Genomic DNA, 57671 nt, shown 5'->3' on the forward strand with positions numbered 1-57671 from the left:
AAAGGTAAACAAGGTCGTTTCCGTCAAAACTTATTAGGTAAACGTGTGGATTATTCAGGTCGTTCGGTAATTGTGGTTGGACCTCAATTAAAATTACACGAATGTGGTATTCCTAAAAACATGGCTGCTGAGTTGTTTAAACCATTTATCATTCGTAAATTACTAGAGCGTGGTATTGTAAAAACAGTAAAATCTGCTAAGAAATTAGTGGATAGAAAAGAGCCGGTAATCTGGGATATTTTAGAGAATATTTTAAAAGGACATCCTATTTTATTAAACCGTGCTCCTACACTACATAGATTAGGTATTCAAGCTTTCCAACCAAAATTAATTGAAGGAAAAGCTATCCAGTTACATCCATTAGTTTGTACTGGTTTTAATGCGGATTTTGACGGGGATCAAATGGCGGTACACGTACCACTAGGTAACGCTGCTATTTTAGAAGCTCAGTTATTGATGCTTGCTCCTCACAATATCTTAAACCCTGCTAATGGTGCTCCAATTGCTGTACCTTCTCAGGACATGGTGTTGGGATTATATTACATCACTAAAGGACGTAAAAATTCAGATGTTCACCCTATTAAAGGTGAAGGTCTTAGATTCTACTCTCCTGAAGAAGCTATTATAGCTTACAATGAACGTAAAGTTGATTTACATGCTTTTGTTAAATGTAATGTTATACTTAAAGAAGGTGATGATTTAGTTAAGCAAACTATTGAAACTACTGTTGGTAGAATATTATTCAACCAAGTAGTTCCAGCTGATTACGGTTATATCAATGAATTATTAACTAAGAAAAACTTAAGAGATATCATTGGTTCTGTTATTGCAGAATGTGGTATGGATAAGTGTGCTAAATTCTTGGATGATATTAAAGATATCGGATATCACTTTGCATTTAAAGGTGGTTTATCATTTAACTTAAGTTATGTGATGATACCTGATGAGAAAGAGAAATTCGTAAAACAGGCACAAGCAGAAGTAGAAGAAATATGGAGTAACTACGAACAAGGTTTTATTACCAATAACGAACGTTATAATCAGGTAATTGATATCTGGACGCGTATTAACTCACGTTTAGCTGATACTTTATTAACTCAGTTGAAAAACGATAACCAAGGATTTAACCCTATCTATATGATGTTGGATTCTGGAGCCCGTGGTTCTAAAGAGCAAATTCGTCAGTTAGGTGGTATGAGGGGATTGATGGCGAAACCACAAAAGAATTTAAGTGGTGGAACCGGAGAGATTATCGAGAATCCAATTCTTTCTAACTTTAAAGAAGGTTTATCAGTTATTGAGTACTTTATTTCAACCCACGGTGCACGTAAAGGTTTAGCGGATACAGCTTTAAAAACTGCGGATGCTGGTTACTTAACACGTAGGTTACATGATGTGGCTCAAGATATTGTTATCAATGAAGAAGATTGTGGTACCTTACGTGGTATTCCAATCAGTGCTTTAAAAGATAACGAAGAGGAAGTTGAAAGTTTATACGAACGTATATTAGGAAGAACTAGTTTGCATGATGTATTTGATCCATTAAATGGTGAATTATATGTAAGTGCAGGTGAGCAAATAATAGAGAAAATAGCTGTTAAAATAGCTGCCAGCCCAATTGAAATAGTTGAGATTCGCTCTGCATTAACTTGCGAAACTCAATTAGGTATTTGTGCTAAATGTTATGGCAGAAATCTATCTACCGGCCGTATGGCTCAAAGAGGTGACTCTGTGGGTGTAATTGCAGCTCAGTCAATTGGTGAGCCGGGTACACAGTTAACGTTACGTACTTTCCACGTGGGTGGTACGGCTTCAAACATTGCTAATGAAAGCCAGATGAACGCTAAGTTTGCCGGTATATTAGAGTTTGAAGAAATCCGTACCGTTGAAATGGAAGTAGAAAGCGGTAAAGTTGATACTGTTTTAGGACGCCAGGGTGAGATTAGAATTTTAGATGAAGTAACACGTAATCCAATTATTACAGTTAACATTCCTTATGGTGCACATTTGTTTGTTAAAAACGGACAAAAAATAAACAAAGGTGAGGTTATCTGTTCATGGGATCCATACAATGCGGTAATCCTTTCAGAGTTTGCAGGTAAACTTCAATTCGAAAGTATTATTGAAAACATTACTTTTAAAGAAGAAAGTGATGAGCAAACAGGTCACAAGGAAAAAGTAATTATCGATTCGAAAGATAAAACCAAAACACCTTCAATTATTGTAACTGATAAAAAAGGAAATCCTTTAAAAGAGTACAATTTACCTGTGGGTGCACACATTATTGTTGACGATAAGAAAACAATTAATGCAGGTGATATTTTAGTGAAAATTCCTCGTGTAGCTAGTAAAACACGCGATATCACGGGAGGTTTACCTCGTGTTACTGAGTTGTTCGAAGCACGTAACCCAAGTAATCCTGCTGTAGTAACTGAGATTGATGGTGTTGTAAGCTTTGGTGGTATTAAACGTGGTAACAGAGAAATAATGGTAACTACACGTGACGGTGAGAGCCGCAAGTACATGGTGCCATTGTCTAAACATATCTTAGTTCAGGAAAACGATTTCGTAAAAGCAGGCTCTCAATTATCTGATGGGTCAATAAGCCCTCAGGATATTTTAAGAATTGAAGGTCCTTTAGCTGTACAACGTTATATCTTAAATGGTATCCAAGAGGTATATCGTTTACAAGGGGTAAAAATTTCAGATAAGCATATTGAAATTATTGTACGCCAAATGATGCAAAAACTAGAAGTAGTTGATGCAGGTGATACATTATTCCTAGAAGGCGAAGTAGTTGACAGATTTAAATTTAAGAAAACTAACGACTGGATTTATGATAAGAAAGTAGTAACCGAACCAGGTGATTCTGCTAACTATAAAGCTGGTCAGATTATCAGTGTTCGTAAATTACGTGATGAAAACTCTCAATTGAAACGTAAAGATTTACGCACGGTTGAAGTTCGTGATGCGGAATCAGCAACAGCTGTTCAGGTTATCATGGGTATCACTAAATCATCATTAGGAACACAAAGCTTTATGAGTGCTGCATCATTCCAGGAAACAACAAAAGTATTGAATGAAGCTGCTATCAATGGTAAAGTAGATAGAATGTTAGGATTGAAAGAAAACGTTATCGTTGGACACTTAATTCCTGCAGGTACCGGTATTCGTGATTACGAAAAACTAGTAGTAGGAAGCAGAGAAGAATACGAAGCATTACTTTCATCAAAAGATGACGAATAGATATATTCTATAACTAATAAATAAAAGCTACTTAGAAGTAATTCTAGGTAGCTTTTTTGTTACATTGCCGTTTGAGAATGGATAATTGTTTTGAACAATTTGATTTAAACAATACAATATGCGAAAAAGAGTAATACTTTTTATTGTAATAGTGCTTGGCATTTTTCATTTGCCAAAAGCATTAGGTCAAAAAAATGCCAAGGTTGACAGTTTACTAAACGAACTTAAAAAAACGCAGCCAGATACCTTAAAAATTAAAGTATTAAATGGTTTAGCCAAAGCCTTAAGAAATACAGAAACAGCAAAGGCTTTGGAGTATGGAACGCAAGCCAATAAATTAGCTATGGAGCAAAACTATGCTTCAGGAGTTGCTTATTCATCGGATATTTTAGGGGTTATTAGTTTGCATTTTGGCGATAGCAAAAAAGCTTTATACTATCATTTTATAGCGCTACAAATTTTTAAAAAACTGCAAGACTTAAAAGGAGAATCGTTTGCCTTGAATAATATAGGTGCAGTGTATTCGCAGTTGAAAAATTATAAAAAGGCTGGTCAATACTACCAAATGTCGTTGAATATAAAAAAGCAATTAGGTCTTTTTAAAGAGGTAAGCAGTTCGCTGATTAACTTGGGTAATATTGAAATGAACAATAAAAATATTTCCAAGTGTATATCCTATTACTTGTTGGCTTTAAACAACTCCACTCAGTATAAAGATTCCAATAATATATCCATTGCCTTAATTAATTTAGGGGAGGCTTATATTGATATTAAAAATTATAGCAAAGCACTGTATTATTACAATCAGGCTTTACAATTAATTGAAAAAACAGGGGTTTTATTTCATAAAGCTCATTCGCGTTATGCCATTGGTAAAATATATAGCAATATGGGTAACTATGTATTGGCCGAAAGTGAATTAAGCAAAGCGTTAGTACTGGCTACACAAATTGGTTCCAAAACGCTTCGTTTAAATATTTACAGGTACTCTTATCAATTGTTTAAGAAACAAAACAATTTTGAAAAGGCATTACATTTTAATGAATTGTATCTGGCTTTAAATGATAGTTTGTACAATCAGGAAAATGCGGAAAATATAAACGAAATGCAAGCCCGTTTTGATTTGCAGCAAAAGGAAGAACAAATAAAGAATTTAAACAACGAGCGGGAAATTATTGAGGCCAATAAATCGAAAGAAATTTTAATCAAAAACTTTTTAATTATAGTAGTAGTTTTTATCTCTATCATTACTTTTATAACCATTCGAATTATTATTATAAAGCAAAGAACAAACAAGATTTTAACGGTAAAGAATGGACAGATTCAAACACAACAAACGGAGATAGAAAAAATTAATACTGAGTTGGAAACTTACAATAAGGAGCTAATGAAAGAGAATGTGTCAGCCCGGTATGAAATATTAAAATCTAAGATAAACCCACACTTTTTATTTAATAATTTAAGCACGCTTTCCTCGCTTATTATTTACGATCAAAAGCAGGCTTTATCTTTTGTAGCCAAGTTTGCCAAGCTATACCGTTCTATACTGGAGCTAAGCAATACACAAGTGATAAGCTTAAAAGAAGAGCTGGAAGTGGTAGATAGTTATTTGTATTTGTGTAAAATGAAATATACAGATAGCTTAACATTAAACATAGATAAGAAACTGCTGGTGATGGATTGTTTTATTCCGCCTTTCAGTATTCAGTTGTTGGTGGAGAATGCAGTAAAACATAATAATATTGATGTGAATAGTGTGATGATGATAGATGTTTATGCGGAAGAAGATTACATAGTAGTTAAAAATGTTTTTAACCCTAAAACTGACGAAGAAGCAAGCACCGGTTTGGGGCAAACAAATATTACCGAACGGTATAAGATAATTACTGATAAGTTGCCTTTATTTGAAAGCAAAGAAGGTTGGTATATAGCTAAAATTCCTTTTATTACTGATAGAGCTTAATATATGAAATGTGTAATAATAGAAGATGAGCCACATGTAGCCAAACATTTAAACTACCTGTTGTTGGAGTGCGATAAACAAATACAGGTTTTAACGATACTGTCAACCGTTATTGATTCGGTAACATGGTTAAGGGAGAATGAGGTTGATTTAATTTTTATGGATATTCAACTGCTGGATGGAAACAGCTTTGAAATATTTGATTATATACAAATTAATACACCTATTGTATTTACTACCTCGTATAACTCCTTTGCAGTTGAAGCTTTTAAGCAAAACAGCATTGCTTATTTATTAAAACCAATAGATATAGATGAGCTAAGGGTAGCACTTACTAAATATAAAAACTGGTTTGGTAAAAGCGAATCGTATAACAATTTAACCTTAATAGAATCAACTTACCAAAAGCGTTTACTTTTAAAAACTACTAATAATTTACATGCCTTAGATGTAACCGATATTGCATTTTTTTATGTTAAATACAAGCAGGTGTTTATAAAAGATAAAACAGGAAAAGCCTATCCGTTTGAAAACACTTTGGAGTTTATAGAAAAGAAACTGAACCCTGATTTTTTCTTTAGAATTAACAGGCAGTTTATTGTAAACCGGGACGCCATTAAAGAGATGTACAATGAAACAAGAGGACGTGTTAAAATTGTTACATCGCCTACTTTTCAAGAAGAAATGATTGTAAGCATTGATAGGGCTATTGAATTTAAAAAATGGCTAAATAATTAAAAACAGCACTTTCGGTAGTCATTTAAACACCTTCGGTAGTTTATTACTTTATAAAATAAAATTTGCTGATTGAAGTAGCTAAATTTCGTATAAAACAAAGTTTATATGAAAAAAACAATAAAACAATTAATACTTATTTTTTGTGTTTTAGGTCTTTTAAAAGAAACAAATGCGCAAAATTGGGGATTTGAAGCAACACCATCCACACCTCCTAATACTTGGACAATTGTTACTGGCACATGGGTTACGAACACGAATCCTACTTTTGTAAGAACTGGAACTCAATCAATGGGAATAACGGGACCAGTTACAACAGGTACTACAATCTATAATACATCTGCATCAGTAGTTGTGCCTACTAGTAGTACACACTTTTTAATTACTATGGCTTGGGCTAAAGCCAGTGATCCCAGCAATGGTGTTGGATATATAGGTTATAGAGGAACAACAACAGTATTGAATCCATCTACAGCTGCTGCCGGTCAACCGGCCAATATGAATAATACTTCATTTTCACGAATTATTTCTGTTTCAACAGCCACTGTGGCTGCAGGAAGTTATGGGCCGGCAATCAGGGCTTTTCAAACGGCTTCTGCTACTCCTGCCACAACTGTTTATACCGATGATTATATTGTTTATGCAAGTACCTCTAATATTCCTGATACAGTATCTCCTAATGTGGTTACTTCCCCCGTTGCATACATTGGGTCTCCTTTTGCAATAACATGGACAAATGGATTAGATACAGCTGCAAATTCCTCTGGAAGAAAAGGAGTAATTGTACTTAGAACTACAGGAAGTGTTACTACTGCTCCACTGCTCAATAACCAAGCTACTTATCATCCTAGTGGTGGTGTATTTGGTACTTCATCATTTACTCAAGCGGGTAATATTTGGCAAGTAGTGGGGGCAACAACAGATTCGAGTGTAACTTATTTAAATGATACAAGTGCAGTCTCTTCAACTACGTATACTTATGCTGTATTGAACTATGACTATGCACACAATTATAGTGATGCTGTTTTAGTAACGCCTACTCCCGGGCCTTTGATGACATATGTAAGTAGCAGTGTGAATAAGCTAACAGGAACTGTTCGTAATGGTGCAACATTTGTAATGAATAGATTTACCATTCAGACTACAGGCAATAATAGTCCCTTACGAGTTACTAAATTTAATTTATCTACATTAGGTAGCGCTAGCCCAACTACAGATATTTTACGAGCACGTATATTCAGTACAAAAGCATCAGGTGTTTTTGATTCAACAAGACTAGTAGGAACATTCAATTCACCTAATGGATCTTTTAGTATATCAGGAATTGATACCTTACTTCCCGGCTCCAATTTTTATTGGTTAGTTTATGATATACCTACTGGAGCAATCAACTGTAATGTTGTAGATGCGGTGAGTGATAGCATAATTATTTCTGGTACACTCTACATACCTTCTGTTATTCCTTCAACAGGAAATGTGGTTGTTAGTTCTCAATTAAATGGTATTTATACAATCAATCCTACCTTACCTGCAGGATGCGGAACTAATAATTTTATAAGTATTTTAAGTGCTGTAAATTATTTAAATGTTTATGGTGCATCCGGACCTGTAACTTTTAATGTTGCAGCGGGAAGTTCATACACGCATGCTCCCACCATATTAAGTACAACAGGTACCTTAACCGCACCAATAGTATTTCAAAAAAGCGGAACTGGTGCCAATCCAATTGTATATGGAGTTAATGGTGTAGGGACTGCCGATGGACTTATTGTATTAAATGGAGTTAATTATATAACTTTTGATGGAATTGATTTAGTTGACAGTATTTCAAATACGTCTGCATTAAGAATGGACTTTGGCTATTTAATAAGAAATGCAAGTGCCACAACAGGTTCATCAAATAACATTATTCGTAATTGTAAAATTATACTTAACAGAGCCACTACAACCAGCTTTGGTATTCTTCAATCAGCGAGTACTACCGGTGGTGGTGTAGCTGCTACTAGTTTAACAGGAGCTAACCACAATAACCGTTACGAAAATGTAAAAATTGAAAATACATATAAAGGAATTAGCTTAATAGGTACTGCAGGATTCCCTGACAGCAATTGCGTAGTAACGTCTGCAAATGGAGATACTACTATTGTTGGAGCTAATACCGCTAACGATATTGGAAACGGAACGGCATTGGTGTATGGAATTAATGCAGCCGATCAGAAAAATGTAGAGATATCAAAATGCTGGGTACGTAATTTAACCCATACCAGTACATCAACCATACAAGGTATATTTATTGATAACGGTTCTACTACGGTTGATTATGGAACAGCCAGGGTATGGGGAAATGTGGTTTATAATATTAACCGTATTACCAGCACTTCAGCAACAGGAACAGTTCATGGTATTCGTATAGATGCTTCTACTACTGCAAATGCTATAGTTTATAACAATGTAGTATATGCTGTTAGCAATACATCAACTGTTGCTACTGCTACAGCTAATCAAATGGTAAGAGGTATTTCGTTCGGAACAACTACAGGAACAGGAACAGCTTCATTTTTCTATAATTCAGTTTCTATTAATAGTTCAGGATTAAGCAATTCAACTGCTGCTTTCTGGAAAGGTGGTGCCGGTAATACTGTAGTAAGAAATAACATATTTTCAAATACATCACCTGCACAAACAGGTGTTTCAAAACATTATGCTTCGTATATAAGCGCAGGAACTATTGCAGCATCTAATAACGTTTATTGGGCTCCGGATGTTAATGGTTTTGTTGGATTTGCTACGACTGATAAAAGTTCGTTGGCTGCATTTGCAGCAGCACTTACTGCAACAAGCCCTGCTGATGGAAATGAGTTGGGTAGTGCCAATGCCAATCCTAGTTTTGCCAGTGCTTCCAATTTAACATTAGCAGGAACAACTCCTGCCGTTCAAAGTGGAGTATCAATTGTTTCACCAGTGGCTATTACAACTGATATTTTAGGTAATGCCAGAAGTACAAGCAGCGCAACAACTATTGGTGCTTATGAGTCGACACAAATTTTATTAGATAGTGCTGCACCGGTTATTACTAATGTAGTTATTGTCAATTCAGCTTCACCAACTGTAACAGCCAATATAAGCGATAATGGTAATTCAGTAAGTGCGGGCGATGTAAGGCTTTGGTACCGATTAGGAACAACAGGTGTATTTACTGCTATTGTACCTGATAGTATTCCAACAATAAACATGAATGGAACTTATAAATGGTCAACTTCATTGTCATCATTACCATCAGGTGTTTATCAGTTTTATATTGCAGCAAGAGATGTGGCCGGTTTGGGACTTAACATTGCTGTGAACCCAATTCAAGCGACTACTTTTTCAGGCTTTAGTACAAGCGATCCGGTAAACTATTTAAACAACCCAGATGCAGGTGTTACTACACGCTCGTTTACGAAGACGGCTACTATTTCAAGTGGAACTTATGCAGTAGGGGCTTCAAGTTTCCCTTATTTAAAACTAACCGATGTGGCTAATGCCGTAAACGCTGGTCAGATAACAGGTGATTTAATTTTTGAATTGCAAGCAAATTATGATGGTACAACAGGCGAAGTTTTCCCTATTACGTTTAATCCATTAAACACCATCGGTGGCAACTGGACGGTTACTATTCGCCCGGCAACAGGTGTAACAGGCAGAGAAACTTCGGGCTATCCGGCTTCGGCAGTGCCTATTATTAACTTTGACGGTGCTGATAGAATAGTATTGGACGGAAGACCAGGTGGAGTAGGAACAAGTAGCGAATGGACTATTAAAAGTAAACGTAGTACCGTATCAACCAATTCGCCATGCGTACAGTTTATAAACGGAGCACAAAGCGATAGTTTATTATACTTAAAATTAGAAAGTGGAAACACTACTACCACAAGTGGTACCGTTTTGTTTTCAACTACCAATGCATCGGCAGGTAATAGTTATAATGTAATTAGTAATTGTGAAATACGTGATAGAAGTGATTCTGTGGGAGCTCCGGCAGTAGCTATTTACAGTGCAGGTACAGCAGGATTTCCCAATGATAGTATACGTATTTTAAATAACAATATTTTTAACTGGATAACTTCAGGTATTCAATCAACAGCAACAGGTAATGGAGCAGGATGGAAAATAAGCAATAACCATTTTTATATGACCACTGCACAAACCACGGCTCAAACAGCTATCCGCTTTTTAAATGCATCGGTAAAAAATATAATCGAAAACAATTTTATAGGAGGCTCTGCTGTTAATGCAGGTGGTACAGCTTGGACTAATTCAGGTAGTATTGCATGGCGTGGCATTGTAGCCAATACCAGCCAAACAGATTCATCGTTTATACGTAACAATACCATTCAGAATATAGCTTTAACGGGAACAAGTACTGGAACCTATGGAGGTATAGAATTGACAGGTGGTTTAAATAGTGTAAACAATAACATTATAGGAAGCACTTCTGTTGCCAATAGTATTCAAAGCTCAATGTTAGGTACACACATATCGTTATGGAGTAATGGAACCACCAATGTTCCTAACTTTTATAATAACACGGTTGCCAATATTACATCAACAGGTAATACAACTGCGGTTGGTCATAACGGTATCAGGATTACTTCATCAGTTACAGCAGGTACTTTAACCATTAAAGGCAATACCATTTTTGGTTTATCAGCAGCCAATCCTACAGCATCTATCAGTACAGCATCGTTAGTAGGTATTTTAACATTAAGTCCTTCCACTTTACAAACCATTGCCAATAATGTAGTGTATGATTTAACTACATCAGGCGGGCCAACTAACAATGCCACAACGGCTATTGGTATTAATATAGACGATGCTGCTTCGGTAGGAAACATTTCTGCCAACAGGGTATATAATATTAAGAATATAAGTACCCATTTAGGTGCCAAAGTATTTGGTATTAATTTAACCAATGGTGGTACCTGGACGGTAGCCAATAATATGGTGTCATTAGGAAGCGATGTGGTAAACGATATTATTATAGTAGGTATTAACGATAGTATTACCGGTGCACTTAACTTATACAATAACTCTGTTTTAATTAGTGGTGTAAACGGGACGGCTGTTGATACCAGTTCAGCATACAGAAGATTCAGAACCTCTAACGTAAACAGCAGAAACAATATATTCGGTAATATAAGAACAAGTGCCAGTATAAATTACGCATCGGCTATTTATACTGCCACACCAGCTACTACTTACAAAGCCAATTACAATGCCTTGTATACCAACAGCAGCCAAATTGGTTTATGGTTGGGCGTAAGCAGAGATTTTTTAGATTGGAAAACAGTTACCCTGCACGATAGTAATTCCGTTAACTTACCAACAGCTTTTGTAGCCAATACTAATTTGCATTTAACAAGCCCGACCATTGGAGATGTAACTTTTGCAGGCAGACCAATAGCAGGTGTTACAACAGATTTTGACGGAGAGCCAAGAGACTTAGCTAAGCCATATATGGGTGCAGATGAAAACGTAAGCTCACCGCTTCCTGTAAAACTGGTTTTGTTTACTGCTAAAAAAGTAAATAACGATGTAGTAGTAGAATGGTCAACTTCGTCAGAAATAAATACCAACTTATTTGTGGTGGAAGCTTCGCATAATGGTAAAGACTTTTTTAAAGTAGCTACTGTAAAAGCTATGGGTAACTCAAGCAGCTTAGTAAACTATAGAAGCATGCATACCAACGCAAAACAAGCCATGGGTAATATAGCTTATTACAGATTGCTGGCTATTGATAACGATCAGTTCACAGAAACATCAAACACTGTAAAAGTTGTTTTTGATGAAGCACAAGCAAGCATAGAATTGTACCCTAATCCGTTTACCGATGTAATACATATAAACTTTACCAATAGTACCAGTGAAGTTGTTAATGTAACTATAACAGATATAAATGGAAAGCAAATAATGGCTGAAAATTATAACCTGAAATCAGCAAAAGAAAATGTAGAGATAAAAAATTTAACCAACCTGAAAGCAGGAATTTATTTTGTACAGGTTACTACAGGCACTGAAACTAAAACAGTGAAAATGGTTAAATAAAATTTAGTGTTTGGTGCATATAAAAGCTATCCGGTTTTAGTCCCGGATAGCTTTTTGTGCTTTATTAATAGGTTAAATAGTACATTGATTTAAAATTTTACACATACCCACAAATCAAAAATCAAATATTTATACTGTAAATCATATATTTGATTTTCAATATAATTTATAGCGCATGAAAAAAATTACTTTACTATTCGTATTATTTTTATTACAAGCAACGTATTTAATTGCACAAACAAATTACACCCTTACATTTACTTCCAATGGGGGTAATCCGGGTTCGCTTAATATCGATAACGATAATATTGTTACCGGTTGGACAAGTGTTTTAACAGCACCATTAAATGCCAATCAATGGTCGGCACCGGTGGCTTTACCATTTGCTTTTGATTATTATGGCCATGCCGTAACCTCGTTTAAAGCAAGTGCCAACGGCTTACTTACCTTTAATACAGCAAGTACTTTATTACCCAATAACAATGAAAACCTGCCAAGCGCAGCCATACCCGATTCAACCATAGCTTGCTTTTGGGATGCTTTTACCAACTTACCTCCAACGGGTGGCGATGACTCTATCGTATCACGCGTGTGGGGCACCGCACCCAACAGACAATTCTGGATTAAATGGGTATCGTTTGAAATGGGTTCACCTGCATTAACCAGCGGTGCTACTTTTAGTTGTGTATTAGAAGAAGGTACCAATAAAATTTATTTAGTAGAGGGTTTTGCAGGAGCAACACCAACGCTTTCAAGCACGGTAGGTTTACAACTGAATGCAGGTAAAAGTTTACAGGATGGAAACAGGTTCAGACCACAATCGGTTAATTCATCGCAAACAGCGGCCGATAATGATTACTATACATTTACTCCTTTTTTAGAAGCTAATATGGCTTATGTGGGTTCAACTGCAGAGCAACCCATTGTTAATTTTGTTTCAAGAAACAATAGCAACGAAGCCATAGTACGTGTTGCCATACAAGCCAGTGGCGAATTATCGCCCATTAATGCAACCGACTTTAGTTTTAGTACCAATGGTACAACCAATGTAACGGATATTACCAATACCCGTTTGTTTTACACAGGAGCCGATAGTACGTTTAATACAAAAACGCAATTTGGTTCTACGGTAAATACGCCTACAGGTATATTTAATATTACAGGCTCACAAGCATTAACAAAAGGAACCAATTATTTTTGGTTAACCTATAGCATAAGCAATGTGGCATCAAGCGGAAATGTTATAGATGCAGAGCTGGTACAAATGACAGTGGGCGGTAATGTACACACACCTACCGTTTCTGCACCTAGCGGAAACAGAAGTATTAATATTGGTTTATCAGGATTGGTTACTGTAGGTAGCGGTTCAACGTATACTTATTTAAGCGATGTGTTTAAAGATATAAACGCAAATGGTTTGGTGGGTAATTTAGTGTTAAGCATTACTTCTGACATGGATGATACTGCACAAGTAGTTTTAAATTATAATTCAGGAGCCGATTATAAAATTAGTATTGTGCCGTCAGCTGATGTGTTAAGAAATATTACATCGCGCTTTACCTCATCATACATTACGCTTGACGGAACTGAGAATTTTGTAATAGATGGCAAAGGTCCGGTTAGCGGAACAGGTAAGTATTTACGCTTTGTAAACAGAACAGATTCTGGTGCCACATTTACTTTTATAAACGGAAGCAGGTTTGATACCATACGCAATTGTATTATAGAAGGAGCATGTACTTCACCGCTAAGAGGTGTTATTACATTAGCAAACAGTACCAACGTTTCTACAGGTATTAGAGATTTATTGTTTGACAATAACGATATAAGAGATATAAGCGATTCAATGAAAATTCCTGCTAATTTAATTTATTCAGCAAGCACATCAACCACCTTATTAAATAGCGATATTACTATTTCAAACAACAACCTGTTTAATTTTAGAAGAGCAGGTATTTTAGTAAGCAATACAGGTAACGCAGGCAATTGGAATATACTAAACAATAGTTTTTATTACAATGCACCTATTGCACCAAGTGGAGGCGATATAGTGCCTATTATTTTAGTGCCGGGCCAAGCAGGAGAAAACAACTTAATAAGCGGTAATTATATTGGCGGCCAGGCCCCTTTGTGTGGCGGAGCGCCATGGCTAAGTGCCAATGCAGTAAACTGGGTGGCTATGAATATAAATGCAGGTTTAGGTATAGGTACTTCTATACAAGGTAATACTATTCAGAACTTAAACATAACCACTACCGCTGGTATTGATTTTGTTGGTATTCGCTTAGAGTCAGGCAGAATGTTTGTAGGTACCTTAACGGGTAATACCATTGGGCATATAAGCAATGCCAATAGTATACAGAATGCGGCTAAGTTAACTTTGTGCATATATTCATACATAAGTAGTGCTGGAGATATGGTAATAGCCAATAATACTATTGCCAATATTACTGGAACCGGAACAGGAACCACTTCAGGTGTTAGAGGTATTAGTATACAGGGTGGTGCATCAACGGCTATTATTAACCAAAATACCATTTATAATTTAAACTCATCTACTCCCAACACCAATGCACAAACTGCGGCTGTACTGGGTATAGCTATTAATGGAAACGATGCAGATAATAATGTAATACGTAACAATACCATTTATAATATCAATGCAAACAATACCACAATAGCTACCGTATCGTCAGGTATGATTTACGATGGAGGGGGAGTAAACTCCATTATAGAAAACAACAAAATTTCAAGGGTAAATAATATATCAACAAGTACTACAGCAGCCATACATGGTTTATTGGTTTTAGGTAATATGAAAAACGGAACCATCCGTAACAATATGATTTCAATAAGCAATGGAACCAATACCAACGGAGTAATTATAAGAGGTATAACAGACAATGCTTCGGGTAATGTTTGCCAATATTTAAACAATAACGTTTTTGTTGGAGGTTCAGCAGCTTCAGGTGCCTTAAACTCTTATGCTTTTGAGCGCAGAAATACCGCTAACATAGGTATACGCAATAATATTTTTTACAACAAACGCACAGGCGGAACAGGCTTCCATGCAGCCATTGCAGCCGTTAATGCCTCGGCAGGTAATAACTGGAATCAAAACTCATCAGACTACAATTTATTGGTAGCAGCCAATGCTGCACAGATTGGTGTTTGGACAGCTTCGTTGCCACAAACATTTGCAAGCTGGCAAACAGTGGCATTGGGTGCCGACAGAAGAAGCTGGAGCGATAATACATTGAATATTCCTGCTACATTATTTGTAGATACTTTATCGGCCGATTTGCGTATAGATTCAACACTGGCAAGCTGCTGGTATGCCAAAGGAAAAGGTATAGCCTTGGCCAATGTATCAACCGATATTCACGGACAGGCTCGCCCTACTGCTATTATAGTAAATGTAAGCGATATTGGAGCCGATGCTTTTACTACCACTACTACACCACCGGCATTAACCCAAACAGGTAATATAGCCACCAACGATTCAACCGTACTAAGCTTTGCAGGCAGAGTATTAGGAAAAATATACTGGTTAGGAGGTACACAATATCCAAGTGCTATTAATGCAGCATATTATTCAACTATACCAAGCATTACTGCTTTGGGCGATCGCTTTAATACTTACTACAGCATTAGCCAAACAGGTACAGGTAATTTATTTGATGCCATGGTTCAGTTGGCTTTTGATTCAGCTATAACAGGTTCGGTAACTAATAATGCAAACATTCAAATGGCTTATGGTTCATCGCCTACCAACTGGACATTATTACCTACATCAACCGTAAATACAAGTAACAGTACCTATACTTCATCGTGGTTAACACAAACTACTTTTACCAATTTATATACAGGTACTTCATCAACCAATCCGTTACCGGTTAAGTTAAGCAGCTTTGCAGCACAGTATAATAAAAATGCTAAAACAGTACAGTTATATTGGAACACAGCGAGCGAAGTAAACAGCAACTATTTTGAAATACAACGCTCTGTAACAGGAACCGATTTTGAAAAAGCAGGACAGGTAAAAGCAGCCGGTAACAGCAATACCAATTTATCATATCTGTTTAACGATACTAAACTTCCGGTATCAAACAAAGTGTATTACAGGCTTAAAATGGTAGACCGCGATGGTTCATTTGCTTACTCAAAAACAGTGGAAGTAAGCTTGTTGGATAACAGCAGCGAAACACCTGTATTGGTAGCTTATCCTAACCCGGTTGTTACAGATTTAACTATTGAGTTAGCACCTTCTGTTACACCAATTGATGTAAAAGTATACAATATAGTAGGTGAGCTGGTAAGCCAAAAAAGTATAGCCGCTACTGCCAATACCCAATTGCAATCAATAGCTATTGAAGGCAATAAAGGAATGTACTTTGTGGTAGTAAATACTGGTACTCAATCACAAACCATAAAAGTGGTTAAACAATAATTGATTTAGCTATATTGGCGGCTTATTTTAATAAGCAATGAAGTATCTTTTTTTAGTAGTGTATGCTACCTTTTGTTTTACAGGAATATTTGCACAGTCAAACCGTAACAATAACGTTTTAAGCAATCAGCCTCGTTTTGTTCAGGACTCTTTAGATAGTTATATAGAAAGAGAAATGAAACGCTGGCAGGTGCCGGGTTTAGCCATAGCCATTGTTAAAAATGGAAAAGTAGTGGTGGCTAAAGGTTATGGTGTAAAGGAGTATGGCCGATCGGCCAAAGTAAATGAGTATACCTTATTTCAGATAGCCTCCAACAGCAAAGCCTTTACAGGTACTGCAGTGGCTTTACTCAACCAACAAAAACGTTTGTTGTTAGATGAAAAGGTAATACGTTATATGCCCGGTTTTAAGCTGTACGATGAAACAGCCACCCAATGGTGTACCGTGCGCGATTTACTTTGCCATAGAATAGGTTTGCAAACGTTTCAAGGCGATTTTTTAAACTGGGGGAGTAACTTAACCCGAAAAGAAATTATAGAGCACATGCAGCTTACCAAGCCCGTTTATCCGTTCAGGTATAAATATGGTTACTGCAATGCAGCCTTTATTACAGCAGGCGAGTTAGTGAAAGCCGTTACCGATACTAGTTGGGACGATTATATCCGTTATCATTTTTTTGAGCCATTGCAAATGAAACATACCAATAGCTTTTACAATGATTTAATGACCGATGACAACGCTTGTATTCCACATACACTCGTACAAGGTAAAATAGTAAAAATGCCTTTTACCAATATTGATAATATGGGAGCTTCGGCTTGTATAAATTCATGCGCAAGCGATATGGCCAATTGGTTGTTGTTTCAGTTGGATAGTGGCCGTTTCAATGGCAAACAAATAGTTCCTTTCTCCGTATTGGCCGAAACACGCAAATCAAACATGGTGGTGAACGATGTAAACTCAAAAGTATTTACAAGTAAACATTTCAGTACCTATGGTCTTGGCTGGAGTAGCTACGATTACGAGGGCAGGAGAGTATGGGAGCACAGTGGGGGAGCCAATGGTTTTGTGACCAAAACAGAGTTTATACCCGAAGAAAATTTGGGTGTGTTGGTATATACCAATACCGATGCTAACTCCTTATACGATGCATTGGTTAAGCAAGTATTGGAAGCATATTTAAATGTGCCTTACCGTAACTTAAGCGAAAAATATTTTATACCCACCAATGCCAATAACCAAAAAGAATGGTTAGCAACCGATAGCTTAAAAGCCGTAGTGGCTTTAAAAAATAAACCCAATATAGAGCTGGCTAAATTTACCGGTACTTATACCAATGCCTTTTATGGTACGGTGGAGGTGAAGTTGGAAAAAGGAAAAATGACTTTGCATTTCAGTCACCATCCAAACAATATAGGCAAGTTGGAATACTTAAACGATAATCAGTTTTTATGTACCTATAGCGATGTTACCTGTGGTATACAAACATTGTCATTTAAAATAGAGAATAACGAAGTAACAGGCATCACCGTAAAAGTAAACGATTTTATTGATTACCATTCTTACGAGTTTACCAAGGTGAAGTAAATAACATCAACAGGCTATTCAAGCAAAAAGGCTGTCTTCAAAAGGCAGTCTTTTTGTTTTGTGTTTATGCTATGCACCTGCTAGCATCTTTCGAGTGCGTGTTCACAAGGTGTTTCACCCTATTCAGTGCTGGTGTTTATATAGTTTTGAATTAAGTCCGCTCTGCATAAACAATATCATTTTTATGCCCATTTAAACGTTTTTCTTTTCAAAATGTAATTCAGGTAAAACAATCTTTACTTCAATTTTCTTGTCATCATCCGTCCAATATACAATGAAATTAACTTTGGCTTCTTTCAACTCAAAACCGTTTTTCTTTATTGTCGCCAATCTATCAAGAAAGCTTTTTGAGAACTTTAAAATTAGTTCTCCTCTATCGTTTTTGCATCCTTCATCGGAAACCATAATTAAATCTCCACTTGCCAATGAGTTTATTCGCCTCTGAACATATTCAAAGTACCCTAAATTTAAATCCTTGTGAGAAAGGTGCAGTGACAATCCACTTGGAGGTTGAAATATGTTATTATTTTCAATCTTAACTAATTCTGCGGTTTTTAATTTGTCAAGATAATCTCCATTCATATGAATAGTCAATCTTTGCTTTGCTCTTGTCATTGCAACATAAAGTTGTCGCTTTTTTCCATCTTCTCTTGCATCAAAGTTTTCAAGAAGCAAAAACACATTGTCAAACTCTTTACCTTTTGCTTTATGAATGGTTGAAACAAAAATTGTTTCCCCATTTGTACTGATAAAGTCTTCCAGTTTTGATTCCCGGATGAAAACTTCAAAGTCAGATTTGTATTTCTTCTTTATATTTGTTCCTTCAAAATCTTTAATTAAATTGTTACAGACTTCAAGTTTTGAACTTGACTTGTACTTGTCAATCAAATTTCTTTTTGCATCTCCCCAAATATCATCGCTGATAGTAAATACATTCTCATCTAATCTCAACTCATTCAAAAAGAAACGAACCTCTGCAAGGTTATACAAGCTAAAACCGTCATTGCTTTGAATCAATTTGGCTTGATGCCCGTTTTTGGTAAGAAGCCCTGCTACTTGAAAAGCTTCTTCGTTCTTATGTGTCAAAATACAAGTTGTTCCTGAAAGTCCAGTCGAAATTATGTCGTCAATTAATGGTGTAATAAGATTTCCGTTTTTGTAATGGATAATTCTAATTTCGCCATTGTCGTGCTGATTAGCTTCAATAGGAATTTCTTTAAGGCGATTGTCAATCGTCTTTAAAAACTGGTTAGTGAATGATACTAAATTGCTTTTGCTTCTGTAGTTTTTTATGAGTTCGTATTTAGTTGCATTTTTCTCTGTAATAAAACTCAATAGGTGTTTTGAATCTGCTCCGCGCCATTCGTAAATATTTTGGTCATCATCTCCAACTGCAATTACCCTCATTTCCTCATTCTTGTCCATCAGCACTTTTATTAATTCAAACTCTTCCTCGTCCATATCCTGTGCTTCGTCAATTACCAAAACTGTTTTTGTTATTCTACTGGTTTCAACCTCGTTGTTCTTTATTTTTTCTACTGTTGTTTTTATTATTGCATCTGCTCTATCAATTGTTCCTACTTTACCCAATAAGTCAAAGCAATAAGAGTGAAATGTTTTTATGTCAATGAAATTAGCGGCATTTCCAATTAATTCAATCAATCGCTTTTTAAATTCAGTTGCTGCTGCTCTTGAAAAAGTTACCATGAGTAACTGCTCATGTTTAACATCTTCCATCAAAAGCAATGAAGCTAATTTGTGAACCAAAACTTTTGTCTTTCCGCTTCCTGGTCCTGCTGCTACAACAATGTATCTTGATTTTTTATCATCAATAATTTTTCGCTGAACATCAGATAAAGAATCAAAAAGTTGTTTGTATTTCTGTGGCGTTATATTTCTTTTTATTTCAAACTCTCTATTGTCTTTGAAATATTTGCTTAAAAAGGAAGGGAAGTTTAATTGAAAATAGTCGTCAACAAATTTTAATGCACCTGAGTAATCGTCAATCATTTTCTTTGCATATTCACCAACAATGTGAATTTGCTGAACTTTGTGGTCATAATACTGGCTTAGTTTCTGATAGTCCTGTTCCTTATACTGAACTCTGTTGTTCTGTTCTAGCCTATCAATAGTGAGTTTGTTGTAAACTACAAGAAATCCGCCTTCAATTTTTATCGCTTCAATTCGTGATAGATAAAATAGACTATCTTCAATGTCCTCAATAGATGCCCTTACTTCAAACAATTGAACTTTCTTCCCAAATGCTTCTTGTAATTCAAGAACTGAAAATTCAACCAATACTTCTTCTTTTTCCGTTTCTCCTTCTTCAAGTATTGTATTGCTCTTATCATATAGATAGCCAACAATGAACTCGGCTAAAATGTGTCGTTTTTCTAATCTTGTCTTTAATTCTTCTTTGGGTTGGCAGCTAATTGCCACAATGTGATTCTTTGAATAATCTTTATTATGGCGTTTAATCCAATTTTTAATTGCCCAGAAGTTGATAAGGGTTTTTATTTTGCTTGGAGAAACATCCCTACATCCACTTTCTTCTGCTAGTTCGTTGAGCTCTTTAATGTGAAATGATTTTTCTTCCTCTTCAAACAATGGACAAAGAAAATTTTCTATTAGTCCGTAGTTTTGTGTAATTGCCAGAGAACGGTTTTTGTTTTCTCCCTTTTTTATGAATGCGGTTAAATCCTTTGCATCTGCCAATATTTTTTCATCTCTTAATAGATTGACAACTGAAATCACATTTTTGATATCAAGCCCTAAACTATCAGAGATATAATCAACCCTTGATTCTGCTTCGTCAGATTTTGACTGCTTTCTGCTCTTACTTGAAAATAGATTTTTGATAATTCTTGTTGCAGTCTCTTTTTGTTCCTCACTAAATTTTTGAGAATTCCTGATTTTATCAATTGCTTCTTGTGCTGTCTTTGATAAAATACTGTTTGCAAACACTCTTGGCATGTTTTGCTTTCGTTTTACATAACCAGCTTCTTCTAATGCAGCAATTGCAGTAGTAACCCTAGTTTCAATTTCATTCAAATTGTCATCCCAACCAGCTACCCGGGCAATTTCTAATGCAGATTTTTGAACACTTGACTTGAATTTAGTAATGAATTTTATTGCATTCCAAATCTGTTTTATCTCATGTAAGTTCAATTTGGTTTGATTCAACAGAATGAAATGTTTACTGAGGTCTTCCTCGTTAAATAGAACATAACAGTCGGCAGTAATATTTTCATCGCGCCCAGCTCTTCCTGCCTCCTGAACATAGTTTTCAAGGGAATCGGAAATTTCATAATGAATTACCATGCCAACATCTTTCTTGTCAACACCCATACCAAAGGCAGAAGTGGCAACCATGATTTGAACTTCACCGGCAATGAAAGCATTTTGGTTTTCTGTTTTTTCCTGACTTTCCATTTTACCATGAAAGGCCCTTGTATTAAATCCGTCATCCTTTAATCTCTCTGCAAGTTCCTTGGCTCGTTTGGTTCTTGAAACATAAATAATAGTGGGGCAATCTTTCTCCTCTATTAAATCGCGAACTGTATTATACTTCTCTTCATCGCCTCCTTTTTCAAAAACCCTGTATTGCAGATTGGTTCTTGAAGCTTTAGATGGAAATATTTCTAATTTAATACTTAACTTCTCTTTGAAGTACGCACAAATATCTTCAATAACTTTTTGTTTTGCCGTTGCAGTAAAACAAGAAACGGGAATTTGTTCGTCAAGATTTTTTTTATTCTGAAGGGATTTAATGAAATCACCAATATATAAATAATCAACTCTGAAATCTTGCCCCCATGAAGAGAAGCAGTGTGCTTCATCAATTACAAAACGTACAATTTTTCTACCTAAGAGTAATTTTTCAGTTGTCTTTGAGCGAAGTGATTCCGGAGAAATGTAAAGAATAGATGCCCTGCCATCTTGAATTCTTTCAATAGATTTTGCTCTTTCAATAGGGTCAAGTAACCCGTTTATTGTAACCGCTTCCGTGATTTGAATTTTTTCAAGGTTGTCTACTTGGTCCTTCATGAGAGATTGCAATGGTGAAATAACAACAGTCAGACCTTTTGCATTTTCACCCGCCATCAGTGCAGGGACTTGAAAAGTAATTGACTTGCCACCACCAGTCGGAAATACGGCCAATAAAGATTTGTTGTCAACTGCTGCCTGCACCGCACTTTCTTGCAATGGTTCTCCGGCATAAGTTCTGTAAACATCAAAGCCGAAGTAATTTTTTAGTCCTTTGTGGATGTTTAATGCTTGGCTACAATAAACGCAACCTGTTATACATGGTTTACTTCTAAGAAGGAACATTATCCTTTCAATCTTGGGGAAGTTTTTTAAAACCCAAGGTGGAGTTATTGAATATCTGTTATTGCAATTTATTAAAGCTAAGCAGTAAGCTAATTCTATCGGATTCTCTATGGTTATTCTAGGAAGGTCTGCTTGCTCACAGATTACAGTATTGAATTTTTTACGAATGAGTCTTTCTATTGGTGTGTCACTGTATGTGTATGCAATGAACCGAAAAAAGGAATTGAATTCTTTTTTGTCTTTCAATAGCAAATAAAAAATTTGCTTTAGTGTTTCGTCTGCTTGGTTGAAAACCGAAACCTCGTCAAAGAAAAGGTCTTTGGCTTTTATGGAATCATTAACAGGATTGTTAATTTCTTCAGTTTGTAGCTTATCATCCTTGAGCAAAGCATGATATGGCTTTGTAGGGAACAGAAGAGGAGAGAGATACAAAGTGTCAATGATGTTAGCCGAATTGATTTTCGCATCAATAATAGCTTCCTGAATATATTGTAAGTCGTGATTTAATATGTTATGTCCGCAAATGAATAGTGTACCGTTAATAAACTCTATGAAATCAGTAATAGAGTTTGAATGAAAAGAATTACCGTCACTTTTAACACATCCAATATCAAGGACTTTTCGACTATTGGGCTCAATCTCTGTATCTATAAAAACAATTGAATTCATATTTTTCTGAAATAGTGATTTATACATTTTTTACTCCATTTAGAAGATCAGTAATTCCTGAATTCAAGTTGTTCTTATTTATTTGTTTGCTTGTCAAAATGATTGTGTTATACAGTTAGTGATATTACAATACTTGTAAATCCTAACCATTGTTTTATATATAACCATTTGTGGTAAGATATGCACTACTCGGTTAAGTTTATCATTACGAGTTTAAACTTTTTTATAAAATTATCAAAAGGAAATAATACTCAGCTAGAGGCTTATGCATATGCTCACTCGCAAGATGCGAGCGTGGTAATTAGCGTTTACGCTTATTAATAGCCATCTTCTTTGTTGTATTAATTGTTATGCTATTATAAAAGGTTTCAAAGTCTTTGCTTGCCTCCTCATTATTTACAACTTCAAACAAGGTAGCATGCTTTTGAAAGTATATCATTTGTCTGTATGGATCTGTTTTGTCGCTGCTTGTTAAAGTTACCCGAATGGCAGCAATGCCATTGAGCATTATATTTTCTCGTTGCTCCGTTACTTGTCCTTTGAAAGCATTTTTCTGTTCAGCAATTAAAGAGTCCATTGGTTCCGATATATTATGCATCCGGATGCACCACATCATGGAGTTTGTTGGACTACCGTCCATTATAGGTGTTAATGATTGGCCTATGCATCTGCTGTTTTTAGTGCTCTTCTCCGCTGCCCAGTTGTTTGGATATTTAAAAGTTAAAATAAAACCAACATTTACCATTTCGCTAAATGTTGAATAACTGAAGTCAGTTAGAAAATCCAGCTCTCCTTGTTTTACATTCTTTGAATATTGCTGTTTTTTACCATCATGGTCAGTAAATTTAATTATAACAATATTTTTATTATACAAAAGTTGAAGGTTCTCTTGCCTTAACTCAACTTGGGCTATATAAGATGCTGAAGTGCTTTTCCAGTTGTGTGTGTTTTTATTACACCATATTAATAGTTTCGTGAATTTTTCAGAATCAGGAGAGACTACTGTTGTTTTACTTTCAGTCAGTACGCTTTGGTCGTTGGGTTTATTTATGACTAAAGTGAATGGTAGCTGAAATTGAAAGTATTGCATGAAATTTACTTCCTTTGCATAACCTGTAATTGTTAATACAGTTATCATAGTAAAAATAATACTTAGTCGTTTCATGGTGTCTTTCTTTACGGTTTACACTACTTATTTCGTTAAAAAACCTTTGTCTACACTTTCGTTAATTAAGCTTTCTGCATATTCCCAAATAGCTGTTGAACCATGTTGAATGTTTTTTTTCTTATCGTACACTTTTTCATAAGGAACATTAAACTCTTTCCAGGTACCGCCATTGTTGGTGGTATTTTGCAGTAACGGTTCAAAGCGGTCCATTGATTTGGCAAACTTGGCTTCATCAGTCAAGCCTTCTTCAAACTCTTGCCATATAGCAATAAATTCTGCTGCTTGCTCTGTTGGCAAAAGCCCGAATATACGTTTGGCTGCAATCAGTTCTTCATCTGTATTGATATGGTTTTTTTGTGTGTCGTAAAGGAAAGTATCGCCTGCATCAATCTCTACGATGTCGTGAATTAAAACCATTTTCAACACTTTCAATACATCAATCGGTTTGTTGGCGTGTTCGGCCAGTACAATGGTCATCATGGCTAAATGCCAGCTATGTTCCGCATCGTTTTCATTTCTGTCGCTGTTGAATAATTTGGTTTTGCGTTGAATGTATTTCAACTTATCTATCTCTTTAATGAAACTAACCTGCTTTAATAAATTTTCTGTCTGCATTTTTATTGAAGGTTATTATATAGGTTAACAACAAAATCTGTTTGCGGATTTTTGTCCACTTTCGATACAATGGTAATCCTCACGCCATTTCCATATTTGGTTCCGTAAAGCGCAGTACGCTCCGCGGCATCATCTGCATATTCAGCCACTAAATATTTACCGGGATTTTCGGTTATAACTTTCGCTTCGAGTCCGGGTGAATTTTCCAGATACCATTTTGAATCCCACTCATAGAAAAGCCTGATAAATTCATTGCCGTCCAAGTTGCTTTTGTTAAATGACGATACGCCACGTGAGCCTTTAAATATAAACAGCTTTTGATCCAATGAATCGGAAAAAACATTGTCCCTGCTGTTCTGGTCAAATCCAATATGTCTCCATTGACCGGGTCAATCGTATAGCCGAAATCGCCTAAATAAGTGAAAGAGGTTGTTTTTGTATCAGGCTCATATTGGCAACGACTTAAAGAAGTGTATTGGGCTGGTTGCCTTGTTTTGCAAGACGTTATTACCAGTGACAGCAGTATGACTGTTAAATATTGTATTCTCATGTTAAAATTAATGACTGCTAATATATTGATATGGGTAACAAAACTATACAAAAATTTGTGTTTTTTGTGCCATTGAGCGTAGTCAAACTGACGGTTACTTTTCTCTAAACGTTTGCCCTAAGCTTACCTTTCTTAAAGTTTCGGCTATGCGTTCTACTTTGGTGGTATCCGTTTTGGCTGCGGCTATCCAGTCAATAAACTCTTTGCGTTGTCCATCGGTAAAGCTTAAAAATATTTGATGCGTTTGTGGTTCATCTTGCAGGCAAAGCAATAAAGCTTCGGGAATTTCCATTTCACTATCGTCTTTGTATAAAACTATGTGTACCCAATCACCTGCTTGCTTGCCAATCTTTTTTCTTATATCAGCTTTCACCGGTAAAAAAAGATATCCATTGCTCATAGGCATCAGCTTATAGTTTTTAATGGCATAATCATCAATAGTGCCTTTTACCTGTACCCAACCAAAACGAGCCCGATGGTCTTTGGATATTTCGGGTATAACAACATACGTCCACCCGCCTTTACCGGGATAACGTTCCAGTAAATACTTTTTGTTTACCAATGGTTTTTCAGTTGCCATAACAGGTTATTTTTAAGCAAATATAAAAGTATGTTTTGACAAGGGAGTGTCAAGGGTGGGGGAAATGGTTTTCAGTAAAAGTATAGTGTGCACTCGCTCGCATCTTACGGACGAGTGCATGTTTTCAGTCGCTTATGCTGGTTGCTTCGATTTGTCGTAGCTTTCAACTGTATTTATTAATGTGTCTGCATACTTAAAGATGTCGTCAAGAGTTGAGATTTCATTTTTGATTTCTTTCTTTTGGTCATCAAAAATTCCGATACATTTTTTTGCTCCTAAATATAGTCGGCAAATTGTTTTACGGTTATTATCGTCCAGTAAGATTGCAAAATATGATTGTGCGTCCCTATGCGTTACTCTGTTTGCTTTAATTTTTTGTCGTAGGATTGTTTTTACAATCATAAATGCTTCCAGTTCTTCCTCCGTAGTTATAATCTTACTTTCTTCTGCTTTCATTTGGTCTGCTGCTACTTGAATAGCTTCTTGCTCTTTGATTGCTGTATCTTCTTTTGTCAAGGCAGTTTTTAATCGTTCCGTAATAAGGTCACTTATATTTTGTTGAATAGACTTTTTTGTCAAAGCAGTAAACTGTTCCAACACTTTGGCTGTAATTACACTTGGATAAACTTGTCTGGCAAAGTGCTTAACAAACTCAGGGCTGGGATTAGCAAACTCTGAATTAAGTAAAATCTTTAGTTCATTAGTATATTTTAAATCGCTTGCTGTATTTAAAATATTGTCAAAGTCATAATAAGCTTTATGAAATTTTTTAAGCTCTTCAATTTGATTGTCCTTAATTTCCGTGATATTAAAAACGAAAAATGGTTTTTCATCCATCTTGTTTGGTTCAACCAAGTCGGTATAAAAACGATATTCTATTCCATTTGTAAGAATGGAAAATCTTGCTTTTGTTGTATGAAAATATCTGAATAGCTGAGAAGCATTATTGACATTTAACGGTGCTCCGTGCCATTTACATTCAATTAAAATGATTGGTTCTCCATTACGCATAATTGCATAATCAATTTTTTCACCTTGTTTCATTCCAATGTCTGCAACTAATTCAGGAGTCACTTCATTAGGATTAAAAACATCATATCCTAGTTCTCTAATGAAAGGCATAATAAAAGCGTTCTTTGTTGCTTCTTCGGTATTTACTTGATCTTTGAGTTTAATTACTCTGTCTCCAAGAAGTTTGATTTGGTCTTTAAAGTCCATATTTGTCATATTTATTTGGGGTTAGAATTTGCTATAACTTATATGCGTTACTCAGTAACGTTTTTTCATTACGAGGTTAAACTTTTTTCATAAGTTATCAAAAGAAAATTATGATGTGGAGTAGAAGTCAAAAAAATATGTCATTCCCCGTTTTAGGAATGTATAAACTGAACTAATTTTATACATGTTCAGTTTCCAACAAGTAATAAATGAAATGTTTTTATATATGTTCAGTTTTGAACATGACATAATTGAAATGCTTTTATACTGTTCCGATTTTAAACATGACAAAAGTAAAGTGTTTTTATACATGTTCAGAATTGAATATGTAATAAATTAAATGCTTTTATATATGTTCAGTTTTGAACATACAGTAATTCAAATGCTTTTATACTGTTTCCCTTTCCAGCAAGTAATAAATAAAGTAATTTCCTACTGTATCAGTTTTGAACAAGTAATAAATGAGTTCATTTATTACTTGTTCTGTTTTCAACATAACATTAATGAATTTTTAGAATAGTCCTTCGTTGCTTCCCGTTATTATTTTTGAATTTTAGCTAAGTATGCATCTAATTGATTAAACGTTCCAGCAAAGCCTTGTGACATGTTTTCAAACATAGAATTGTAAGTTGCTTCCTGTTCAGGTGTTGCATTAATCGGGTGTCCTGAAAGCGTTAAAATAGTAACGCCATTTTTTTCTTCTAATGTTAATTGATTAAATATTTCAAGTGGAAAATCAATAGGGAAGGGAGAGTTGCAAATGTTTCCGCTTTCATCAGAAAAAGAACTTACAAAGGCTAATGAGTCAGGTCTGATAATGTTTTTATAATTAAAAACGCCCCACATAGTTTGGCCGTTACCTTCCATTTTGTAGTGAAGTTTGCCACCTTGTTTAAAGTCAAAATGCAATACGGTAACAGGCATTCCAACAGGGCCCCACCATTCAGCAAATGCTTCTGCCGTTGCAAAGGCATCAAATACCAACGCTTTTGGTGCATTAAATTCACGCACTATTTTTAGCCCTTCTTTTTTGTCTGGTTGATTTTCCATATTTCTATTTTTTTAATTTATTGTTTGATTGAACTTTACTTAAATACTTGTCAAGTGAATTGAATTTATCATTCCAAAACTGGCTGTATTGATTAACCCAGTCTGCTACTTCTTTCATTTTAGTGGGATTGAAATGGTAATATATTTCGCGTCCTTTTTGCTCTTGTCTTACCAATTGACACTCCGTTAAAATTTGAATATGCTTTGAAATGGTTTGCCTTGATGAATGAAAGTTTTCAGCGATGGCTCCCGGTGTCATGGCTTGCAGGGCCAATAAACTCAATATAGCTCTACGGGTCGGGTCGGCAATTGCCTGAAATATATCTCTTCGTGTTTCCATTTATGCAGTTATTTGACTGCAAATATAGTGCAGCTATTTAACTGCGCAAATTTATTGTGCAATTTTTTTTGAATAGTAAAGTTAAATAAGTGAAGATGCGAGTGTGAGAAGTTTATTTTAATTCGGGTGGAGGAGGAGGTATGTCATCATCGTCAGTCTCCTTGTTTTGTTTGTCAAGCGTGGCCTTATCTTTTACAATTACTTTTACCACTTTTGAGTTGGCATCACCTGCTGTAAAGTATAAGTCAATTAAAAAATAAACACCTCGGTTGGTATACCTGTAGCGGTAAATATTATAGCCTTCATCAAACACTATCACATAACCGCCATCTGTTTTTTTGTAAATCTTTCTTATTTCAATTGATGCTTTTTTAAGCAATGCCTTATTGATTTTTTTTGAACAGTATTTCATGGCAGCATCAACACTGTCAAGCTCCAGGTATTTAATTATTTTATCTGTTGTTGCTCCCTGCTCGCTTTGCACTTCTTTATTAAAATAGTCTTTGGGTACTTCCTGCCCAAAAGCCATGCTTGCCATAGCAAAAAATATAATTACGAGTATTGATTTTGTTTTCATTGTTTTGTTGTTATGCGATTACATTTCATCGTTTAAGGAGTTAATGCCTTGTTCTTTTAATTTGGCTAATGCGTCTTGCATGGCCTTCACTTGTTCCGTTGGGTGTCCTTGCCAAATGCTCACTTCACCCACCACTTTAAACGGCTGTGTAGAACGATAAGATTTTGTTGGATTACCCGGAAATTTTTTATCCGTCAAATCAGGATCATCTTCAATGGGTCCGGTTGGTTCTACCAAATAAATTCTTCCCGGCCCTTCTCCAATGGCAAGTTCTGCACCCCATATAGCAGCATCTAAGGTAGCCGACAGGAAAATGTATTTGGCATTTACTCTTTGCCCGAAGTTTGAGTTAAAACCAACGGCAATAAAATCTCCTACCTTAAGGTCGGCTTTTGTTCCGTGAAAATACGTCTGGGCAAAAGGTGTTGGATTGGGCTTATTAAGTTTATTGTCGTCTTTGTTTTGTTCCATAGTCTTAACTGATGCTTGAGGTGTTTTCTTTTGCAGTTATTTATTTAGAGCCCTAATTACAAGATTAATTATTATTCCAATACTACTTAAAAGGAAAATAAAAATAATAGACATCGTTATAGGTACAGATAATCCCCACCCTCGAAATAACCTTTCAAACGTAGGAATTTCAATAAAATAATTATTGGGTAAAAATAGCGCGATAAAAAGTGAACTAAAAATGTGTATTAATGCTAAGAAGGGTCTAACTTTTTCAATTCGCTCATTATTTATATAATTAAATGCAAAATCTTTAGTTAGCCAGAAAGATAATGATACCAGAGCAGCTATCCCAAATAGGAAGGAATAAACAATGGAGTCGTACTTCCCCGATATTGTTATGCCAAGTAGTATTGTTTCAAGCATTTTCGTTACGACATTAAACTTTTTTTATAAGTTATCAAAAAGGAAATGATGTTAGCCACAGGACTATTTATGCACTCGCCCGCCTTAGGCGAGCGAGTGAGTGTAGGAGTTGTGTTATTGGCTATGAGCCAAAATTCATCGTTTCAGGATAAAATACTACTTCACCCGTTGTAATGTCGTGAGAGCCTCCAATAATTCCAATTTGTCCACTTTCAATCATTTCTTTTAAAATGGGGCTACGTTCCATTATTGCTTTAACAGTCCGCTTAACATTAATGGTGGCTACATTTTCTACAAAAACAGCATTGCTGGCATTTCTATTTTCTTTCGTAGTTGTTTCTTCGTCTACTGCAGGTCTTATTTTGGTTAATAGTGCCGTTAAGTTACCCATTTCAACATGATCGCAAGCACCCTTTACGGCTCCACATTTAGTGTGCCCTAACACCACAATAATTTTTGCACCTGCTACTTTGCATCCAAATTCCATACTGCCTAATATGTCTTCATTAATAATATTTCCGGCAATACGAACACTGAAAATGTCACCAAGTCCTTGGTCAAAAATTAATTCGGCAGAGGTTCTGCTGTCAATACAGCTAAGTATTACCGCAAAAGGATGTTGTCCGTCCGAGGTTTCATTGGCTTGCTGTAAAAGGTTTCGGTTAATTTTCAGGTTGTTTATAAACCTTTTGTTTCCCTCCTTTAATAATTCTAAAGCCGCAGCAGGGGTTATGGCTGCTTGCATTTCTTTGGTTAACGTTTTCATGTTGATATAGTTTTAGTGGATTATAATAGATAGAAATTTTCTGGTTGATGTGGTTTAGGAATTTCTGTTTCTTTTAAAAGCTGCTTTATATTTATTTCAATTGTTTTGGCAATAGCTGTTATTGCCGTATCTGTTGGTCTGTTCTCAAAAGGGTCTTGCATATGCGTTGCCGATTTTTCTAATAAAAAGAATGCCGATGAAATCAAAAGCAATAATGGTATTTCAAAAAAGCCGGCTACATCTCTTAATGAAATGGAGAGTGTAATGACGAACAAGTAAATGATTGCATGCAGAAACAATCGGTAGGTAACAGGAAATACAGTTGTTTTTATTCGCTCTGATTTTCCTTGTGCATCGCAAAGTCTTACAAGCGTATTGTCTAATTGTAGTTGCGAAAAAAGTTCTAATTGATTTTTTTCTTTAAGGTTTTTAATATCCCTTCCGTGTAATTGAAGCAATGCTAAAGGTTTGTTAAGGTGTTCTTGTATTTCTTCAAGGTCTTCAGTTGAAATAAATTTTTCTAAATTCTCAGTAGGGTTTAATCCTCTAAGCGACTGTCCTAAAGAATAGCACCAGGCAATTTGTCTGAATGCAATTTTCTTAATGATGGTTTCATTGCCTTTTGCCGTGAGTGTTTGTAACTGAATAACAAAACTGCGAGAGTCGTTAACAATAGCTCCCCATATTTTGCGGGCTTCCCACCAACGGTCGTATGATTGACTTAGTTTAAAGGAAAGTAGAATTGATATAGCAGTACCCAGAAAAGCAGGAATTGTTAAAGGCATTTCGGGTAGCAGTACTTTATACCTTTCCGTAATAAAAAGAACAAACAAGGATACAATTAGCACATAAACCAAGTTATATTTTACCTTGTTTAATATATAGTAAGTAGGTATTTGTTTATCGAGCAACATAAATTCTTAAAGTTTTGGCAAAGATAGAAATAGTTTTCCAAATGATAGTAATACTATCATAAAAAATTGTAAAAATATTTTCCGTAGGTTTGTTGCGTTGGTTAATAGCAGTAAAAAATATATCTACCATGAAGTTACAGTTACAGATAAAAATGAATGAAGCCTTGTTTCTTCGTAATCCCGAAGGTTCGGAGTTAGGAAAGAACATCCTTAAACACAGTATTGAGCTAATCCATAAAACAGGTTTTGAGGCATTTACTTTTAAGAAACTTGCAGAAGATATTGGTTCAACGGAAGCAGGAGTTTATCGTTATTTTGAAAACAAGCATAAGTTGTTGGTTTACTTGGCCGCTTGGTATTGGGGTTGGCTTGAGTTTCAGATCAGTTTCCATACCAATAATATTAAGGATCCGGCTATTCGGTTAAAAAGGGTAATAAAACTTTTGGCAACAGCCGTTGAAGATGATGAGCAAACAAGCCATATAAACGAAAGTTTACTTCATCAAATTATTATTTCAGAAGGATCAAAGGCATATCTTACCAAACAAGTAGGAGAAGATAACAAACAGCAATTTTTTAAGCCATACAAAGACCTTTGTGCTGTTGTTAGTAATATTATTTTAGAATGTAACCCCAAATATAAATACCCAAAATCATTAGCGTCAACAATTATTGAAATGGCACATTTTCAAAATTTCTTTATGAATAATCTGCCATCACTTACCGATTTCGGTAAAACCAAAGAGGAAAGCGAAATAAATTCTTTTTTAAATGATTTGGTCTTTAATAGCTTGAAGAAAAGTTAGTGGTTGTATTTGTTATGTAGCGTTCTACATACACACTCGTAAGATGAAAGCCAGTAACACAAATTTTAGCATTAGACTTACTTCTCATTAAGGTTGTAATTGTTTTACTATCCATTGCCCGTTTGTGAGTTCATACAATTTTCTGTCGTGAAAACGTGTTGGTTTAAACTCCATGAATTCTATTCTTTTGGGTGCAATTAAATAGCCACCCCAATTATCCGGTCTTATTAATGGTTTGTTTAAAAAAGTGGCTTCAAGGGTTTCATATTTTTTAGTAAGCATTTCCATGTTATCTATTTCTTGCCCCTGTTCACTTACTATGGAAACTAGCTGACTATCCCTGTTTCGTTCCCCAAAATATTTATCAGCCAATTGCTCTGTAATGGCTGTAGCATGGCCTTGTATTCTCACTTGTCTTTCGGTTTCTGTCCACCAAAAGGTTAAAGCAACCTGGTTGGTGTTGTTTATTTCAATTCCTTTTCTTGCTGTTAAAGTTCCGGTTACAATAAAACCCGTTTCTACAACATCTTTGAATGAAACAAATCGAGCATTGGGGAAACCATCTATGCCTATAGTGGAGAAGCAACAAGCATAAGGTAGCCTAACCTTTGTTAAGTTTAGCTCTTCCTTAAACCACTTGTTAAAAAGTTCAATAGGTGTCATTTTCTTTTGTTATTTGCCTGTTAATAAATGCTACAACTTGTTTACTATTTGTCATTAGTAAATAGCCTAAAACCGTTTTTACTAACTCGAAAAATATCCAACCTGATGTTGGACTTTCTCTAAAAACATTTTGTTGCTGGAAAAACACAAATGTCTGCTTACAAAGCTGTGGTAAACTGTCAACAAACATTAACCCACCAATAACAATTGTTGATACCGTCAATACTGTTGAAAGCGGAACATTAAGGTCTATTTTTTCTTCGTCAAAACCTTTGTCAAGATGCAGTTTATCAATGAGCCAAGCTGTCTTAAAAACAAAAAGCCGTAAAATGAAAATATAAATACCAATTGTCAAAAGTAAAAGAGCTACAGTCAAAGCAAAATTTTGTACTGTGTTGTTTGAGTCTGTGAAAAAGAGTGTAGAAAGAAACTGTGGTATAACTGTCACGCTGTCTAGCACTAACCAAACACCTAAAATTTTTATAAAGATTGTCCAAAAGGTTCTTATTGTCATTGTCGTGTCTTTTTAAAAGGGCTTATACATTATGAAATACTCAGTAATGTTTTTTCATTACGAGGTTAAACTTTTTTTATAAGTTATCAAAAAGGAAATGATGTTTAGCCAGAGGCTTATTCATACACGCACTCGCAATATGCGAGCGAGTGGGGAAGAGTGTAAGACTTGTTGTATACTAAATTAATCTAATACAACCAGCTTTTGTGTAACGGTATTGTTTTCAGTTGTTATTTTAAGGAAGTAGGAGCCTGCGGTTAAATTGCTTATAGCTATTGGTTGTGTATGACTTCCTGCCGTAAAATACTGATCCATTACCGTAGTAATTTCCTTACCTGTAACATCGTATAATATTGCGTTTACTATAGTCGCTTTTTCTAAATTAAACGGAATGGTAAACTGGTTTTTAAAAGGGTTGGGATATACTTTGCCAATTTCTTCATTCGCATTTTTGATGGTACCAATGCCTGTTCCTTCTTTTGGTGTTAGCACCAATATAATACTGCTGCTTTCGTCAGAACTGATAAATACTTTTCCATGTTTATCAATGGCTATGCCTACAGGTCTGCCCCAGAAAACCCTGTTAACCGTATCGGTTAAAAAGCCTGTACAAAAATCAGCTACATAGTCTACAGTGGTATCAAGGTCAGATGCTAAGTGACCATAAATTACTTTGAATCCTCTAAAGTTGTTAGGTGCCGTAGTATTCCACGAACCTCTCAATGCAGAGAGGAAACCATGTTGCATGGCGGTGTTTGACCTTGCATTCAGAAACTCAATAGCCATAGGAGCAGAGTGTGCCCGTATAAGTGCTGCCGGTTGTACCAAAGTAGCTGCCTTAGCCGAGTCAGTGGCCGTAATAGGTAAAAGAGCTGAGTAGTCAGTATGGGCATTAAAATTAAACCATACACCACTTCCGTATGCAAACGGATGTCCGTAAAAACCGCCATCACGCACTATATCTATCCATTCAGGTGGTGTTTCATTGCCCTGCTGATCGCTTCCGTTATTGTTTGCCCAAAGCTTATTCGTTTTTGGGTGTAAAGTCATGCCAACAGGATTCCTTGTGCCTGTTACAAATACCCTGCGGCCTGTTCCGTCTTCATTGTATTGTTCAATAATAGCACGATGGTTTTCCCTGCAAACATTACACGATGAACCTACCGATACATATACTTTTGCATTGATCGAATCAAAAACAACAGTTCGGGTACTGTGTCCACCGGTTTCATTATTGCCTAAATTACTAATGAAAACTGTTTTGGTTTCATAAACACCATCGCCATTGGCGTCCATACATTTCCATATACGCGTAGGTTCTGTTACATACATGGCACCTTTATAAAACTTAACATCGTGGTTACCTGAAAAACCTGAAGCAGCTTGTATAAAACTATCGGCAATACCATCTTTATTTTCATCAGGCATGGCCCATATTTTTCCTGCACTCATATCGGAAACATGCAATACGCCTGATGGACTGAATGACATAAACCTGGGTTTGGTCATTCCACCGGCATGGAAAATAGAAACCGTATAATCAGACTGTACACTGAGTGTTCTGCCTGCCGGGAAAGCTGCCGCATACTTGGTAGGTACACTAACCGTCACCGTATGCATACCTATATCCTTAACGGGTGTAAGTGTTGCTGATTGTGAATAAGCAAAGCCTGCATAAAATATAAACAACGCAGCCACTATATTTTTTAAATAATGTTTGTGCGTAATGGTTTGAAATGATGGGTGCTTAATATAGTTAGCAGGTAATTTCAAACCGCGGCTGAAAAGTAATGGTGTTAACATAGCTTACATTTTAAGGGTTAATATTTATGTTTTTTTTACTAATTTATATACTGTTGATATCTCAATGAAGTTTCATTGCTTTACACCCTCAACCACTTCTTTCAAATTGTTTAATACCATCTTCCAGTTTTCGGTTGCGTGCTCCTTCTCTTTTTCCGAAGCAATATTATCCTGAGTCAGCGTTATAACTGTTTTATCGTTTTGCTCCTTTATTTTGTAGGTAACAGTATTATAATTCTCCGGCTTGTCTTCCTTTCCCGACATGGAACTCCAATAAGTGCTTTGGAATATTTTTTCAGTCTCCAGCTTTTTTATGACTCCTTTATCGTGGTACTTTTTACCTTGGTATTCGCCTTTATATTCAATGGCGCTTCCTACTTTCCAATCGGAAGTTACATCGGTGTCCATCAAATATTTTTTTATCAAAGCGGGTGTTGTTAATGCCCTCCAAACTTGGGCCGGACTTGCATGAACGCTTACCGATGTTTCAGCTATGAGTGTACTTTTCATCTTAACTAATTTTTTAGAATTAGGTATGGTAAAGTTCATTTCTTATATAGTAAGAAGTGTTACACCGTTTTTTAAAATAATTGCATTATTTACAGGTGATTTGTAAAGTGTTCCATTATATAGAGTACACTTTATTGTTGCGCGTTTTTAATATAATTAGGCGATACACATTCTTGCCAATATTCTACAATTTTTACAATAGTGCTTTTTAATTCGGCATACTTACTTGGTTTAACAAAGAATCCTTGAATAGACCTCGAATAAGCGTCAACTACATGTTTTTGCTCAGCACTGGTAGAAAAGAAAAGGTAAGGAATAGACTTTAATCTCAAATCTTCATTGTTGTGAATTTTTTCTCTTAATTCCATACCATTTAGTTTGGGCATATTGATGTCAGAAAGTACAAGGAAAGGTTCAGTGTCCGTATCTGTCAAATATTCCAACGCTTGCAGGCTGTCTTCAAAGAAAACAAGTTTATTGCTATAATTGAGTTCTTGAAATATTTCAGTCAAAATCTCCTGGTCGTCCATGTCGTCTTCAATAATTATAATTGGCCCGCGTTTGTTCATATAAGTAAATTAAGTTGTTAGGTTAGGTCTTGTTTTTTTTAGTATATGACCCATTGAGTGCTGTATAACTTGTTTGTGCACCTGAAGCATAATAATATAGGTACCCTTTTTTAGGCAGATTACCCTGATAAGTGTACGGCTATATTTACAAAGCTATTTTTTTGTTTAACATATCCAAAGCTTACTGAGTTGGTAGGATAGATACCTTAAATTATTGGAATAAATAACTTCTTTTATCTATAGTCGATGAAATATCAATATTATGTTGTGTATTTTGTTTTTTTAGCTGGTAGTCGGTATTTAATTCATGAATAAACTTGTCCATTTCTTCGGATATATGATACAGTTTTTGCGATAAGTCCTTAATCTCATTTTCACTCAAATCGCCATCTATAATAAGCTTTGACAGACCTAACATGGTAGAAACGGGTCTGCGCATAACATGGCTTATATCAAAAATAATCTGCTCAATGGATGCTAAATAATCAACAAGCGGTGTAATATCACTGGTGGAACCATACCACAATGTTTTACCGTCCTTGTCTTTTTCGGGAACTGCCTGCATCCAACGCCATCTTATATTTCCATTTATAACTATTCGGTATTGAAAACTTATCATTGACTCCGTTCGGTAAGCTTCCTTCATGGTATCATTGAATTTAACCTTATCATCCTCATGTAGTATTTCCCTTAATATTTCCGGCTTTTCTGAAAGTTCGTCAAAACCATAGTTATGGTTAACGGTATCAGTTCCACGACTAATAAAAAGTATTTTAGAATGTCCGCTTTCTTCAATTTCAAATAAATAAGTATTGCCGGGAACCTGGCTGGTAATTTTCTTTAACAACTGTTCGCTTTGCTTAATTTTATTATCAGCCTCTTTACGTTCGGTAATATCATAGTTAATAGAAAGGTATTGATATATTTTCCCGTTATCATCTACAAACGGAACAATTGTGGTGTCTACCCAATAGAGTGTTCCGTCTTTTGCCTTGTTACAAAATTCACCCCTGTATGGTTTACCTCTTTGCAAGGCAATTTCTAATTCCTTAAAATATTCACGAGGATGGTAGCCCGACATAATAATACCATAGTTTTTACCCATCAATTCGGCTGAAGTATACTTGCTTGTTTTGCAAAAATTATCATTTACAAAAGTGAAGCATTCATCAGCCCCGGATATGCTCACCATGGAACCAATATCCAATGCATATTTATAATCGTTTAACTCAGCTGTACGTTCTCTTCGCTCAAGGTTTATTTTAACCATTTCAGCTATCATGTTTATAAGGTTACGCTCTTCTTTCACAAATGGGCCTTCGTCCATGTCGGGTACTTGTTGCAAATAGACAACCTCTATATGCAGCATAGAACCACTATTGGTTTTTATTTCAGCATGCTGACTGTATGATGTTGGCTTGTAATTGTCCGTAGCATAAGTTGTTCCGGCAAAGCAAATACGGGCAGCAGTAATATCGGGGTATTGCCAGCCCGATGGAAGAATAGCAGCTATCTCCTGCAAAAGTTTTTTAACGGGCGTATTTTCATTCTGTAAAATATTACTTACTGCGTAAAGCGTTTTCTGTTCTTTTACACGCTCTCTAAGGTTATGCACTGTTTGTTTTAATATTTTTTCTGCCTGCTCCCGCTTTTTTATTTCGCGTTGAAGTGCAATTAAACTGGTGCGAAGATGGTTAGTAGCATAATATTGCAAAGCAAGGATGGTACCAAAAGGAATAATAGCACCAATCCACCGGGTTAATGGGTTATGCGTAACCGTTGGAACGGGCAAATTACCTTTTACTTCTATGTAAGCCAGCCAAAAATCAGTGCCAATTGTTAGTAAACCAATAGCCAGTCCGCCACGCCAGCCCAATAAAAAACCGGCTGTTAGTATTACGCTCATTTGCGATAAAATACCCGGTGCCATAATACCGCCTGCCGAGTAGCAGGGTATGGTAATTAATAACCATATAGTACCTGTTAATATTATACTTGCCAGGCGTGAATACTTTAAGCTATTTATGGTAAGTGTAACAGCACCTATTAAGAAAGATACTACAATAAAAGTTAACCATCTTTGCCATAAAAGAGGAAAGTAAAAGAAGCCCATAGATACAGTACCGGAAATAACAAATGCCCACATAATGGCCAGCACATATACCATGTAGCTTTGGTAATTTTTTTCCTTATCGGGTACAGAAAAGAAGTTAATCATAGGCGCTTTAGGGGTTATTAGTTTCTGTATTTCATTATTTATACCTGCAAAAATTATCTGTTCCTGTTTACTAAAATGTTTGCTTTCCCTCTTACCTGTTTCTTATAGCAATGTATTACTATTTTATAAATCACCAAACAGGTTTTTACCTCTTTGCTTTTTGCTATCAGGAATATTAATTATTCCACATCCGTCAACTAACCATTTTCCATTTTCCTCTGCCATTTTCATGGTTAGTTTAAATGCTGGCCAGTCCTTTCCCTTTACCGTTATATAATGGGTATTTTCGTCAAACGTTTCCAGTTCAAAACCTTGATCCGGATAGTCTTGTGCGTCAAATATAGGGTCAGCGCCAAGCCCTAATTCAGGGTCTTGTTTATAGGCTTCATCCATTATTCTTTTCAATTCGGCTTTAAAGCTTTTTGTTGTCAAACTATTTGAATTAGCCCATTCCATTATACCCATGGCTTTGTTCATTTTGTTTGCATTTTCAACGTAAGCATTAATGAATGCCAAAGCATTGTTTACTTTGTTTTCTTTTTCTGAAACAGGCTCTTGTGTTGTATGGGTGTTGTAAGTAGTATTTGTCTTGTCACTATGCACGCATGAAGTAATAAAAACAAGTGTAAATATCAAAATTTGTTTGAGCATGTGTTCCTTTTGTTTTAGGAAAATTATTTATCAAACATATCTATTTTTTATAAATTCAAATCGATAAATATTTTTTCTTAATAGCAAAAGGTGATAAGGAAATAGCAGTTTCTGAAACGAAAAAATAATAATAGCGCTTGTTAGCTGGCTTAATAGTAAAACTATTCTTGTGGTGGAGTAAGCACAATACTGGGGTTATATTTTTTCTCTATATCATCCATAAATAACGTTAGTTCCTTAATAAATACATCAAGTTCTAATGCGCTGGATTTTAAATGTGATACTATATATTGTAATTCTTCTTCAGTAATTACTGTATCATGTTCTACAAGTGCCATTAAACCTAAACATCTTGCTAAAGGAGATCGAACTCTATGAGATGTCATATGAAGCATTTCACGTAGTTTCTCTGTATAATCTTTTCTTTCTTCTTCAGCAATTTTCTTTTCAGTAATTAAAGTTCGCAGCGAAAGATAAAAAGTTGTTTTTCCCTCGGGTATACTCATTGGTATTATAACAGTGTCAACCCAATAAATGGTTCCATCTTTAGCCTTATTTTTAATTTCATCTTGCCAGGAGTTTCCACTTTTAATTGCTTCCCACATTTGTTTGAAAAACTCTTTTGTATGATATCCGGAATTAATTATTCGGTGATTCTGTCCAATGAGTTCATCTCTTTTGTATTTTGATACTTCACAAAATTTATCATTTGCATAAAGAATTGTGCCGGTTTCATCAGTAATTGATGAAATTATATTTACATCAATTGCCCTTTGATAAGCTTTAAGCAATTCTATTAGTTGCTCAGGATTATTTTTAACTAGATCTAAAATTATTGAATTATGAATACCCATATTGAAAACAAAGGTATTTACGCATCAAATGTTCATTTATGATAATAGTTAAGTTATAAAATGAGTTTTATAAGGGTCACTGCACTAAGTGCGCTCATCTGTCATTTCGTTTGTTCAATTAATTCAAGTCGTTTTACAATACTATTTTTTTCTAAAATGGTACCTGGTGATAAAACGGCATTGGCGCCAATTTTTGAATGGTCGCCAATTAAAGAACCAAATTTCTCCGTTTTGGTGTCAATAATTTGGTTGTTATGTGTTATAAAAATTATTTTGTCTTGTCTTTCGTTAAGGTGATTTGCACAAATAGAGCCTGCTTCAAAATTAATGTGCTGTCCAACTATACTATTTCCAATATAATTGAAATGTGCTATTGCTGAATGGTCAAAGATGATAGATTGTTTTATTTCTGAGCCCGGTCCAATTTTTACAGCGTTACTCAAAAAAATGGGTCCTCTCAAATAAGCGTTTGCACCTATAAAACAATTTTCAGCAATTATAATGGTTCCTTTTAAAACCACTCCTTGTTCAATAATTGCTGTTTTGTGTATGGCAATATTGTTTTCTATTTTATAATTACTGTCTAATGTTTTGATGCTTTGCAATAGTATATCGTCCAAATTGTCAATAATTTCCCAGGGCTGCAAGGTGCCCATTTGTGGAAACTTCATCCTGCTATTTTCTATATAATTTTCAATGTCTATCATACTTCGTAAATCATTTCAGCATTCGCTCGCGTTTCGCGAGTGTTTGTTTGGAATTAGTAATGTAATTACTCGCGAAACGCGCCATTTGTCAGGTTAGCATTAATGTTTATTTGAAGCCTAAAAGTTTCTGCCGCCATGAACGTTCCACTTTTGGCAATGTGCTGTTATGGCCAGACTCTAGTTCGATATTATTCTCTTTAATAAAGTATTCAATATCCTGTCTCCAAGTTGAATCTCCTTTCCAAAACTTTTGTTTGATTGGATGTTCGTAATTTAAATGAGGTCCTAATATGACAGCAACTAATTGTTTCTCGTACTCTTTTTCAGTTCGTAATTCTTTATACCAATCAAAATTGCCCGTCATAACAGATGAAAGCTCGTTTTCAAATAATTTAGCAAACCATATTAAATCTGTCTTTGGATATCCAAATTGTTTTGTGCCAATTTTAGAGACTTGATAATTATCTTCCGCTTGGTTTCCATATAAATGTTTGTAAACCTGGAAAATTGCGAAGGTAAAATCATCATCTTTTTTCCCTAATTCTGAGTATAAATCACCTCTTTCAAATGAGAATGATATTTCAACAAAGCTGTTAGAAAGTGTAACGTAACAGTCTTCACTTTGTTCAATAGCAAGATTGTATTTTTTGATAATTGTATCAAAAGCATTTAAAACGTCCTTTGGAAACTCTTTGTAACTATAACTCATATTTGGCTTGCCTGTAACTTAATAAATGTGAATCTTTATTACACACAATTATAATCTGTTTACTGCAAATTACCCAGAGTACTCGCTAAACGCGAGTGAATGATTTAAAAAGGCAATAAAAAAACCGAATCAAAAACTTGATTCGGTTTAGTACCCGGGGCGGGACTTGAACCCGCACATCTTTAAAGGATACAGGATTTTAAGTCCTGCGTGTCTACCAATTCCACCACCCGGGCAAAAAAAAGAAGTTATTAATTTTCACTAATAACTTCTTAGTGGAGCGAAAGACGAGGTTCGAACTCGCGACCTCAACCTTGGCAAGGTTGCGCTCTACCAGCTGAGCTACTTTCGCATTGTTTAGGGAGTGCAAATGTATAAAAACTTATAAAGTTGCCAAGTGTAAAGTACATTTTTTTTCAAAAAAATATTTAAGTCCCTTAAAATCAATTTTACAATTTTTATAAAAGCCAATAAAAAGGCATTGTTTCGTGCATACAAAAAGTTTTTTGTAAAGCACAAAATGGTGGTTTGCTATGAAAGCTATCGGAATAAAAAAAGGGTAAATAGTATAAATACGGGCAATAGCATTAGTTTTGCAGCCTAAATAAAGTTTAAAATGACCAATAACGATATACTAAAAAAGCTCCGGGTAGCGCTGCATTTGCGCAATGATGAAATAATAGCTATTTGTAAATTGGTCGATTTTAATATTTCAGCCAGTGAATTGGGCGCTTTGTTCAGAAGCGAAGACCACCCCAAATTTATGCTTTGTGGCGACCAGATATTACGCAATTTTTTAAATGGTTTAATTATTCATAAAAGAGGCAAGCTGGAAGATAAAGCACCTGCCAAAGAAGAAAACCTTTAAATCAAATCAGCTAGTTAGCCCTAGGTTAACAGCACACTATACTTTTAAGCACAATCCTTATCAATGAATTATTCAACAATACTTAGCCATTTTAATATAGAAAAGCTAAACCCCATGCAAGAAGCTACCATAGATGCTATTGCAAACAATAACGATGTAAACCTAATATCGCCAACGGGTTCAGGTAAAACACTGGCTTTTTTATTGCCTTTGGTTACTTTGTTAGATAAAGACAACAATAATGTGCAGGCATTGATTATAGTGCCAACACGTGAGTTAGCCATACAGATAGAACAGGTGTTTAAGCAAATGAATACGGGTTTTAAAGTAAACTGTTGTTATGGCGGGCATGCGGTAAAAGTGGAAAAAAATAACTTACAGCAGCCACCTGCTGTTTTAATAGGTACTCCGGGACGTATTGCGTATCATTTAAGAAAAGAGAATGTGATTTTAGACCAAACCCAAATATTGATTTTGGATGAGTTTGATAAATCATTGGAAGCGGGTTTTCAGGATGAAATGGGTTTTATTATTAAGCAGATGGCTACTTTACGAAAAAGAGTGTTAACCTCTGCTACCCAATTAAAAGAAATACCCGCATTTGTTGGCTTTAAGGATGAGTTTCAATTAAATTACGCCAATGCCAACAAACAAGTATTACCTAATTTAAAAGTAAAATCGGTACAAGTGGAAGGCGATGATAAGCTGGAAGCTTTGATGTTATTAATAGGCAAGCTAGGCGACCAAAGCAAGATAGTATTTTGTAACCACCGCGATGCGGTAAACCGAATAAGCGAACAATTAAACTTACATCAGGTAGAGCATGGTTTTTACCACGGGGGCTTGGAACAAATAGACAGAGAAAAAACATTGATTAAATTACGCAATGGCAGCACCCGTTTATTGGTAACAACCGATTTAGCTGCACGTGGTTTGGATATTCCGGAAATAGAAGCGGTAATTCATTACCAGTTGCCATTAACCGAAGATGTAATGATACACAGAAATGGGCGTACTGCCAGAATGCACGCAGAAGGTACGGCTTATTTTTTACTGGATATTGGCGATACCTTGCCACCATTTTTAAAAGAAACACCGGCAGCAGAAACACTGCCCAATAGTTTTATAAAACCCAAGCCTAATGAGTGGACTACTTTATACATTGCTGCAGGCAAAAAGGATAAGATAAATAAAATGGATATTGTGGGTATGCTTTTGCAAAAAGGAAACTTACAAAAAGAGGAATTAGGCAAAATAGAAGTATTGGATTTCTCGGCTTACGTGGCTGTAAAAAGCAGTAAAATACGCAAGACATTGCAGCTGATAAAAGACGAAAAAATAAAAAACAAAAAAGTAAAAATGGAAATTGCCAGCTAGTTTTGTAAGAACTGTAATACCTGTTTCGAAAAAGCTTTTGGATTATCCGCGTGCAGCCAATGGCCTGCATCTTCAATAGTTATTATTTGCGACTGAATAAAATACTCAATAATCTCTGTTTCGTCCTGTTTGGTAATATAGTTTGATAATTCGCCCCTTAAAAACAAAGCCGGTTTGGTAAACACGCCATCGTATGCAATCGGTTTAATAATTTCTTCGTAATCAGCCTCCAATACAGGTAGGTTAACACGCCAGGCATATTTACCCTCCGGTGTGCTGATTAAGTTTTTCAATAAAAATTGTCGGGTGCCAAAGTCAGGTACCAAATGCATCATTAGCCCTTCCGCTTCTTTACGCTTGGTAATCGTATTAAAATCTACCGCATGCAATGCTTCAAAAATGGTATCATGCCCACGTTTATATTGTCGAGGGGCAATATCAGCTACAATTAATTTATCCGTTTTATGCGTATAGTTAAAGGCAAATTGCATGGCTACTTTGCCACCCATGCTGTGGCCCAAAATGTATGCAGATGGAATGTTTTGCTGGTCCATAAACTCCGCTATATCTTCCACCATTAAAGGTATGGAGTAATGGTCCGTATGGGGTGATTTGCCATGGTTACGAAGATCAACTGTATAAACAGTATAAAAAGCCGACCATTCTGTAGCTAAGGTGTGCCAGTTATCAAGCGAGCCTAAAAAGCCATGTAAAATAATAAGCACCTCATTGCTGCTGCCATATTTTTTAAAATTAAGTTGCATACTAGTGTCCTTTTAATCTTTCCTCCAGCATAGCCAGCTCACTGATAGAACCTTTTTCAGAACGGATTATACGACCCGGGAATTTATCAATCAATCTGTAATCGTGTGTGGCCATTAAAACCGAAGTGCCATTTTTTGAAATCTGGTGCAATAGTTCCATAATGCCATTGCTGGTTTCTGGGTCTAAGTTTCCTGTCGGTTCATCCGCCAATATAATAGCAGGTTTGTTTAACAAAGCACGTGCTATTACCAAACGTTGTTGCTCTCCACCGCTTAACTCAAAAGGCATTTTAAAGCTTTTGGTATCCAATCCTACCATTTCCAGTACCTCGTTAATACGGGTGTCCATTTCCGCTTTGTTTTTCCAATCGGTTGCCTGTAATACAAAATACAGGTTTTCATATACGCTTCTGTCCGTTAACAGTTGAAAGTCCTGAAAAACAATACCTATCTTTCTTCTTAAAAAAGGAATTTCTTTGTTTTTAAGTTGGGCTAAGTTAAAGCCCGCTACATTTCCTTCGCCTTTGTTTAATAATAATTCGCCATAAAGCGCTTTTAATAAGGTTGATTTTCCGCTACCCGTTTGGCCTATTAAATAAACAAATTCGCTCTCGTTAACGGAAAGGTTTACATCGGATAAAATCAATGTATTTTGCTGAAAAATGCTTGCATTGTTAAGTATTATAACTGGTGTATTGCTCATGTTAAAATGATTTTTTAGTTAAGTTTTTAAAGTGTTAAAGGGGTTACTTGTCCAAAAGGAATGGCATTCATTAATTCTTTAATTTTTTCAATATGGTTGCCAAGTCCACATTTTTCAAGGGCTTTCTCCGGTCGGTCAGTCCTTGTATAGCAAATAAGCGTAAAGTTGTCGTCTCGTACCTGTAAGTAATCCGGAATTTTTGCTACCCCTTTAATTTTTACTATATACATTGTTTTAAAATTTGTTACCTAATATTATTTAAAATAATTATACTTGCGCCTACAAAACTATAAAATAATATGAGAGATAAGAGACAAGTTATTCTCGCAGTATCATGCCTAAGTATTTTTGCTGCATGTAGCGTACCGAACAACTTTAGTAAAAACAATTACACAGTTACTCCCAATCCTTTAGAGTTAAAAGGTGATAGTGTTGAAATTAGCATCAATGCAACTGTACCTGCCAATTCAATTAACCCTAAGGCTGTAGTTACCTTTTCACCTTTTATTAAATGTGAAGACGGTTCAGTTATTAACTTAAAGGAAACTACTGTAAAAGGTACTAAAGCCAAAGGCAGTGCTGACCAAACTATTGATACCAAAACAGGTGGAAGTGTTAGCTATGCAACAAAAATTGCTTATACTCCTAGTATGAAACGCGCTCAGTTAATGCCTAAATTTACAGCTGCCGGTGTGGTAGTTCCTGTAACTGTTGGTGCATTGGCAGAGGGTACTATTACTACTCCTTTATTAGTAAATAATAATGACATAGCTATTTTTACCAGCGATGATTATAAAGTAGAAACCGTTAACAAAACAGTAAATATTTATTTCCCTGTTGATGTTGATAAATTCAACCCTAACTTTAAAGTAGGTAAAAGCTTAAGTAACAAAGCACAAATTGATGAATTACGTAACTTGTTAAAAGCTGATAAAAACTTTGTAGCACGTGGTATTGCCATCAATGCATATGCTTCGCCTGATGGAGAGTTAGATAGAAATACTAACTTATCAAAAGGACGTGAAGAGTCAACTTTCAAATTCTTTAAAAAAGAGTTGAAAAAATTAGGCTTTGCTGAAGTAAACGATGAAAACTTTACACGTGGTTATACTTTAGCTGAAGACTGGTTAGGTTTTGAAAAAGCTATTGTTGCTTCTGATTTTAAAGAAAAAGAAGAAATTTTAGCGGTAGTTAGAAACAAATCAATTAGCGATGAAGAACGTGAAGGTTTAATTATCCGTCAGTTCCCTAAAGTAAGAGCTAAAATCAGAGAAAATATTTTACCTACATTACGTAGATCGGAGTTAGTTATTAAAGGAGCTAACCCTATGAAAACGGATGATGAGTTAAAAACTTTCTACGGTATGTACGATAAGTTAACCCCAAAAGAATTATTCCACTTACAAGTTATTACTTCTGATGCTGCTAAAAAAGCAGAAGTATTAAATGCTTACCAAGCAGTAGAAACTAACGACTGGAGAAGTTTTAACGACTTAGCGGTTACTCAAATTAACCAAGCTAACTACGATGGTGCTAAAGCTAATTTAGAAAAAGCATTAACTATTAGTGCCGAAAACCCTACAGTATTAGCTAACTTAGGTGTTGTTTACAAAATGCAAGGTAACTATGTTGAAGCTGCTAAATACTACAACATGGCTGGTACTAAAGGTGCTGATGTAAGCTACAACTTAGGTTTATTAGCTATTAAAAATGGTAAATACGCTGAAGCTTCTGCTGCTTTCAAACAAAGTGGTATCAAAGATTTCAACGCTGCTTTAGCTGAATTGTTAAACGGTAATACCAACGGTTGCAAAGCAATTATTGATGGTATGAACCCTGACGAGTTAAAATGGAACCATTACTACTTACGTGCTATTGCTGCTGCCCGTGCTTCTAATTTAGAAGATGTAGCTGCAAACTTAACCAAAGCGGTAAGTCTTAACGGTGACGTTAGAAATATGGCTAAAAGCGATATGGAATTTGGTAAATTGTTTAGCAATCCATTGTTCCAAGGAGCTATCAGATAGTTAACTGAAAATTATTATACAAAAAAGGCCGTTCCATTTGGAACGGCCTTTTTTTATTGGTTGGTGGGGACTCCAACCATGGACAATTTAACAGTCTCAACAATCAATAAGCCGAAACCAACTTATTAACCTTATCAACTCCATAAACCTATAAACCGCTACCTCAATTTTCTTAATCTAGTTCATCGTTTTTAAATTTTGAACGTACGTAACTTTGTGTGCATAATACAATAGGTTATGGACAGAAAAGATTTTTTAAAGAAAGGATTTATGGGCACCAGTTTATTTGTTGCCTCAACTGCCATTGGCAATATTGCTAAAAACGATATTGACGAATTGAAAGAATTAGATATTGTAGGATTTAATCATATACCGAATACAACAACAAAAATTATGGAAAATACAGTTATTCATAAAGCCGAAACCCGTGGCGATGCAAACCATGGCTGGCTAAAAAGTAAACACTCATTTAGCTTTGCTAATTATTATAATCCGGATAGAATGCACTTTGGTGTATTAAGGGTTTTAAACGATGACAGTGTAGAAGGAGGGATGGGTTTTGGAAGTCATCCGCACGACAATATGGAAATTATTAGCATTCCGCTGGAGGGAGATTTGGAACACAAAGACAGCATGAACAATGTGGCTGTTATTAAAAGTGGCGATATACAGGTAATGAGTGCAGGCTCGGGTATATACCACAGCGAGTATAACAAAAGCAAAGAGAAACCGGTTAAGTTTTTACAAATTTGGGTATTCCCCAATAAACGCAATGTTACTCCGCGTTACGACCAGATAACTTTAAACTTAGCCGACAGGCATAATAAATTACAGCAAATACTATCGCCTAATCAAGATGATGAAGGTGTTTGGATTCACCAGGATGCATGGTTCCATTTAGGTAAGTTTGATAAAGGTGTTGCAACCGAATACCACTTTAAAAAACAAGGCAATGGTTTGTATTTGTTTAACCTGAACGGTACGTTAAAAGTAAACGGACAAACCATTGAAACCCGCGATGGATTTGGTATTTGGGATACCGATAAAATAAGCATACAGGCAGAAACGGATGCAGAGTTTTTGTTAATGGAAATACCGATGAGCGTATAATTAAAAAATGGATAACTATTTGTTTTAACGAAGTCAAAAACTCGAGTTTTCGGCTCCGCTCAAACTCCCCTTCGCTCAAATTGACAATTTTGATACTTTCCTACAAATAGGTGGTACTCAATAAAACACTTGTCAACGCTTTTAGAAAAATGGAAAACGCTACCGTTCAATGGTGGCGTTTTTTTATGTTTATATATTCCCCACATTCTTTTTGTTTATAGTTTTGGTAAGCTAATATTGTAAAAAAAGTTTCTCTTACTCATGAATCAACCTGACCTTAAAAAGCCATTAGCCGAGCGCGTTCGTCCACAAAATTTAGATGAATATATTGGGCAGGAGCATATAGTAGGCAAGGGGGCAGCCTTGCGCCAGGCCATTATCAATAAAACAGTTCCTTCCTTATTGTTTTGGGGCTCACCGGGAGTAGGTAAAACTACGCTGGCTAAAATTATATGCAATGAGTTGGGCTTACATTTTTACCAGCTTAGTGCTATTAGTGCAGGGGTGGCCGAAGTACGAAAGGTTATTGAAGAAGCCAAAAAAATAGGCAAAGTATTATTGTTTTTAGATGAGATACACCGCTTTAATAAAAGCCAGCAGGATGCATTGTTAGGTGCGGTAGAAAACGGCAGCATTATACTGATTGGTGCTACTACCGAAAACCCAAGCTTTGAAGTAAACAATGCATTGCTATCGCGTTGTCAGGTTTATATACTAAACGATTTAAGTGCCGATGATTTATTGGCTATTGCACAAGATGCTATTAAGCGTGATGAGTATTTGCAAAAGCGGGTGATTACGTTTAAAGAAACTGATGCACTGTTTGTGCAAAGTCAGGGCGATGCACGCAAGCTGTTGAACTTACTGGAAATGTTGGTGAACCATTTTAAGCCAAACGAAGAAGTTGTAATTGATAATGATATAGTAGAAAAAGTACTGCAACGTAAAATTGCGGTGTACGATAAAGATGGCGAAACCCATTACAATATTATATCTGCCTTTATTAAATCCATACGCGGCAGCGACCCTAACGCAGCGGTGTATTGGTTAGCCCGCATGATAGATGCTGGTGAAACAGTTGAGTTTATAGCCAGACGTATGCTTATACTCTCGAGCGAAGATATAGGCAATGCCAACCCCAATGCTTTGTTAATAGCTACCAATTGTTTTCAGGCAGTGCAAATGATAGGCATGCCCGAAAGCCGCATTATATTATCGCAGTGTGTTATATATTTGGCTACCTCGGTAAAAAGCAATGCCAGCTATATGGCTATAGACGAAGCTTTGGCCCATGTACGCAAACAAGGCAACTTACCCGTGCCATTACACTTGCGTAATGCACCTACCAAGCTGATGAAAGATATAGGTTATGGTACGGATTATAAATATGCGCATGTGTACGACAATAATTTTGTAGAGCAGGAGTTTTTACCCGAAGCCATTAGCGGACTTAAGTTTTACGAGCCCGGTAATAACCCGAGAGAAAAAGAGCTGAGGGCTTTTTTAAAGCAACGCTGGAAAGAAAAATACGGCTATTAGCCTATGGCGTTAAGCTATCTTTCTTTTTACCGAAAACATATTTAATACCAAGGGTTAAGCTGCTTTGAAAAGCCAGTACCGAGAAGCTATGGCGCTCATTATTATTGGAACTGGGACTGCCCGGGTAATTAGAATAATTAATAAAATTGGTTTGTGCTTCAATAGCCAAATTAGGCCTTACAAAATACACGGCACCAACATTAAGCATAGCTGAACTGTACCAATAGTTTGTATTATAGGTAGTGGTGCGGTTATCATTGGTGTTACTCGCATTTTCCTCTGCGTAAGTAGAAGCCAGCTGGGGCGATACCGTAAACCCTATTTGAGGGCTGGCAAACCAATATTTTTTTAACAGGATATTTAAACTATAAGTTTGTCTGTAATTGTCGGACTTATAAGAATAAGGAATGAGCGTGTATTCAGTGTATTCACTGTTGCTAAACTGAAAACTACTGTTAACAGCAGCCCCTAAACTTAGGTTGTTGGCAATAAAATATTCAAAAACGGGTTGTGCGCTTATTCTAAAAGAATTGTTCGACTGATATTTATCGGAGTCATAGGTAAAGCCTAAGCCTGCATTTAAACCTAAGGCAATGCTGCCTTTTTCAATTTGTGCTTTACTGCTTGTAAATGCAAGCACACTCATTAATACAATAATTGTTTTTTTCATAGTTTAAGTTTAATAGGTTTTGCCGTAACTATTTGTTCGGGTTTGTGCTACACAAATAAAACAAATTGAAGCATATTTAAATAAGCACGCTTATATTATTTTTAAACCTTTCCAGTTGTAAACCCATTACAATAAATAGGTCCTTAAAACAAAGCTGGAAAGAAAAGTATGGTTACTAGTTAAGGTGTTAAGCTGGGTTTATTGTTACCCAAAATAAATTTAACACCCACCATTAAGCTGCTTTGAAAAGCCAGTACCGAAAATACATGGCGCTCATTATTGTTATAGCTTGGGCTGCCGGGGTAATATGAATAGTTAACAAAATTGGTTTGTGCTTCAATAGCTATATTGGATTTTACAAAATACACGGCCCCAAAATTAAGCATGGCAGAGTGGTACCAATAGTTGTAATTGTAAGTATTGGTGTTGGTGGTGTACTCGGTGGAGTTATTGTATTCATAGTAAGTAGAAGACAGTTGAGGCGATAATGTAAGCCCTATCTGTGGGTTCATAAACCAATACTTTTTTAACTGGAGGCTTAAACCATAGGTTTGTGCATAACTGTTGGCTTTATAAGAATAAGGACTCACTTTGTAATCATCGTTGCCAAACTGGAAGCCACCATTTATGCCGGCACCCAGGCTTAAGTTACGGGCAATAAAATGTTCAAATACGGGTTGCACATTTATTCTAAATAAATTGTTTGACTGGTTAGGATCGCTGGCCCGGTTAAAGCCCAGCCCCGCATTAATAGTAATGGCGTTGCTGCCTTTTTCAATCTGGGCTTGGCTGCTTGTAAATGCAAGCAGGCATAGTAAGGTAATAATTGTTTGTTTCATGGTTTTGGTGTTTTAGTTTAAGAAATATACTATTTAATGCACACTTAAACGGTAGGCCGCTTGTTTTATTATCCTATTATTTTCTTAATATGTAAAAGCATCACCATATACTCCGCATCTACGTATTGTCCATTTATTTTTAAATCGTTCTTTACCCGTGTTCCCTGACTTTCAAAGCCACACTCTCTGTAAAAGTTAGCAGCCGAGGTTGAGTCCTCTGCATGCAATACCCATAAGTGAATTTGTTCCAGTCCGCTTAGCTTCTCCGCTTTTTCCAGCAAGGCCGTCATCAGTTTTTCACCCCATCCTTTGTTTCTAAAATCAGGGTCTATGTACATGGCATGTATCATTGCTTTGTGTCGTGCCTTTAAGCGCAAATCTCTGCGAAACTTTACAAAGCCAATCAACTCCTCCAGTTCGGTAAACATACCTAATACAAAACACTCCGGAGGTTCTCCAATGGTTTTTAACTCAGTTATAAAATCATCTTCTGTTTTCTCTATTTCATCCTCGTAACTTTCACTAAAGGACAATGGATTGGTCTGGTAACTTTTTAACCTGAGTTGCGTGTAGAGTGCAACATCTTTTTCTTTTAATATTCTTGTATACATTTTAAAAGTAGCTTATAAAGTATCTGCTTTTTTAAACGATGAATCAATCATTCCTTGCAGTACTTTCAAATCAACATTATCTAACTTATTTATGTAAAGACAGCCTCCACCTGTTTTATGCTTTCCCAGTTTTTCAAGGGCCTCTGTTTGGTGATCCATACCCACAGCAATGTATAAAGTAAGGTTGGCTTTGCGGGGTGCAAAACCAATTTTAAACCAATCAACCTCGCGGCCGGTAGCAGGACTTTTATACCGTTTATGGCCAAAACCTATAATGGAACTGCCCCATAATACAGGCTCTTCTCCCGTAGTTTTTTGCATCATTTCCATCAACACAAAACTATCTTTCCGCTTTTGCTCATCTGTTATATTATTCATGTAATCTGTTACATTTATTTCAGTTGGCTTGGTTTTTATGTCTGCCAGTTTCGATTTCTTTTCCGCCATGTGGATTGTTGTTTTGTTTGTTCTATTCAGTACCGATAGTGTTTATTATTTTGCCATGCATGTATCCATTTACCTGCATTTTTTTGCTACCCGTGCTGCAAAGTCGTTCAGCTTATCTTTTTGTTGTTTAGTACATTCAGTGCAGCTTTTTAACATTTTATTTTTTATAAGGCCGGCTTCTTCCTTTTCATGTCCTTCGGCACATATTTTAATTTCGCCAACTACCGTTTTTACCCATTCGTTATAGTATTTTGCTGTTATCAATGGCTCATTCATGGTATAGTTTAAAAACTCCCTTGTTCTTGTTTCTACAAAGCTTCTTGCCATTACGCCCAATGCTTCCGCATACGCTCCATCCGCTTTGTGCATGGTTTGGGTAACGGTTAAAAAATAAAAAGCTTTGGTTTCATCGTTAAGGGTAAACATACTATCCATTAAAGCCAATATATCCTTGTCGGGCGATGGTTCCCGTTTTTTAGCATAAATATCTTTACACACCTGCGAAATTTGTGGGTGTGCCAGGTAAAATGAAATGGGTTTACCCCGCAGCATTAAATCATTGTCTGTTGTACCAGTTGGTGTAAAACTGCTTGCTAAAAATACCGCCAGCAAAATAAAAAGGATATGTTTTAAAGGTGTTGTCATAATAATGGGGCTAATATAAATACGAATAAATAATTAAATGTTACATAATTATTGGTATTTATTCCTTGCACTTGCCCGCATTTTTGCAAATGAGTGTATGTATTTGTAAAGACGTTGCATGCAACGTCTCTACGCATCTCGACACGTTAGCATCTTACCGCTGTGTGCAGGTAAACTGTTTTGCAAATGTGTTATCAGGCTGTATTTTTCTTAGCTGTTGCGTATTCGTATAGCATTAATACAAATGGGAAAATAACAAATACACTCCAAATAGCCAGGTGTCTGGGTAGTATTTGGTAATGGTAATTTAAGAAGAAAACAAGGCCTGTTATAAGCACACAAAACAGCGAGTGTAAACTACTCACCTGCCTGTCCGAATACCTTTTAATATGGTTACTTTTCAATTCCTTCAAATCGCGGTAGTATTGCCCGTTAAACATAGTGCCCTTACCGGGTAAGAAACCCGCCAGCATAGTAAAATTCTGAACAATATAAATGCTTGCAATGCCCAATAAAAAAAACTGCAATCCAATATAAAGTCCGTGGCTGATGTCGGCTGTGTTTTCTATTTGTTCATTTTGGTAAACCCTGTAAATATTGTCAGCGGCAAAAAGCAACATAATAATAGAGCTCCAAATGCTCAATGTTAACCTGCCGGAGCGCGATAAAACAGTATTGGTAAAAGCATGGAATACCGAATAAAGCGCAAGCACAAAGCCAACCAGCATTAATACCATTATAAAGAAATTAGTAGTTTCAATAAAGCCATAATCTATTACCCAATAAATAACCGCTATAGATTGCAGCAGGGTAATACCTTCCGTTAGCTTTGGAATTACTTTGTCGCCATGAAAAGCAATGGAGAAAATGGTAAACATAACCACAAAGGCATAAGGCCATATTTCAATATGGTTTTCCAATTGGTAGCTGTACTCCTTTTTACCCGGAATAAAAGCAACAAAGCTAAAAGCAAAAGCCCCCAATGCTATCCATAAAATGGTAGACCACTTTTCGGTAATGCGCCTGCTTTCAAAAAACAACCCTGCTATTAATGCCAATACACTGATGGGTATTAAATGTTTGGTGGAGCTATGTATGCGAAAACCAACAGAAATGGTAATGGCCAGTAGCATCAGCCCAATGCCAATCATATAGGGTTTCAGGTCAAAAGCTTTGCCTGCTTTGCGTTTGGTGGGTGTGGTCTTTTTTGTTGCCAATGGTATGTTGTTGTTTATAAAAATATACTTATCCTTTTATTAAATCATCAATGAATGCATCCGTCAATTTTCGTTCTTTTATTTGTGCCCAACTACCGTTTGTCGCTGGAAAAGCATTTCTACAATAACCTGCTTTATTTTCAAAATCAAATAGTGCATGATAGTAGTTATTAATAGATAAAAAAGCTTTCGTAAAATCAGGTGTCCATAAAATTTTGATGGTGGATGTTTTGTGTTTGTCCGTTACACTTGCTACATCATAAATATGAAGAGCATCTAGTATAGTTTGGTTGTTATTGTTATCAATAGCATAAAAATAACCGGTTTCCCCGTCATCCTCAAATGCTACAGCATAACCATTGTCTGTAATACTATCTATAAAAGTATCATCACCTACATTAAATAGCTGTTCTTTGTAAATGAGTAATGTTGGTTTGTTACTAAACATGGTGGTTTAAAGAATTTCGTTGTTAAAACTTTATTTTATCTCGTTTGCAAAAGTATTTTGCGTCAATGGCTGAAGTCATACAACTATTGCCATAATAAATTTTATTGTTATAAGGTGTAACGGTGGTATCACCTTTACTATCAATATTCCGAAAAACTTTTGCACTATTCCATCCATAAATAATAGAGATAGTTTGATCATGCTTATTACATTTTGGACAAATCGTTTTGCCAAAATGTTTTTTGTAATCTTTGGGTATTTTAAAGGTCAATAAAATAGTGTCCTTATCCGTTGGTTTTATTGTTTGCATATAGGTAGCTTTTGTAGCTATGTCACTATAGTAAATGTCAAATGCTGTTTCCGCGTTTGCAGAAATGCTAAATGTTCCATCCTCATCAATAATATCTTGTCCAATAACCAATGTGTCAACCATGAATTCAATGGAGAGCCCCCAAACAGTATTTTTATTATCTGTAATAACTTTTCCTAAGAAAATAGTTTCCTTTTTTGGTGTTGCAAAACCCAAACATAAAAAGGTCAATATAGTTAGTGTAAGTATTTTGTATTTGTTTTCTTTGGTCATGAACTATTGCTAAAGTCGTTTTTGCTATGTTACGCAGCCTTGGAAACGAAGATAAAAATAAAATTGAAAACGAAAGGCTTTGTAAAGACGTTGCATGCAACGTCTCTACGCATTCCGCATTTCATTGCCTTTAAAAATGAAGGAGTACTAAATGACTTAATTTACTACACCTCCAAAACTAAAGGAGCATAAAACTATTTAATTTAGTGCTCCTTGAAAGCCGAAGGAGTATAAAAGCACTTCATTTATTACTACCTAAAAACCGAAGGTGTATAAAACTATTTAATTTAGTGCTCCTTCAAAACTGAAGGAGCATAAAAGCATTTAATTTATGGCAGGGTAAAAACTGAACCTGCCACCAAAAAGTATTTTACATATAGGGTAAAAACTGAGACAGTATGGAAAAACTATTTTTACTATATGTTAGAAACTGAACATGCCATAAAAAAGTATTTTACTACATGTACAAAACTGAACATGCCACCAAAAAGTATTTTACATATAGGGTAAAAACCGGGACAGTATGAAAAAACTATTTTTACTATATGGTAAAAACTGAACATGCCACTCAAAAGTATTTTACATGCATGTATAAAACTGAACATATATGAAAAACATGTTTTAGATACACATTAGAAATTGAACATATACCAAAAAAGTATTTTATATACATGTATAAAACTGAACATATATGAAAAACATGTTTTTGGTACACATTAGAAATTGAACATATACCAAAAAACTATTTTAAGTATATGGTAAAAACTGAGCCTGTCACCCAAAAGGTTTGTCTTATTAAATTGATATAAACTTAAAAGTATTTTTAGTTTTTGGATAATATTCAATATGCTTAGGATCTAAAAGTAAACTTGGTTGGAGATTTTTAAATAAATGATAATAATCTAAATTTTCTTTGAATTTATAATCATTAGTTTTATCAATTCCAAGTGGACTTATACAGTTATAGAATAGGACTATCAATTGAGAATTTGAAAGTTGTGCTTGGATTAAATTAATATAATATTTTTCGTCTTTATATATTTCTTTTCGTTCTTGTATTGCAAACTCAATTGTATTATTAATGTATCTAAAAAAGTGTCCTAATTCACTATTAGTCTCTAAAAAGAATTCTCTGAATAGATAGCCAACATATTCTTGTTCATTTAGAATATCTCTCCGTAACCATAGCTTTAAATCTTTATGGAATTGACCCTCACCATGCGCTAAACTATATTCACTATAAAACTCTTGAATTGTTTCAATTGTAATATCCTTTTTGTCTTTATTAAATACATCTTTATGATTATTTATTATTGGTAGAATAGCTCTGTTTTGAAGTTGATAGTTTCTTTCCATTTGCTGAAATGAGACATGTTCTACATCAGTGTTATCTAGTTCAAATACGGCATTGTAGAAAGGTTTCATGTTTATGATCAATCCAGTAAAAAAGTTTTTATTATTAATATCTTTAAAATCTTTACTTAAACTATGTATCATATCTAACATTTTAAAAAAGGTAGACTCAAATTGTTGCTTATGCAAATAACTTTGTTGTAGTTCCAGTTGCTCTCGTGTTTTCTTTAATTCAATTTCCTGTAAGTCATAAGTTTTTCTTATATATATAAGGGCAATAGTCGCAACAAGAGTTCCAATAATACCTCCAATAAAACCACCTAGTCCTCCAATTGAGCCAAATATATCTTCATGAGGATTTATAATTTTTATAGTCAAAACTATTTGAACTATTATGATTGTTATAATTATACCAAGGGCTATTAGTATTTTATCAAGAGGGTTTTCATGTTTGTTTTTCATAAGTTAATTTCAAGGCTTATAACAAATATATACTTAGCAATTCCTCTGGCAAGAGCAGAAACACTCTTTTTTATCAATCTAAATATTTAAAGTTTAGCTAATTTTCTTAGCAGAAATTTCCCTTACAAAATAAATTTTTAAAGTATCATTGCTACATGGTAAAAAACAAAGAATCATTTACCGATTTATTAGCCAAACTCAATACGCAGCAAGCCGAAGCCGTTCAGCAGATAGAAGGTCCTATGCTGGTAATAGCCGGGCCGGGAACGGGTAAAACCCAGAT

Annotated in this window: 48 protein-coding genes and 2 tRNA genes (1 of these 50 running past the window's edge); 13 read left to right on the forward strand and 37 right to left on the reverse strand. The window is 35.5% G+C overall.

Features of this window, described 5'->3' with window-relative positions; translation table 11 throughout:
* The 6 genes from V4538_07705 to V4538_07730 form a co-directional block, all read left to right on the forward strand.
* On the forward strand, positions 1 to 3246 hold a 3246-nt coding region (locus V4538_07705; protein ID MES2380911.1), incomplete at its 5' end, for a DNA-directed RNA polymerase subunit beta'.
* 118 nt (positions 3247 to 3364) lie between these two features.
* On the forward strand, positions 3365 to 5209 hold the full coding sequence (locus V4538_07710; protein MES2380912.1) for a tetratricopeptide repeat protein: 1845 nt from the start codon (positions 3365 to 3367) through the stop codon (positions 5207 to 5209).
* Between the two features lie 3 nt (positions 5210 to 5212).
* Complete coding sequence (locus V4538_07715; GenBank protein ID MES2380913.1) at positions 5213 to 5947, forward strand: LytTR family DNA-binding domain-containing protein; 735 nt, start codon at positions 5213 to 5215, stop codon at positions 5945 to 5947.
* Between the two features lie 105 nt (positions 5948 to 6052).
* The gene (locus V4538_07720) at positions 6053 to 12028 is read left to right on the forward strand and encodes a T9SS type A sorting domain-containing protein (protein ID MES2380914.1); all 5976 of its coding nucleotides are present in this window, start codon (positions 6053 to 6055) and stop codon (positions 12026 to 12028) included.
* Positions 12029 to 12203: 175 nt separating this feature from the next.
* Positions 12204 to 16478, forward strand: a complete 4275-nt coding sequence (locus V4538_07725) for a T9SS type A sorting domain-containing protein (protein MES2380915.1) — start codon at positions 12204 to 12206, stop codon at positions 16476 to 16478.
* A gap of 37 nt (positions 16479 to 16515) precedes the next feature.
* On the forward strand, positions 16516 to 18066 hold the full coding sequence (locus V4538_07730) for a serine hydrolase (GenBank protein MES2380916.1): 1551 nt from the start codon (positions 16516 to 16518) through the stop codon (positions 18064 to 18066).
* Between the two features lie 192 nt (positions 18067 to 18258).
* Here the strand turns inward: V4538_07730 and V4538_07735 are convergent, their stop codons facing one another.
* The 13 genes from V4538_07735 to V4538_07795 all read right to left on the reverse strand — a co-directional run bounded on the left by V4538_07735 (position 18259) and on the right by V4538_07795 (position 31721).
* Positions 18259 to 23067, reverse strand: coding sequence for a RecQ family ATP-dependent DNA helicase (locus V4538_07735; GenBank protein MES2380917.1), 4809 nt, complete (start codon positions 23065 to 23067; stop codon positions 18259 to 18261).
* A gap of 301 nt (positions 23068 to 23368) precedes the next feature.
* Complete coding sequence (locus V4538_07740; GenBank protein MES2380918.1) at positions 23369 to 24232, reverse strand: hypothetical protein; 864 nt, start codon at positions 24230 to 24232, stop codon at positions 23369 to 23371.
* A gap of 27 nt (positions 24233 to 24259) precedes the next feature.
* Positions 24260 to 24850 carry an HD domain-containing protein gene (locus V4538_07745; protein ID MES2380919.1) on the reverse strand — a complete coding sequence of 197 codons (591 nt, stop codon included), beginning with the start codon at positions 24848 to 24850 and terminating at the stop codon, positions 24260 to 24262.
* Between the two features lie 2 nt (positions 24851 to 24852).
* Positions 24853 to 25176, reverse strand: a complete 324-nt coding sequence (locus tag V4538_07750) for a hypothetical protein (GenBank protein ID MES2380920.1) — start codon at positions 25174 to 25176, stop codon at positions 24853 to 24855.
* A gap of 318 nt (positions 25177 to 25494) precedes the next feature.
* On the reverse strand, positions 25495 to 25980 hold the full coding sequence (locus V4538_07755) for a YdeI/OmpD-associated family protein (protein ID MES2380921.1): 486 nt from the start codon (positions 25978 to 25980) through the stop codon (positions 25495 to 25497).
* A 132-nt stretch (positions 25981 to 26112) separates the two neighbouring features.
* Positions 26113 to 27198 carry a type I restriction endonuclease gene (locus tag V4538_07760; protein ID MES2380922.1) on the reverse strand — a complete coding sequence of 362 codons (1086 nt, stop codon included), beginning with the start codon at positions 27196 to 27198 and terminating at the stop codon, positions 26113 to 26115.
* Between the two features lie 540 nt (positions 27199 to 27738).
* Positions 27739 to 28248, reverse strand: a complete 510-nt coding sequence (locus V4538_07765) for an SRPBCC domain-containing protein (protein MES2380923.1) — start codon at positions 28246 to 28248, stop codon at positions 27739 to 27741.
* A gap of 4 nt (positions 28249 to 28252) precedes the next feature.
* Positions 28253 to 28588, reverse strand: a complete 336-nt coding sequence (locus tag V4538_07770; GenBank protein MES2380924.1) for a metalloregulator ArsR/SmtB family transcription factor — start codon at positions 28586 to 28588, stop codon at positions 28253 to 28255.
* A 112-nt stretch (positions 28589 to 28700) separates the two neighbouring features.
* Positions 28701 to 29165: a hypothetical protein gene (locus V4538_07775; protein ID MES2380925.1), complete on the reverse strand. Its 465-nt coding sequence runs from the start codon at positions 29163 to 29165 to the stop codon at positions 28701 to 28703.
* 18 nt (positions 29166 to 29183) lie between these two features.
* On the reverse strand, positions 29184 to 29636 hold the full coding sequence (gene arr / locus V4538_07780; protein ID MES2380926.1) for an NAD(+)--rifampin ADP-ribosyltransferase: 453 nt from the start codon (positions 29634 to 29636) through the stop codon (positions 29184 to 29186).
* 36 nt (positions 29637 to 29672) lie between these two features.
* Complete coding sequence (locus V4538_07785) at positions 29673 to 30041, reverse strand: hypothetical protein (protein MES2380927.1); 369 nt, start codon at positions 30039 to 30041, stop codon at positions 29673 to 29675.
* Positions 30042 to 30162: 121 nt separating this feature from the next.
* Positions 30163 to 30807, reverse strand: a complete 645-nt coding sequence (locus V4538_07790) for a carbonic anhydrase family protein (protein MES2380928.1) — start codon at positions 30805 to 30807, stop codon at positions 30163 to 30165.
* 20 nt (positions 30808 to 30827) lie between these two features.
* Complete coding sequence (locus tag V4538_07795; GenBank protein MES2380929.1) at positions 30828 to 31721, reverse strand: bestrophin family ion channel; 894 nt, start codon at positions 31719 to 31721, stop codon at positions 30828 to 30830.
* Positions 31722 to 31849: 128 nt separating this feature from the next.
* On the opposite strand from V4538_07795, the gene V4538_07800 reads away from it, so the two are divergent.
* Positions 31850 to 32527: a TetR/AcrR family transcriptional regulator gene (locus V4538_07800; protein ID MES2380930.1), complete on the forward strand. Its 678-nt coding sequence runs from the start codon at positions 31850 to 31852 to the stop codon at positions 32525 to 32527.
* Positions 32528 to 32614: 87 nt separating this feature from the next.
* On the opposite strand, the gene V4538_07805 is transcribed toward V4538_07800, so the two are convergent.
* From V4538_07805 to V4538_07860, 12 genes are all read right to left on the reverse strand, one after another.
* Positions 32615 to 33190, reverse strand: coding sequence for a pyridoxal 5'-phosphate synthase (locus tag V4538_07805; GenBank protein ID MES2380931.1), 576 nt, complete (start codon positions 33188 to 33190; stop codon positions 32615 to 32617).
* A complete protein-coding gene (locus V4538_07810) occupies positions 33177 to 33704 on the reverse strand; it encodes a hypothetical protein (protein ID MES2380932.1) in 528 nt (175 codons plus the stop codon). Before V4538_07810 ends, V4538_07805 begins: the two co-directional genes overlap by 14 nt.
* A 183-nt stretch (positions 33705 to 33887) precedes the next feature.
* On the reverse strand, positions 33888 to 35507 hold the full coding sequence (locus V4538_07815; GenBank protein ID MES2380933.1) for a T9SS type A sorting domain-containing protein: 1620 nt from the start codon (positions 35505 to 35507) through the stop codon (positions 33888 to 33890).
* 72 nt (positions 35508 to 35579) lie between these two features.
* On the reverse strand, positions 35580 to 36056 hold the full coding sequence (locus V4538_07820; protein ID MES2380934.1) for an SRPBCC family protein: 477 nt from the start codon (positions 36054 to 36056) through the stop codon (positions 35580 to 35582).
* A gap of 92 nt (positions 36057 to 36148) precedes the next feature.
* Entirely contained in the window at positions 36149 to 36586 is a 438-nt protein-coding gene (locus V4538_07825; GenBank protein MES2380935.1) for a response regulator, read from the reverse strand.
* Between the two features lie 211 nt (positions 36587 to 36797).
* Positions 36798 to 38804: a PAS domain-containing protein gene (locus V4538_07830; GenBank protein MES2380936.1), complete on the reverse strand. Its 2007-nt coding sequence runs from the start codon at positions 38802 to 38804 to the stop codon at positions 36798 to 36800.
* A 123-nt stretch (positions 38805 to 38927) separates the two neighbouring features.
* Complete coding sequence (locus V4538_07835) at positions 38928 to 39455, reverse strand: hypothetical protein (protein MES2380937.1); 528 nt, start codon at positions 39453 to 39455, stop codon at positions 38928 to 38930.
* A gap of 161 nt (positions 39456 to 39616) precedes the next feature.
* Positions 39617 to 40309, reverse strand: a complete 693-nt coding sequence (locus V4538_07840; GenBank protein MES2380938.1) for a PAS domain-containing protein — start codon at positions 40307 to 40309, stop codon at positions 39617 to 39619.
* A gap of 101 nt (positions 40310 to 40410) precedes the next feature.
* On the reverse strand, positions 40411 to 41016 hold the full coding sequence (locus V4538_07845) for a DapH/DapD/GlmU-related protein (protein ID MES2380939.1): 606 nt from the start codon (positions 41014 to 41016) through the stop codon (positions 40411 to 40413).
* A gap of 106 nt (positions 41017 to 41122) precedes the next feature.
* The gene (locus V4538_07850; protein MES2380940.1) at positions 41123 to 41725 is read right to left on the reverse strand and encodes a hypothetical protein; all 603 of its coding nucleotides are present in this window, start codon (positions 41723 to 41725) and stop codon (positions 41123 to 41125) included.
* Between the two features lie 151 nt (positions 41726 to 41876).
* Positions 41877 to 41961 (reverse strand) — tRNA-Leu (locus tag V4538_07855).
* A 40-nt stretch (positions 41962 to 42001) separates the two neighbouring features.
* A tRNA-Gly gene (locus tag V4538_07860) sits at positions 42002 to 42077 on the reverse strand.
* 264 nt (positions 42078 to 42341) lie between these two features.
* Here V4538_07860 and V4538_07865 point away from each other — a divergent pair.
* Positions 42342 to 42593 carry a DUF1456 family protein gene (locus V4538_07865; protein ID MES2380941.1) on the forward strand — a complete coding sequence of 84 codons (252 nt, stop codon included), beginning with the start codon at positions 42342 to 42344 and terminating at the stop codon, positions 42591 to 42593.
* 63 nt (positions 42594 to 42656) lie between these two features.
* Positions 42657 to 43970, forward strand: coding sequence for a DEAD/DEAH box helicase (locus V4538_07870; protein ID MES2380942.1), 1314 nt, complete (start codon positions 42657 to 42659; stop codon positions 43968 to 43970).
* Here V4538_07870 and V4538_07875 read toward each other — a convergent pair.
* Genes V4538_07875 through V4538_07885 form a run of 3 tightly spaced genes read right to left on the reverse strand, consistent with a single transcriptional unit; the run spans position 43967 to position 45667 of the window.
* Entirely contained in the window at positions 43967 to 44734 is a 768-nt protein-coding gene (locus tag V4538_07875) for an alpha/beta fold hydrolase (protein ID MES2380943.1), read from the reverse strand. The two genes, V4538_07870 and V4538_07875, sit on opposite strands and share 4 nt — an antisense overlap.
* Before the next feature lies 1 nt (position 44735).
* Positions 44736 to 45437: an ATP-binding cassette domain-containing protein gene (locus tag V4538_07880; protein MES2380944.1), complete on the reverse strand. Its 702-nt coding sequence runs from the start codon at positions 45435 to 45437 to the stop codon at positions 44736 to 44738.
* Positions 45438 to 45463: 26 nt separating this feature from the next.
* On the reverse strand, positions 45464 to 45667 hold the full coding sequence (locus V4538_07885) for a fructose-6-phosphate aldolase (protein MES2380945.1): 204 nt from the start codon (positions 45665 to 45667) through the stop codon (positions 45464 to 45466).
* 69 nt (positions 45668 to 45736) lie between these two features.
* Here V4538_07885 and V4538_07890 point away from each other — a divergent pair, with 69 nt between their 5' ends.
* From V4538_07890 to V4538_07900, 3 genes are all read left to right on the forward strand, one after another.
* Complete coding sequence (locus tag V4538_07890; protein MES2380946.1) at positions 45737 to 47464, forward strand: tetratricopeptide repeat protein; 1728 nt, start codon at positions 45737 to 45739, stop codon at positions 47462 to 47464.
* A gap of 393 nt (positions 47465 to 47857) precedes the next feature.
* Positions 47858 to 48574, forward strand: a complete 717-nt coding sequence (locus V4538_07895) for a pirin family protein (protein MES2380947.1) — start codon at positions 47858 to 47860, stop codon at positions 48572 to 48574.
* A gap of 261 nt (positions 48575 to 48835) precedes the next feature.
* Entirely contained in the window at positions 48836 to 50113 is a 1278-nt protein-coding gene (locus tag V4538_07900) for a replication-associated recombination protein A (GenBank protein ID MES2380948.1), read from the forward strand.
* Position 50114: 1 nt separating this feature from the next.
* Here the strand turns inward: V4538_07900 and V4538_07905 are convergent, their stop codons facing one another.
* The 9 genes from V4538_07905 to V4538_07945 form a co-directional block, all read right to left on the reverse strand.
* Positions 50115 to 50783 carry a hypothetical protein gene (locus V4538_07905; GenBank protein ID MES2380949.1) on the reverse strand — a complete coding sequence of 223 codons (669 nt, stop codon included), beginning with the start codon at positions 50781 to 50783 and terminating at the stop codon, positions 50115 to 50117.
* A 179-nt stretch (positions 50784 to 50962) separates the two neighbouring features.
* Positions 50963 to 51622: a hypothetical protein gene (locus V4538_07910; GenBank protein ID MES2380950.1), complete on the reverse strand. Its 660-nt coding sequence runs from the start codon at positions 51620 to 51622 to the stop codon at positions 50963 to 50965.
* Between the two features lie 68 nt (positions 51623 to 51690).
* Positions 51691 to 52233, reverse strand: a complete 543-nt coding sequence (locus tag V4538_07915; protein ID MES2380951.1) for a GNAT family N-acetyltransferase — start codon at positions 52231 to 52233, stop codon at positions 51691 to 51693.
* A gap of 12 nt (positions 52234 to 52245) precedes the next feature.
* The gene (locus V4538_07920) at positions 52246 to 52680 is read right to left on the reverse strand and encodes a DUF1801 domain-containing protein (protein MES2380952.1); all 435 of its coding nucleotides are present in this window, start codon (positions 52678 to 52680) and stop codon (positions 52246 to 52248) included.
* A gap of 69 nt (positions 52681 to 52749) precedes the next feature.
* On the reverse strand, positions 52750 to 53325 hold the full coding sequence (locus V4538_07925) for a hypothetical protein (GenBank protein MES2380953.1): 576 nt from the start codon (positions 53323 to 53325) through the stop codon (positions 52750 to 52752).
* Between the two features lie 194 nt (positions 53326 to 53519).
* A complete protein-coding gene (locus V4538_07930) occupies positions 53520 to 54542 on the reverse strand; it encodes a hypothetical protein (protein ID MES2380954.1) in 1023 nt (340 codons plus the stop codon).
* A gap of 28 nt (positions 54543 to 54570) precedes the next feature.
* Positions 54571 to 54990: a DUF2251 domain-containing protein gene (locus V4538_07935; protein MES2380955.1), complete on the reverse strand. Its 420-nt coding sequence runs from the start codon at positions 54988 to 54990 to the stop codon at positions 54571 to 54573.
* Positions 54991 to 55012: 22 nt separating this feature from the next.
* A complete protein-coding gene (locus V4538_07940; protein MES2380956.1) occupies positions 55013 to 55573 on the reverse strand; it encodes a hypothetical protein in 561 nt (186 codons plus the stop codon).
* A 795-nt stretch (positions 55574 to 56368) separates the two neighbouring features.
* The gene (locus V4538_07945) at positions 56369 to 57388 is read right to left on the reverse strand and encodes a putative phage abortive infection protein (protein MES2380957.1); all 1020 of its coding nucleotides are present in this window, start codon (positions 57386 to 57388) and stop codon (positions 56369 to 56371) included.
* Positions 57389 to 57543: 155 nt separating this feature from the next.
* Here V4538_07945 and V4538_07950 point away from each other — a divergent pair, with 155 nt between their 5' ends.
* Positions 57544 to 57671 carry the start of an ATP-dependent DNA helicase gene (locus V4538_07950; protein ID MES2380958.1) on the forward strand. 3088 nt of this gene lie beyond the right edge of the window, so 128 of the gene's 3216 nt are visible here — the first part of the coding sequence; its start codon is at positions 57544 to 57546; its stop codon lies off the right edge, out of view.

The organism is Bacteroidota bacterium, from assembly GCA_040388375.1.
Lineage (GTDB): Bacteria > Bacteroidota > Bacteroidia > UKL13-3 > UKL13-3 > JAAFJM01.

Excerpts from the sequence above, each read along its gene's own strand:
- V4538_07710 (MES2380912.1), top strand. The coding sequence starts at position 3,365 with ATGCGAAAAAGAGTAATACTTTTTATTGTAATAGTGCTTGGCATTTTT.
- V4538_07715 (MES2380913.1), top strand. The coding sequence starts at position 5,213 with ATGAAATGTGTAATAATAGAAGATGAGCCACATGTAGCCAAACATTTA.
- V4538_07720 (MES2380914.1), top strand. The coding sequence starts at position 6,053 with ATGAAAAAAACAATAAAACAATTAATACTTATTTTTTGTGTTTTAGGT.
- V4538_07725 (MES2380915.1), top strand. The coding sequence starts at position 12,204 with ATGAAAAAAATTACTTTACTATTCGTATTATTTTTATTACAAGCAACG.
- V4538_07730 (MES2380916.1), top strand. The coding sequence starts at position 16,516 with ATGAAGTATCTTTTTTTAGTAGTGTATGCTACCTTTTGTTTTACAGGA.
- V4538_07735 (MES2380917.1), bottom strand. The coding sequence starts at position 23,067 with ATGAATTCAATTGTTTTTATAGATACAGAGATTGAGCCCAATAGTCGA.
- V4538_07740 (MES2380918.1), bottom strand. The coding sequence starts at position 24,232 with ATGAAACGACTAAGTATTATTTTTACTATGATAACTGTATTAACAATT.
- V4538_07745 (MES2380919.1), bottom strand. The coding sequence starts at position 24,850 with ATGCAGACAGAAAATTTATTAAAGCAGGTTAGTTTCATTAAAGAGATA.
- V4538_07755 (MES2380921.1), bottom strand. The coding sequence starts at position 25,980 with ATGGCAACTGAAAAACCATTGGTAAACAAAAAGTATTTACTGGAACGT.
- V4538_07760 (MES2380922.1), bottom strand. The coding sequence starts at position 27,198 with ATGGACTTTAAAGACCAAATCAAACTTCTTGGAGACAGAGTAATTAAA.
- V4538_07765 (MES2380923.1), bottom strand. The coding sequence starts at position 28,248 with ATGGAAAATCAACCAGACAAAAAAGAAGGGCTAAAAATAGTGCGTGAA.
- V4538_07770 (MES2380924.1), bottom strand. The coding sequence starts at position 28,588 with ATGGAAACACGAAGAGATATATTTCAGGCAATTGCCGACCCGACCCGT.
- V4538_07775 (MES2380925.1), bottom strand. The coding sequence starts at position 29,165 with ATGAAAACAAAATCAATACTCGTAATTATATTTTTTGCTATGGCAAGC.
- arr (MES2380926.1), bottom strand. The coding sequence starts at position 29,636 with ATGGAACAAAACAAAGACGACAATAAACTTAATAAGCCCAATCCAACA.
- V4538_07785 (MES2380927.1), bottom strand. The coding sequence starts at position 30,041 with ATGCTTGAAACAATACTACTTGGCATAACAATATCGGGGAAGTACGAC.
- V4538_07790 (MES2380928.1), bottom strand. The coding sequence starts at position 30,807 with ATGAAAACGTTAACCAAAGAAATGCAAGCAGCCATAACCCCTGCTGCG.
- V4538_07795 (MES2380929.1), bottom strand. The coding sequence starts at position 31,721 with ATGTTGCTCGATAAACAAATACCTACTTACTATATATTAAACAAGGTA.
- V4538_07800 (MES2380930.1), top strand. The coding sequence starts at position 31,850 with ATGAAGTTACAGTTACAGATAAAAATGAATGAAGCCTTGTTTCTTCGT.
- V4538_07805 (MES2380931.1), bottom strand. The coding sequence starts at position 33,190 with ATGACACCTATTGAACTTTTTAACAAGTGGTTTAAGGAAGAGCTAAAC.
- V4538_07810 (MES2380932.1), bottom strand. The coding sequence starts at position 33,704 with ATGACAATAAGAACCTTTTGGACAATCTTTATAAAAATTTTAGGTGTT.
- V4538_07815 (MES2380933.1), bottom strand. The coding sequence starts at position 35,507 with ATGTTAACACCATTACTTTTCAGCCGCGGTTTGAAATTACCTGCTAAC.
- V4538_07820 (MES2380934.1), bottom strand. The coding sequence starts at position 36,056 with ATGAACTTTACCATACCTAATTCTAAAAAATTAGTTAAGATGAAAAGT.
- V4538_07825 (MES2380935.1), bottom strand. The coding sequence starts at position 36,586 with ATGAACAAACGCGGGCCAATTATAATTATTGAAGACGACATGGACGAC.
- V4538_07830 (MES2380936.1), bottom strand. The coding sequence starts at position 38,804 with ATGATTAACTTCTTTTCTGTACCCGATAAGGAAAAAAATTACCAAAGC.
- V4538_07835 (MES2380937.1), bottom strand. The coding sequence starts at position 39,455 with ATGCTCAAACAAATTTTGATATTTACACTTGTTTTTATTACTTCATGC.
- V4538_07840 (MES2380938.1), bottom strand. The coding sequence starts at position 40,309 with ATGGGTATTCATAATTCAATAATTTTAGATCTAGTTAAAAATAATCCT.
- V4538_07845 (MES2380939.1), bottom strand. The coding sequence starts at position 41,016 with ATGATAGACATTGAAAATTATATAGAAAATAGCAGGATGAAGTTTCCA.
- V4538_07850 (MES2380940.1), bottom strand. The coding sequence starts at position 41,725 with ATGAGTTATAGTTACAAAGAGTTTCCAAAGGACGTTTTAAATGCTTTT.
- V4538_07865 (MES2380941.1), top strand. The coding sequence starts at position 42,342 with ATGACCAATAACGATATACTAAAAAAGCTCCGGGTAGCGCTGCATTTG.
- V4538_07870 (MES2380942.1), top strand. The coding sequence starts at position 42,657 with ATGAATTATTCAACAATACTTAGCCATTTTAATATAGAAAAGCTAAAC.
- V4538_07875 (MES2380943.1), bottom strand. The coding sequence starts at position 44,734 with ATGCAACTTAATTTTAAAAAATATGGCAGCAGCAATGAGGTGCTTATT.
- V4538_07880 (MES2380944.1), bottom strand. The coding sequence starts at position 45,437 with ATGAGCAATACACCAGTTATAATACTTAACAATGCAAGCATTTTTCAG.
- V4538_07885 (MES2380945.1), bottom strand. The coding sequence starts at position 45,667 with ATGTATATAGTAAAAATTAAAGGGGTAGCAAAAATTCCGGATTACTTA.
- V4538_07890 (MES2380946.1), top strand. The coding sequence starts at position 45,737 with ATGAGAGATAAGAGACAAGTTATTCTCGCAGTATCATGCCTAAGTATT.
- V4538_07895 (MES2380947.1), top strand. The coding sequence starts at position 47,858 with ATGGAAAATACAGTTATTCATAAAGCCGAAACCCGTGGCGATGCAAAC.
- V4538_07900 (MES2380948.1), top strand. The coding sequence starts at position 48,836 with ATGAATCAACCTGACCTTAAAAAGCCATTAGCCGAGCGCGTTCGTCCA.
- V4538_07905 (MES2380949.1), bottom strand. The coding sequence starts at position 50,783 with ATGAAAAAAACAATTATTGTATTAATGAGTGTGCTTGCATTTACAAGC.
- V4538_07910 (MES2380950.1), bottom strand. The coding sequence starts at position 51,622 with ATGAAACAAACAATTATTACCTTACTATGCCTGCTTGCATTTACAAGC.
- V4538_07915 (MES2380951.1), bottom strand. The coding sequence starts at position 52,233 with ATGTATACAAGAATATTAAAAGAAAAAGATGTTGCACTCTACACGCAA.
- V4538_07920 (MES2380952.1), bottom strand. The coding sequence starts at position 52,680 with ATGGCGGAAAAGAAATCGAAACTGGCAGACATAAAAACCAAGCCAACT.
- V4538_07925 (MES2380953.1), bottom strand. The coding sequence starts at position 53,325 with ATGACAACACCTTTAAAACATATCCTTTTTATTTTGCTGGCGGTATTT.
- V4538_07935 (MES2380955.1), bottom strand. The coding sequence starts at position 54,990 with ATGTTTAGTAACAAACCAACATTACTCATTTACAAAGAACAGCTATTT.
- V4538_07940 (MES2380956.1), bottom strand. The coding sequence starts at position 55,573 with ATGACCAAAGAAAACAAATACAAAATACTTACACTAACTATATTGACC.
- V4538_07945 (MES2380957.1), bottom strand. The coding sequence starts at position 57,388 with ATGAAAAACAAACATGAAAACCCTCTTGATAAAATACTAATAGCCCTT.